Source organism: Streptomyces sp. NPDC049597, from assembly GCF_040675505.1.
Taxonomy (GTDB): Bacteria; Actinomycetota; Actinomycetes; order Streptomycetales; family Streptomycetaceae; genus Streptomyces.
The window spans coordinates 418582-474964 of sequence record NZ_JBFAOY010000001.1; the positions used below are offsets into that span (position 1 = coordinate 418582).

Annotated in this window: 53 protein-coding genes and 1 pseudogene (2 of these 54 running past the window's edge); 15 read left to right on the top strand and 39 right to left on the bottom strand. The window is 72.0% G+C overall.

Annotation, left to right across the window (positions count from 1 at the left end):
* Positions 1-481, top strand: partial view of a TetR family transcriptional regulator gene (locus tag AB0K02_RS01925; RefSeq protein WP_365990371.1) — the 3' portion only. Its footprint begins 104 nt before the window's first position; only the last 481 of its 585 coding nucleotides appear in the window; the start codon falls outside the window, past its left edge; it ends in the stop codon at positions 479-481.
* Between the two features lie 9 nt (positions 482-490).
* Here the strand turns inward: AB0K02_RS01925 and AB0K02_RS01930 are convergent, their stop codons facing one another.
* Positions 491-724, bottom strand: coding sequence for a hypothetical protein (locus AB0K02_RS01930; RefSeq protein ID WP_365990372.1), 234 nt, complete (start codon positions 722-724; stop codon positions 491-493).
* A 75-nt stretch (positions 725-799) separates the two neighbouring features.
* Entirely contained in the window at positions 800-2179 is a 1380-nt protein-coding gene (locus tag AB0K02_RS01935; RefSeq protein WP_365990373.1) for a glycine--tRNA ligase, read from the bottom strand.
* 145 nt (positions 2180-2324) lie between these two features.
* Here AB0K02_RS01935 and AB0K02_RS01940 point away from each other — a divergent pair, with 145 nt between their 5' ends.
* The 4 genes from AB0K02_RS01940 to AB0K02_RS01955 all read left to right on the top strand — a co-directional run bounded on the left by AB0K02_RS01940 (position 2325) and on the right by AB0K02_RS01955 (position 5577).
* Complete coding sequence (locus AB0K02_RS01940) at positions 2325-3350, top strand: metal ABC transporter substrate-binding protein (RefSeq protein ID WP_365990374.1); 1026 nt, start codon at positions 2325-2327, stop codon at positions 3348-3350.
* A 47-nt stretch (positions 3351-3397) separates the two neighbouring features.
* Positions 3398-4180, top strand: coding sequence for a metal ABC transporter ATP-binding protein (locus tag AB0K02_RS01945; RefSeq protein WP_365990375.1), 783 nt, complete (start codon positions 3398-3400; stop codon positions 4178-4180).
* Between the two features lie 2 nt (positions 4181-4182).
* The gene (locus tag AB0K02_RS01950) at positions 4183-5073 is read left to right on the top strand and encodes a metal ABC transporter permease (protein ID WP_365990376.1); all 891 of its coding nucleotides are present in this window, start codon (positions 4183-4185) and stop codon (positions 5071-5073) included.
* Between the two features lie 72 nt (positions 5074-5145).
* Entirely contained in the window at positions 5146-5577 is a 432-nt protein-coding gene (locus AB0K02_RS01955) for a transcriptional repressor (RefSeq protein ID WP_100107081.1), read from the top strand.
* 66 nt (positions 5578-5643) lie between these two features.
* Here the strand turns inward: AB0K02_RS01955 and AB0K02_RS01960 are convergent, their stop codons facing one another.
* The 4 genes from AB0K02_RS01960 to recO all read right to left on the bottom strand — a co-directional run bounded on the left by AB0K02_RS01960 (position 5644) and on the right by recO (position 8494).
* Positions 5644-6180, bottom strand: coding sequence for a YcxB family protein (locus AB0K02_RS01960; RefSeq protein ID WP_365990377.1), 537 nt, complete (start codon positions 6178-6180; stop codon positions 5644-5646).
* A gap of 148 nt (positions 6181-6328) precedes the next feature.
* Positions 6329-6853, bottom strand: coding sequence for a YcxB family protein (locus AB0K02_RS01965; protein ID WP_365990378.1), 525 nt, complete (start codon positions 6851-6853; stop codon positions 6329-6331).
* A gap of 34 nt (positions 6854-6887) precedes the next feature.
* Positions 6888-7733: an isoprenyl transferase gene (locus AB0K02_RS01970; protein WP_365990379.1), complete on the bottom strand. Its 846-nt coding sequence runs from the start codon at positions 7731-7733 to the stop codon at positions 6888-6890.
* A gap of 14 nt (positions 7734-7747) precedes the next feature.
* Entirely contained in the window at positions 7748-8494 is a 747-nt protein-coding gene (gene recO / locus AB0K02_RS01975; protein ID WP_177152452.1) for a DNA repair protein RecO, read from the bottom strand.
* A gap of 240 nt (positions 8495-8734) precedes the next feature.
* Here recO and AB0K02_RS01980 point away from each other — a divergent pair, with 240 nt between their 5' ends.
* Both AB0K02_RS01980 and AB0K02_RS01985 read left to right on the top strand, forming a co-directional pair.
* Complete coding sequence (locus AB0K02_RS01980) at positions 8735-9997, top strand: benzoate/H(+) symporter BenE family transporter (RefSeq protein ID WP_365990380.1); 1263 nt, start codon at positions 8735-8737, stop codon at positions 9995-9997.
* A gap of 104 nt (positions 9998-10101) precedes the next feature.
* Entirely contained in the window at positions 10102-10614 is a 513-nt protein-coding gene (locus AB0K02_RS01985) for a DinB family protein (protein ID WP_365990381.1), read from the top strand.
* A 6-nt stretch (positions 10615-10620) separates the two neighbouring features.
* Here AB0K02_RS01985 and AB0K02_RS01990 read toward each other — a convergent pair whose 3' ends face one another.
* Entirely contained in the window at positions 10621-10836 is a 216-nt protein-coding gene (locus tag AB0K02_RS01990) for a hypothetical protein (RefSeq protein WP_177152450.1), read from the bottom strand.
* Positions 10837-11234: 398 nt separating this feature from the next.
* Between AB0K02_RS01990 and AB0K02_RS01995 the strand changes: the two genes are divergently transcribed.
* Positions 11235-12602 (top strand): FAD-dependent oxidoreductase, encoded by a 1368-nt coding sequence (locus AB0K02_RS01995; protein WP_365990382.1) that lies wholly within the window; start codon positions 11235-11237, stop codon positions 12600-12602.
* Between the two features lie 165 nt (positions 12603-12767).
* Here AB0K02_RS01995 and AB0K02_RS02000 read toward each other — a convergent pair whose 3' ends face one another.
* The 5 genes from AB0K02_RS02000 to leuA all read right to left on the bottom strand — a co-directional run bounded on the left by AB0K02_RS02000 (position 12768) and on the right by leuA (position 19932).
* Positions 12768-13427: a response regulator transcription factor gene (locus AB0K02_RS02000; protein ID WP_365990383.1), complete on the bottom strand. Its 660-nt coding sequence runs from the start codon at positions 13425-13427 to the stop codon at positions 12768-12770.
* Positions 13424-14653, bottom strand: a complete 1230-nt coding sequence (locus AB0K02_RS02005) for a histidine kinase (protein WP_365990384.1) — start codon at positions 14651-14653, stop codon at positions 13424-13426. The genes AB0K02_RS02000 and AB0K02_RS02005 overlap by 4 nt, the downstream gene beginning before the upstream one ends.
* 182 nt (positions 14654-14835) lie before the next feature.
* Positions 14836-17019 (bottom strand): MMPL family transporter, encoded by a 2184-nt coding sequence (locus AB0K02_RS02010; RefSeq protein WP_365990385.1) that lies wholly within the window; start codon positions 17017-17019, stop codon positions 14836-14838.
* 202 nt (positions 17020-17221) lie between these two features.
* Positions 17222-17914 (bottom strand): TerB family tellurite resistance protein, encoded by a 693-nt coding sequence (locus AB0K02_RS02015; RefSeq protein ID WP_365990730.1) that lies wholly within the window; start codon positions 17912-17914, stop codon positions 17222-17224.
* A 254-nt stretch (positions 17915-18168) separates the two neighbouring features.
* Complete coding sequence (gene leuA, locus AB0K02_RS02020) at positions 18169-19932, bottom strand: 2-isopropylmalate synthase (protein WP_365990386.1); 1764 nt, start codon at positions 19930-19932, stop codon at positions 18169-18171.
* 293 nt (positions 19933-20225) lie between these two features.
* On the opposite strand from leuA, the gene AB0K02_RS02025 reads away from it, so the two are divergent.
* Positions 20226-21284 carry a M4 family metallopeptidase gene (locus AB0K02_RS02025; RefSeq protein WP_365990387.1) on the top strand — a complete coding sequence of 353 codons (1059 nt, stop codon included), beginning with the start codon at positions 20226-20228 and terminating at the stop codon, positions 21282-21284.
* A gap of 77 nt (positions 21285-21361) precedes the next feature.
* A complete protein-coding gene (locus AB0K02_RS02030; protein ID WP_365990388.1) occupies positions 21362-21628 on the top strand; it encodes a protealysin inhibitor emfourin in 267 nt (88 codons plus the stop codon).
* On the opposite strand, the gene AB0K02_RS02035 is transcribed toward AB0K02_RS02030, so the two are convergent.
* The 11 genes from AB0K02_RS02035 to AB0K02_RS02085 all read right to left on the bottom strand — a co-directional run bounded on the left by AB0K02_RS02035 (position 21612) and on the right by AB0K02_RS02085 (position 31043).
* Complete coding sequence (locus AB0K02_RS02035; protein ID WP_365990389.1) at positions 21612-22292, bottom strand: TetR/AcrR family transcriptional regulator; 681 nt, start codon at positions 22290-22292, stop codon at positions 21612-21614. The two genes, AB0K02_RS02030 and AB0K02_RS02035, sit on opposite strands and share 17 nt — an antisense overlap.
* 94 nt (positions 22293-22386) lie before the next feature.
* Positions 22387-23328 carry a GTPase Era gene (era, locus tag AB0K02_RS02040; protein WP_365990390.1) on the bottom strand — a complete coding sequence of 314 codons (942 nt, stop codon included), beginning with the start codon at positions 23326-23328 and terminating at the stop codon, positions 22387-22389.
* Between the two features lie 116 nt (positions 23329-23444).
* The gene (locus AB0K02_RS02045) at positions 23445-23798 is read right to left on the bottom strand and encodes a cytidine deaminase (RefSeq protein ID WP_307715570.1); all 354 of its coding nucleotides are present in this window, start codon (positions 23796-23798) and stop codon (positions 23445-23447) included.
* Between the two features lie 37 nt (positions 23799-23835).
* The gene (locus AB0K02_RS02050) at positions 23836-24561 is read right to left on the bottom strand and encodes a hypothetical protein (RefSeq protein WP_365990391.1); all 726 of its coding nucleotides are present in this window, start codon (positions 24559-24561) and stop codon (positions 23836-23838) included.
* A gap of 93 nt (positions 24562-24654) precedes the next feature.
* Entirely contained in the window at positions 24655-25521 is an 867-nt protein-coding gene (locus tag AB0K02_RS02055) for a helix-turn-helix transcriptional regulator (RefSeq protein WP_365990731.1), read from the bottom strand.
* Positions 25522-25670: 149 nt separating this feature from the next.
* Positions 25671-26024 carry an MmcQ/YjbR family DNA-binding protein gene (locus AB0K02_RS02060; protein WP_365990392.1) on the bottom strand — a complete coding sequence of 118 codons (354 nt, stop codon included), beginning with the start codon at positions 26022-26024 and terminating at the stop codon, positions 25671-25673.
* A complete protein-coding gene (locus tag AB0K02_RS02065) occupies positions 26021-27325 on the bottom strand; it encodes a hemolysin family protein (protein WP_365990393.1) in 1305 nt (434 codons plus the stop codon). Before AB0K02_RS02065 ends, AB0K02_RS02060 begins: the two co-directional genes overlap by 4 nt.
* The gene (gene ybeY / locus AB0K02_RS02070; RefSeq protein WP_365990394.1) at positions 27322-27819 is read right to left on the bottom strand and encodes an rRNA maturation RNase YbeY; all 498 of its coding nucleotides are present in this window, start codon (positions 27817-27819) and stop codon (positions 27322-27324) included. Before ybeY ends, AB0K02_RS02065 begins: the two co-directional genes overlap by 4 nt.
* 12 nt (positions 27820-27831) lie before the next feature.
* Positions 27832-28845 (bottom strand): PhoH family protein, encoded by a 1014-nt coding sequence (locus AB0K02_RS02075; RefSeq protein ID WP_365990395.1) that lies wholly within the window; start codon positions 28843-28845, stop codon positions 27832-27834.
* Positions 28846-29044: 199 nt separating this feature from the next.
* Entirely contained in the window at positions 29045-30151 is a 1107-nt protein-coding gene (locus AB0K02_RS02080) for a PfkB family carbohydrate kinase (protein WP_365990396.1), read from the bottom strand.
* 241 nt (positions 30152-30392) lie between these two features.
* Entirely contained in the window at positions 30393-31043 is a 651-nt protein-coding gene (locus tag AB0K02_RS02085; protein ID WP_365990397.1) for a TetR/AcrR family transcriptional regulator, read from the bottom strand.
* Positions 31044-31195: 152 nt separating this feature from the next.
* Between AB0K02_RS02085 and AB0K02_RS02090 the strand changes: the two genes are divergently transcribed.
* Positions 31196-32500, top strand: a complete 1305-nt coding sequence (locus AB0K02_RS02090) for a YncE family protein (protein ID WP_365990398.1) — start codon at positions 31196-31198, stop codon at positions 32498-32500.
* Between the two features lie 7 nt (positions 32501-32507).
* Here AB0K02_RS02090 and AB0K02_RS02095 read toward each other — a convergent pair whose 3' ends face one another.
* The 9 genes from AB0K02_RS02095 to hrcA all read right to left on the bottom strand — a co-directional run bounded on the left by AB0K02_RS02095 (position 32508) and on the right by hrcA (position 44052).
* Positions 32508-33506: an adenosine deaminase gene (locus tag AB0K02_RS02095; RefSeq protein WP_365990399.1), complete on the bottom strand. Its 999-nt coding sequence runs from the start codon at positions 33504-33506 to the stop codon at positions 32508-32510.
* Between the two features lie 25 nt (positions 33507-33531).
* The gene (locus AB0K02_RS02100) at positions 33532-34440 is read right to left on the bottom strand and encodes a ribonuclease Z (protein ID WP_365990400.1); all 909 of its coding nucleotides are present in this window, start codon (positions 34438-34440) and stop codon (positions 33532-33534) included.
* A 15-nt stretch (positions 34441-34455) separates the two neighbouring features.
* The gene (locus tag AB0K02_RS02105; protein WP_365990401.1) at positions 34456-34815 is read right to left on the bottom strand and encodes a histidine triad nucleotide-binding protein; all 360 of its coding nucleotides are present in this window, start codon (positions 34813-34815) and stop codon (positions 34456-34458) included.
* Between the two features lie 723 nt (positions 34816-35538).
* Positions 35539-38739 carry a S41 family peptidase gene (locus tag AB0K02_RS02110; RefSeq protein WP_365990402.1) on the bottom strand — a complete coding sequence of 1067 codons (3201 nt, stop codon included), beginning with the start codon at positions 38737-38739 and terminating at the stop codon, positions 35539-35541.
* 45 nt (positions 38740-38784) lie between these two features.
* Positions 38785-39297, bottom strand: a complete 513-nt coding sequence (locus tag AB0K02_RS02115; protein WP_365990403.1) for a hypothetical protein — start codon at positions 39295-39297, stop codon at positions 38785-38787.
* Positions 39298-39573: 276 nt separating this feature from the next.
* The gene (locus AB0K02_RS02120; protein ID WP_365990404.1) at positions 39574-40317 is read right to left on the bottom strand and encodes a 16S rRNA (uracil(1498)-N(3))-methyltransferase; all 744 of its coding nucleotides are present in this window, start codon (positions 40315-40317) and stop codon (positions 39574-39576) included.
* Complete coding sequence (locus AB0K02_RS02125; RefSeq protein WP_365990405.1) at positions 40314-41387, bottom strand: nitronate monooxygenase; 1074 nt, start codon at positions 41385-41387, stop codon at positions 40314-40316. Before AB0K02_RS02125 ends, AB0K02_RS02120 begins: the two co-directional genes overlap by 4 nt.
* A gap of 511 nt (positions 41388-41898) precedes the next feature.
* Positions 41899-43035, bottom strand: a complete 1137-nt coding sequence (dnaJ, locus tag AB0K02_RS02130; protein ID WP_365990406.1) for a molecular chaperone DnaJ — start codon at positions 43033-43035, stop codon at positions 41899-41901.
* Positions 43036-44052: a heat-inducible transcriptional repressor HrcA gene (gene hrcA / locus AB0K02_RS02135; protein ID WP_365990732.1), complete on the bottom strand. Its 1017-nt coding sequence runs from the start codon at positions 44050-44052 to the stop codon at positions 43036-43038.
* Positions 44053-44215: 163 nt separating this feature from the next.
* Between hrcA and AB0K02_RS02140 the strand changes: the two genes are divergently transcribed.
* Together AB0K02_RS02140 and AB0K02_RS02145 are read left to right on the top strand one after the other, a co-directional pair.
* Entirely contained in the window at positions 44216-44938 is a 723-nt protein-coding gene (locus tag AB0K02_RS02140; RefSeq protein ID WP_365990407.1) for an MBL fold metallo-hydrolase, read from the top strand.
* Between the two features lie 26 nt (positions 44939-44964).
* On the top strand, positions 44965-45771 hold the full coding sequence (locus tag AB0K02_RS02145) for a DUF3097 domain-containing protein (RefSeq protein ID WP_365990408.1): 807 nt from the start codon (positions 44965-44967) through the stop codon (positions 45769-45771).
* Here AB0K02_RS02145 and AB0K02_RS02150 read toward each other — a convergent pair.
* The 5 genes and pseudogenes from AB0K02_RS02150 to lepA all read right to left on the bottom strand — a co-directional run bounded on the left by AB0K02_RS02150 (position 45755) and on the right by lepA (position 53999).
* Positions 45755-46328: pseudogene (locus AB0K02_RS02150) on the bottom strand (Uma2 family endonuclease). The gene AB0K02_RS02145 and the pseudogene AB0K02_RS02150 sit on opposite strands and share 17 nt — an antisense overlap.
* A gap of 100 nt (positions 46329-46428) precedes the next feature.
* Positions 46429-47661: a radical SAM family heme chaperone HemW gene (hemW, locus tag AB0K02_RS02155; protein ID WP_365990409.1), complete on the bottom strand. Its 1233-nt coding sequence runs from the start codon at positions 47659-47661 to the stop codon at positions 46429-46431.
* A 27-nt stretch (positions 47662-47688) separates the two neighbouring features.
* On the bottom strand, positions 47689-49647 hold the full coding sequence (locus AB0K02_RS02160) for an ATP-binding SpoIIE family protein phosphatase (RefSeq protein WP_365990733.1): 1959 nt from the start codon (positions 49645-49647) through the stop codon (positions 47689-47691).
* A gap of 240 nt (positions 49648-49887) precedes the next feature.
* On the bottom strand, positions 49888-51777 hold the full coding sequence (locus AB0K02_RS02165; RefSeq protein WP_365990410.1) for an AMP-dependent synthetase/ligase: 1890 nt from the start codon (positions 51775-51777) through the stop codon (positions 49888-49890).
* 356 nt (positions 51778-52133) lie between these two features.
* Positions 52134-53999, bottom strand: a complete 1866-nt coding sequence (lepA, locus tag AB0K02_RS02170; protein WP_365990412.1) for a translation elongation factor 4 — start codon at positions 53997-53999, stop codon at positions 52134-52136.
* Positions 54000-54268: 269 nt separating this feature from the next.
* Between lepA and rpsT the strand changes: the two genes are divergently transcribed.
* Positions 54269-54535 carry a 30S ribosomal protein S20 gene (rpsT, locus tag AB0K02_RS02175; protein ID WP_365990413.1) on the top strand — a complete coding sequence of 89 codons (267 nt, stop codon included), beginning with the start codon at positions 54269-54271 and terminating at the stop codon, positions 54533-54535.
* Positions 54536-54964: 429 nt separating this feature from the next.
* Here the strand turns inward: rpsT and holA are convergent, their stop codons facing one another.
* Positions 54965-55951, bottom strand: a complete 987-nt coding sequence (gene holA, locus AB0K02_RS02180) for a DNA polymerase III subunit delta (RefSeq protein WP_365990414.1) — start codon at positions 55949-55951, stop codon at positions 54965-54967.
* 69 nt (positions 55952-56020) lie between these two features.
* Between holA and AB0K02_RS02185 the strand changes: the two genes are divergently transcribed.
* The gene (locus AB0K02_RS02185) at positions 56021-56263 is read left to right on the top strand and encodes a hypothetical protein (RefSeq protein WP_365990415.1); all 243 of its coding nucleotides are present in this window, start codon (positions 56021-56023) and stop codon (positions 56261-56263) included.
* 108 nt (positions 56264-56371) lie between these two features.
* Here the strand turns inward: AB0K02_RS02185 and AB0K02_RS02190 are convergent, their stop codons facing one another.
* A protein-coding gene (locus AB0K02_RS02190) for an arylamine N-acetyltransferase (RefSeq protein ID WP_365990416.1) crosses the window boundary here: on the bottom strand, positions 56372-56383 show its 3' end. 816 nt of this gene lie beyond the right edge of the window; the window shows 12 of its 828 coding nt (coding positions 817-828); its start codon lies beyond the right edge, outside the window; the stop codon is at positions 56372-56374.

Genomic DNA, 56383 nt, shown 5'->3' on the forward strand with positions numbered 1-56383 from the left:
GCTCGGGGTCTCCCACGGCAGCGTCTACCGGCACTTCCGCACGAAGGCGGCGCTGCGCGAGGCGGTGACCGACCGCTGGCTGGCCCGCACCGAGGTCGCCCTCGCCGCGCTCACCGAGGCGGCGGACCGCACCGCCCGGCAGAAGGTCGCCGACTGGCTCTCCGCGCTCTTCGAGGCCAAGCGCCACAAGGCGGGCGACGATCCCGAGCTGTTCGCCACGTACGGCGTGCTGATCGACGAGAACAGCGGCGTGGTGGAACGGCATCTGGAGGTCCTGATCGGCCAGTTGCGCAAGATCGTCGAAGAGGGCGTCCGCGCCGGGGAGTTCACCGCCGAGGACCCGGCGGCCACGGCCCGGGCGCTGTTCGGCGCGACGGCCCGCTTCCACGACCCGGCGTACGCGCCGGAGTGGCAGAAGCCCACCGTCGACGCCGAGTTCGACGCCGTGGTGGGCCTCCTGCTGCGCGGCCTGCGCGCCTGACGGCCTCCGCTAGGAGGCCGTCGGGTCGACCGTCGCCTGGTGCTCCTGGACCAGGTGCTCCTCCGCCTTCATCCAGGGTCGGGGGCACCACCGGCGAAGCCAGGGGGAATAACGGACGCTCCTGCGCCACCCACAGGTGTCACAGCGCAACTGCCGCTGCACACCGGACCGCTGGACGCGCACGACGTGTTCCCTGCCGTGCCCGTCCCATCTGCTGACCTTGCTGGTGGTCGTCGACACCATGGGCCCCAGTGTGCACACGAAGCCCCCGGTTCCGTGCCCGGAACCGGGGGCTTCGTGAGGAACGGCGGACGAACGTCAGCAGCCGAGCAGGCGGCTGCCCAGGTAGCCCTGGATCTGGTCCAGGGAGACGCGCTCCTGCTTCATGGTGTCGCGCTCGCGGACCGTGACCGCGTTGTCGTCGAGAGTGTCGAAGTCGACGGTGACGCAGAACGGGGTGCCGATCTCGTCCTGGCGGCGGTAGCGGCGGCCGATGGCGCCCGCGTCGTCGAACTCGATGTTCCAGTTCTGCCGGAGGTCGGCGGCGAGGCCCTTGGCCTTCGGCGACAGCTGCGCGTTGCGGCTCAGCGGCAGCACGGCGACCTTGACCGGCGCGATGCGCGGGTCGAGGCGCATGACCGTGCGCTTCTCCATGACGCCCTTGGCGTTGGGGGCCTCGTCCTCGTTGTAGGCGTCGAGGAGGAAGGCGAGCATGGTCCGGCCGACGCCGGCCGCGGGCTCGATGACGTACGGGGTCCAGCGCTCGCCGGCCTCCTGGTCGAAGTACGACAGGTCGGTGCCGGACGCCTTGGAGTGCGCGGAGAGGTCGTAGTCGGTGCGGTTGGCCACACCCTCGAGCTCGCCCCACTCGTTGCCGCCGAACTGGAAGCGGTACTCGATGTCGGCGGTGCGCTTGGAGTAGTGGGAGAGCTTCTCGGCCGGGTGCTCGAACCAGCGCATGTTCTCCTCACGCAGGCCGAGGCCGGTGTACCAGTTCCAGCGCTGCTCCATCCAGTACTCGTGCCACTGCTCGTCCTCGCCCGGCTTGACGAAGAACTCCATCTCCATCTGCTCGAACTCGCGGGTGCGGAAGATGAAGTTGCCCGGCGTGATCTCGTTGCGGAAGGACTTGCCCATCTGGGCGATGCCGAACGGGGGCTTCTTGCGCGAGGTCTGCTGGACCTGGGCGAAGTTGGTGAAGATGCCCTGGGCGGTCTCCGGGCGCAGGTAGGCGATGGAGCCGGAGTCCTGCGTGGGACCGAGGTGGGTGGAGAGCAGGCCGGAGAACTGCTTGGGCTCGGTGAACTGACCCTTGTTGCCGCAGTTGGGGCAGTTGACCTCGGCGAGGCTCTCCGGGAGGCGGCCGTGCTTCGCCTCGAAGGCCTCCTCCAGGTGGTCGGCGCGGTAGCGCTTGTGGCAGGAGGTGCACTCGGTGAGCGGGTCAGTGAAGGTGGCGACGTGACCGGAGGCCTCCCACACCTCGGTGGCCAGGATCACCGACGAGTCGATACCGACGACGTCCTCGCGGGACGTGACCATGTAGCGCCACCACTGGCGCTTGATGTTCTCCTTGAGCTCGACACCCAGCGGTCCGTAGTCCCAGGCGGCCTTCTGGCCGCCGTAGATCTCGCTGCACGGGTAGACGAAGCCACGGCGCTTGCTCAGGCTGACGATGGTGTCGATCTTGTCGGCGGCCACGGTGCTCTCTTCATAACGACGACGACGAACGGAGAATGCTTCAGGTTACCGGCGGCCGCACCCCCCGGATCAAATCGGTCCGGGTGGATGGCCAGGCCACAGGGTTTATTGACAATCGTTTCCGATTTTGTTGAAAATGACTGTCATGAACGTACGACGCCTCATACCCACCACCGCCGTCGCCGGAGCCGTTGCGCTCGGCCTCGTGGCCGTCTCCGCGTGCTCTTCCTCCGACGCCGCCGAGGGCGGCAGCGACGGCAGGCTGAAGGTCGTGGCGTCTTTCTATCCGATGCAGTATCTCGCCGAGCAGATAGGTGGCGCCAACGTCTCCGTCACCACGCTCACCAAGCCCGGTGTCGAGCCGCACGACCTCGAGCTCAAGCCCCGCCAGACCGCCGAGCTGAACGACTCCGGCCTGATCCTCTACCTCAAGGGCGTCCAGCCCGCCGTCGACGAGGCGATCGCCGAGTCCGGCGTGGAGCACAAGATCGACGCCGCCACGCTCACGACGCTGGAGAACCACGGCACCGAGGCCGGCCACGACCACGGGCACGAGGAGAGCGGCCACGAAGAGGCCGCCCACGAGGACGAGCACGGTCACGAGGAAGCCTCCCACGAGGAAGCCGCGCACGAGGGCGAGAGCGAGGCCGGCGCCGACCCGCACATCTGGCTCGACCCGGTGAAGTACGCCGAGGTCGCCGAGGGCGTCGGCAAGGCCCTCGGGAAGGCGGACCCCGACCACGCCGCGGACTACACGAAGAACGCCGACGCGCTGGTCGCCAAGCTGAAGGACCTGGACACCGACTTCCAGCAGGGCCTGAAGAACTCGGCCACGAAGACGTTCATCACCACGCACTCCGCCTTCGGCTACCTCGCCGAGCGCTACGGCCTCGACCAGGAGGGCATCGCGGGCCTCGACCCCGAGTCCGAGCCCAGCCCGGCGCGGATCAAGGAACTCCAGACGATCGCGAAGGAGGAGAAGGTCACCACGGTCTTCTTCGAGACCCTCGCGAGCGACAGGACGGCGAAGACGCTCGCGCAGGACGCCGGGCTGAAGACGGACGTCCTCGACCCGCTGGAGGGAATCACCGACAGGTCCAAGGGCGATGACTACATGGAGGTCATGCGCTCCAACCTCGCCGCGCTGCAGAAGGCTCTCGGCGCGAAGTGATCCCGCACGAGGCGACACCCACCCCGCACGCAACGGAGGCACACGCCATGGAGCCCGTCACGGAACCGGCCGTCGATCCGGTCATATCCGTCAGGGGTGCCCGGGCCACGCTCGGCACGCGCCCCGTGCTGCGCGGGGTGGACCTCACCGTCGGACGCGGTGAGGTCGTGGCGCTGCTCGGCGCCAACGGCTCCGGCAAGTCGACCGCGGTGCGCTCCGTGATCGGCCAGGTGCCGGTGACGAGCGGCTCGATCGAACTGTTCGGCACGCCCCTGCGCCGCTTCCGGCAGTGGGCGCGGGTCGGCTACGTGCCGCAGCGGACGACGGCCGCCAGCGGCGTGCCGGCGACCGTGCGGGAGGTCGTGTCCGCCGGCCGCCTCTCCCGCACCCGTTTCGGTTTCTCCTCGCGCGCCGACAAGGCGGCCGTGGCGCGGGCCATCGAGCTGGTGGGTCTCGCCGACCGGGCCAGGGACTCGGTGACCGCGCTGTCGGGCGGCCAGCACCAGAGGGTGCTGATCGCGCGGGCGCTGGCCTCCGAGCCCGAACTGCTGATCATGGACGAGCCGATGGCGGGCGTGGACCTCGCGAGCCAGGAGATCCTCGCGTCGACGCTGCGCGACCAGGTCGCGAACGGCACGTCGGTGCTGCTCGTGCTGCACGAGCTGGGGCCGCTGGAGCCGCTGATCGACCGGGCCGTGGTGCTGCGCGACGGCTGTGTGGTCCATGACGGGCCGCCGCCGACGGCGGTGGGCCAGCACGCCCTGCCGGGCCACGACCACGTACATCCGCACGCGGCCGACGAGCCGCTCCGCACGGGACTGCTGACCTGATCATGGAAATCCTGGAAACGGCGTTCATGCAGCGGGCGTTGCTCGCGGCGCTTCTGGTGGGCATCACCGCTCCGGCGGTCGGCATTCATCTGGTCCAGCGGCGGCAGGCGCTGATGGGTGACGGAATCGGCCATGTCGCGATGACGGGTGTCGGCCTCGGCTTCCTGCTGTCCACCAACCCGGTGTGGATGGCCACACTGGTGTCGGTGCTCGGCGCGGTCCTGATGGAGCTCATCCGTGCCTACGGGCGTACGCGCGGTGACATCGCGCTGGCGATGCTGTTCTACGGCGGCATGGCCGGCGGCGTGATGCTCGTCAACCTCTCCGACACGGGGTCGACGGCGAACCTGGGCTCGTTCCTGTTCGGCTCGCTGTCCACGGTCTCGCAGGAGGACCTGACGGCCATCGCGATCCTGGCCGGCTTCGTGGTGCTGGTCTCGCTGGGGCTGCGCAAGCAGCTGTTCGCGATCAGCCAGGACGAGGAGTTCGCGCGGGTGACCGGCCTGCCGGTCCGCGCGCTGAATCTGCTGGTCGCGGTGACCGCGGCGGTCACGGTCAGCGTCGCGATGCGCGTCGTGGGCCTGCTGCTGGTCAGCGCGCTCATGGTGGTGCCCGTGGCGGCCGCGCAGCAGGTGACGCGCTCGTTCCGGGCGACGTTCGGGCTCGCGGTGGGGATCGGGGTCGCCGTGGCCCTGACCGGAACCAGCACCTCCTACTACCGGGACGTGCCGCCCGGAGCGACGATTGTCCTGCTGGCCATCGCCGTCTTCGTGGTGCTCACCGCTCTGGCGCTGCCGCTGGCGCGCCTGCGGGCGAAACCGGCGGCGGACGGCGCCGAGTGCACGGTGGACATGCCGGGCACGCGACGGCCGAGTGACGACGTCAGGGTCTGAGCGCGGGACGGGGCCCGCGCGCGGCCTGGCAGAATGGCCCGACACATGTGCGGGCGAGGCAAGGAGGCTCCTGTGACCACGGCGCCAACCGGCGGGAACACCGCCCCGGTGCGAGGCCGGTCCACGCGGCAGCGTGCCGCCGTGGCGGCGGCGCTGGACGAGGTGGACGAGTTCCGCAGTGCGCAGGAGCTGCACGACATGCTCAAGCACCGCGGCGACTCGGTGGGCCTGACCACGGTGTACCGCACGCTCCAGTCGCTCGCCGACGCGGGCGAGGTGGACGTGCTGCGCACGAGCGAGGGCGAGTCGGTGTACCGGCGCTGTTCGACGGACGACCATCACCACCACCTGGTGTGCCGTATGTGCGGCAAGGCGGTGGAGGTCGAGGGCCCGGCCGTGGAGCAGTGGGCGGAGACGATCGCCGCCCAGCACGGATACGTGAACGTGGCGCACACGGTCGAGATCTTCGGCACGTGCGCGGAGTGCGCGGCGAAGGCCGGCTGACATGGCCGTACGGTTGCACGACGGTGGCCCGCACCCCCGGGGGTGCGGGCCACCGCCATGTGCGGGTCAGACCCGCTGGACGTGCTGCTCCAGTACGCCGCGCAGGCGGTCGACGTCCTCCGGGACGAGGACGCCGCGCTTGGGGAGGAGCACGACGCCGACGCCGTGCTTGTCCGCGCTGAGCAGGACGAACAGCTCGTCGGTCTCGGTGTAGCGCGGGTACAGCTCCCAGTTGGCGGTGGTCTCGGTGTCACGCGAGGTCACCCGTATCCCGCCGTGGTCGACCGTGGCACGGAACTCGCCCTGGCGCTCGGTCAGCTGATGGAGCTGGCGGGCCTGCAGCCGGGGCAGCAGGAAGTGGCTGCCGAGGGCGAAGAACGTCAGGGTCAGCGCGAGGACGCGGCGGGTGAGGTCGTCCTCGCGGCTCACGGTGTCCAGGACGAACAGAAGCAGGCCGGCCACCCCGGTGAAGAGCAGCAGCCGACGGGTGCGGCGGCCGGTCGCGGTGCCGCGCGTCCGGGCGTGCAGCGCGTCGGTCATGTCGGTGACGGTGGGCCGGTACACCAGCGTCACGGCCTGTTCTTCCTGCTGCACCTCTGCCACGGTCCCTCCCGTACGCTGTCGTCGAGCCGTGATCGTATCGGCGGACGATCTCAATCCCCACGCGGGCTACGGGGGTTGCTCACGTCCTCACAGCCGGCGCGGAGACCCCCGCGGCCGGCCCAGAGCCTCGCAGCGGGCGCGGGGGCTCTCACAGCCGTCGCAGGTGCCGGTCCAGCAGTTCCCGCAGCCTGTCGGCGTCCCGGGGGTCGCGCAGGCCCTGCTTGGGAAGGGTCTCCACCCACATGACGCCCCGGTCGCGGCTCAGCAGGACGAAGGCGTCGTCGGTCTCCCCGTAGCCGCGGAAGAGGGTCCAGCGCTGGGTGAGTGCGCAGTGGTCGTTCACGGTGGCCACGCCGTCCTCGGTGACCGTGGTGCGGTATTCGCCCTGCCATTCGACGATCCGCAGCGCCTGGGAGGTGTACATGTACGGGATCGCCCAGACGAAAGCCGAGAGCAGCAGCCATACGGCGACCGAGGCGACCGGCGTCCTGCCGCCGTAGATCATCAGGAGCGCCGTGCACAGCAGCAGCCCGGCCACGATCCGCCGCACCAAGGTCATCCGCCGGTACCGCTCGCGCAGCAGCACGGCCGCCAGAATGCCGGCGCGTGTGTGCCGGTAGGTCAGCTCTATCGCTTCCGCCGTGTGTTCGGCGCCCCGCCCCTGGTGATCCATGAGCGGGACCCTAACGGCTCCCGGTCCGCGCCCGTCAGCCGGTCTCCCCGTCCGGCCGGCCCTGCATGGCCAGCAGTTCCTCGTTGGGGATCGCCCCGCCGAAGCGGCGGTCGCGCTGGGCGTACTCGAGGCAGGCGCGCCACAGGTCGCGGCGGTCGAAGTCGGGCCACAGCACGTCCTGGAAGACCATCTCGGCGTACGCGCTCTGCCAGAGCAGGTAGTTGGAGGTGCGCTGCTCGCCGCTGGGCCGCAGGAACAGGTCCACGTCCGGCATGTCCGCGTAGTAGAGGTACTTGGCGAAGGTCTTCTCGGTGATCTTCGCGGGATCGAGCTTCCCGGCCTTCACATCCGCCGCCAGCGCCTGGGCCGCGTCGGCGATCTCGGCACGGCCGCCGTAGTTCATGCAGAAGTACAGCGTGAGCCGGTCGTTGTCCTTGGTCTGCTCCTGCGCGATCTGGAGCTCCTTCGCGACCGAGCGCCACAGCTTGGGCATCCGGCCCACCCAGCGCACCCTGATGCCGAGTTCGTCGAGCTGGTCGCGGGTCTTGCGGATGAAGTCCCGGTTGAAGTTCATCAGGAAGCGCACCTCGTCGGGCGAGCGCCGCCAGTTCTCGGTGGAGAAGGCGTACAGGGAGACGCTTGTGACGCCCATCTCGACCGCGCCCTGCAGGACGTCCAGCACGCGCTCGGCGCCGACCTTGTGGCCCTCGGTGCGCGGCAGGCCGCGGTCCTTGGCCCAGCGGCCGTTGCCGTCCATGACGATCGCCACGTGCTTTGGCACGAGCTCGCCGGGGATCTTCGGCGGGCGCGCCCCCGACGGGTGCGGCTCGGGGACCTTGTACTCGCGGCGGGACCGGCCCAGGATTCCGCGTCGTGCCATGCGGCTCACATCTCCTATTTCTCTACGTATCTGAGCGAGCGCAGTCCGCGCTCCAGGTGCCAGTGCAGATAGGCGGACACGAGTCCGCTGCCCTCCCTGACATGACGCGCCTCGCACGCGTCCGCCGTCGCCCAGTCGCCGGTGAGCAGCGCGCTGAGCAGGCCGATGGCCTCCGCCGAGGGTACGACGCTGCCCGGCACCCGGCAGTCGCCGCATATGGCGCCGCCCGCGGCGACGGAGAAGAAGCGGTTGGGGCCGGGCAGCCCGCAGCGGGCGCAGTCGTCGAAGCTGGGGGCGTAGCCGTTGACCGCGAGGGACCGCAGCAGGAAGGCGTCGAGCACGAGCCCCGGCGCGTGCTCGCCCCGGGCGAGGGTCCGCAGCGCGCCGACGAGCAGGAGGTACTGCTGGACGGCCGGCTCGCCCTCGTGGTCGGTGAACCGCTCCGCGGTCTCCAGCATCGCCGTGCCGGCGGTGTAGCGGGCGTAGTCGGTGACGATGGCGCCGCCGTAGGGCGCGATGGTCTCCGACTGGGTGCACAGCGGCAGTCCGCGGCCCACCAGCTCGCTGCCCCGGGCGAAGAACTGCACGTCGACGTGCGAGAAGGGCTCCAGCCTGGCCCCGAACTTGGACTTGGTGCGCCGCACGCCGCGCGCGACGGCGCGTACTCGTCCGTGACCGCGAGTGAGCAGCGTGATGATGCGGTCCGCCTCACCCAGTTTCTGGGTGCGCAGGACGACGCCGTCATCGCGGAACAGACTCATGGGCCCATTCTCCCGTACCCCTGGGCCCGCCGGGCACGGGCCGGTCGATCCGCCGGCGGTTCCCCGGCCGCAGGGTCGCGGTGTCCTTCGGGGGACCGGCGCAGGCGCCGGAAGACATCGGCCGGCCCGGCCTTCTCGCATCCTGAAATGCCCGCTCGCCTCCCCCGCCGCGGGCGGAGAATCCTGGACGAACCGCGCCGCCGACCCGACCAGGCCCCGATCCGGGCCGCGGAGGACCCGTTGAGCCCCGACACGTCCACGGACACCCAGGCCACCACCGCGCAGCACCCGGGCCGCGCCCCGGCCTCCGCCCAGAAGCCGCCCCGGCTGTGGCGCGACGCCTCCCTGTCCGCGGTGCTGGCCGGGTTCGTGGCCGTCGTCGTCTCCTACTCGGGCCCGCTGGTGATCGTGCTCACCGCCGCCTCGGCGGGCGGCCTGTCCACCGCCGAGACGGGGTCCTGGATCTGGGCGATCTCCATCGGCAGCGGCCTGACGTGCATCGGTCTGAGCCTGCGCACCCGGATGCCGGTGATCACCGCGTGGTCGACGCCGGGCGCCGCGCTGCTGGTCACCAGCCTGGGTGCGTACTCCTACGCGGAGGCCGTCGGCGCGTTCCTCGTGACCGGAGCGGTGATCACGCTGGTCGGTCTGACCGGGGTCTTCGGCCGCCTGATACGCCAGGTCCCCGGCGCGGTCGTGTCCGCGATGCTCGCGGGCATCCTCTTCTCGTTCGGCGCCGGGGCGTTCACGTCGCTGCGGACGGGTCCGTGGATCGCCGGTGCGGTCCTCGTCGGCTATCTGCTCGCCAAGCGGTGGCTGCCCCGGTACGCGGTGCTGGTCGCGCTCGCCGCCGGCGTCGCCGTGAGCGCCGCGGCCTCGCGCATCGACATCCGCCTCGACCGGGTGGAGCTGGTCCGCCCGGTGCTCACCGCGCCGGACTTCTCCCTCTCCTCCCTGATCGGCATCGCGGTGCCGCTGGTCCTCGCGACGCTCGCCTCGCAGAACGCGCCCGGCATGGCGGTGCTCTCCGCCTCCGGCTACGCGCCGAACGACCGCCTGCTCATCGGTTCCACCGGCCTCGTGTCCACGGCGCTCGCGCCCTTCGGCTCGCACGCGGTCAATCTGGCGGCGATCACGGCGGCCATCTGCACCGGTCCGGAGGCCCACCACGACCCGCGCCGCCGGTACGTCGCGGGCGTCTCGTGCGGCGTGTTCTACCTGCTGGTCGGGGCGTTCGGCTCGACGCTGGTGGCCCTGTTCGCGGGGCTGCCGAAGGAACTCGTGGCGGCGGTTGCGGGTGTGGCCCTCTTCGGCGCCCTGGCGGGCGGCCTCGCCGGAGCCGTCCAGGAGCCGAAGGACCGGGAGCCGGCCCTGATCACCTTCCTGGCCACGGCCTCCGGCCTCACCCTCTTCGGCATCGGATCGGCCTTCTGGGGCCTGCTGTTCGGCGTCCTGTCCCATGTCGCCCTGTCGCGCCGCCGGGAGCGTCTGCACGCAGGGTGACGCATGATCGGCCTCCGGGACTGACGCACAGGCCCGGGCTGCCGCCGCGGCGCCCGGCGCAATGCAATGGCCCGGGGCCACAACCCCCGCTAGCCTCCGCACACATGACGCCTTCCCGCATACGGCCCCCCTTCTCCGCGGACGAACGGACGCAGCTGCTCGGCTGGTTCGACATGCAGCGCGCGATCGTCCACTACAAGTGCGAGGGCCTGTCCGACGAGGACGCCCACCGCGCGGTCCTGCCCTCCTCGCCCCTGATGACCATGGCGGGCATCGTCTCCCACCTGCGCTGGACGGAGCAGACCTGGTTCGAGGTCCTCTTCCTCGGCCGCCCCGCCGATGGCCCCCAGTTCTCCGAGGACCCCGAGGACGCGGACATGCGCGTCGAGGGCGTACCGCTCGCGCAGCTCCTCGACGAGTACCGGAAGCAGTGCGCGGTCTCCGACGAGATCATCGCCGCGCACGGTTTCGACGAGGTCGGCCGCCACCCCGACTTCACCTCCGGCCAGGCGTCGCTGCGCTGGATGCTGATCCACATGATCGAGGAGACCGCCCGGCACGCGGGCCACATGGACGCGATCCGCGAACTCCTGGACGGCGAGACCGGTTACTACTGAGCCGGGTCAGGGCAGTTCGCCGCGGCTGCGGGCGTTCACGTACGCCGTCGTCGCGCTGATCCGCTCCGCCGCCGTCGCGGGCCGCACCTCTTCCGGGGAGCACTCCCACTCCCGGCCTCCGCCGACGGGTCTCAGCGAGAGGAACGGGCCGGCCGGCCCCATGAGCCGGCCCACCCGGCCGGTGCGGGTGTCGACGACGTACGTACCGATGGGCAGGGTCATGGCGTACGGCCCCCTTCCCTGGGCAGAGCTCCCGCGATCAGGCGGACAGTGTCCACCGCGCGGCGCCCCGATTCGACGAGCGGACACGGCGTGTCCCGAGCGTTCCCATTCTGCGCCGCATTCACGTTTCGCGTGCGGAGCGTCACACTGCGCTAGTACCCTGGACGCGCCTGTGCCCGCGGCAAACGGGCAGCGGGACAAGGGGGTTGACCCATGGCCAAGGCTGGGGCCACCGTGAGCCCGCGCGCCGATCTCTCGCGGCTCGTCATCAAGCAGACCTTTGAGCAGCCATAAGCCCCCCTTATGAGGTCATAGACCAGGGGTGAGTACAGACTTAGGCAAGCCTTTGTTTAGGGTGGCCGACGAGCCAGTTGTCGCCGCTCGAAGGGAACCTGAACATGCCCCGCCCCCTGCGGGTAGCCATCGTCGGAGCCGGCCCCGCCGGGATCTACGCCGCCGATGCGTTGCTGAAGTCCGAGGTGGCCGCCGCCGAGCCCGGCGTCTCCATCGACCTCTTCGAGCGGATGCCCGCGCCCTTCGGCCTGATCCGTTACGGCGTCGCCCCCGACCACCCGCGGATCAAGGGCATCATCACGGCCCTGCACCAGGTGCTCGACAAGCCGCAGATCCGGCTCTTCGGCAACGTCGACTACCCGAACGACATCAGCCTCGACGACCTGCGCTCCTTCTACGACGCGGTGATCTTCTCGACGGGCGCGACCGCGGACCGCGCGCTCGACATACCCGGCATCGGCCTCGACGGCTCGTACGGCGCGGCCGACTTCGTCTCCTGGTACGACGGACACCCGGACGTACCCCGCACCTGGCCGCTGGAGGCCGAGAAGGTCGCGGTGCTCGGCGTCGGCAACGTCGCGCTCGACGTGGCCCGCATCCTCGCGAAGACCGCGGACGAGCTGCTGCCGACCGAGATCCCGCCGAACGTCTACGACGGGCTCAAGGCCAACAAGGCCCTGGAGGTCCACGTCTTCGGCCGTCGCGGCCCCGCGCAGGCGAAGTTCAGCCCGATGGAGCTGCGCGAGCTCGACCACTCGCCGAACATCGAGGTCATCGTCGACCCCGAGGACATCGACTACGACGAGGGCTCGATCGAGACCCGCCGCGGCAACAAGCAGGCGGACATGGTCGCGAAGACCCTGGAGAACTGGGCGATCCGCGACATCGGCGACCGCCCGCACAAGCTGTTCCTGCACTTCTTCGAGTCGCCGGCCGAGATCCTCGGCGAGGACGGCAGGGTCACGGGCCTGCGCACCGAGCGCACGCGACTCGACGGCACGGGCAACGTGAAGGGCACGGGCGAGTTCAAGGACTGGGACGTCACCGCGGTCTACCGCGCGGTGGGCTACCTCTCGGACGAACTGCCCAAGCTCCCCTGGGACGTGGAGTCGGGCACGGTCCCGGACGCGGGCGGCCGGGTCGTCGAGGAGTCCGGCGAGCACCTGTCGTCGACGTATGTGACCGGCTGGATCCGGCGCGGACCGGTGGGCCTGATCGGCCACACGAAGGGCGACGCGAACGAGACCGTCGCGAACCTGCTGGACGACCACGCCAACGGCCGTCTGCAGACGCCGTCTTCGCCGGAGCCGGAGGCGGTGGAGTCCTTCCTCGCGGACCGCGACGTCCGCTACACGACGTGGGACGGCTGGTACCGGCTGGACGAGGCCGAGAAGGCGCTGGGCGAGCCGCAGGGCCGCGAGCGCGTGAAGATCGTCGAGCGTGAGGACATGCTCAGGGCGAGCGGCGCGTAACACGCGCGGACCGTGCGGACGGCCGGTACCGGGGCTTCACGGCCCGGTACCGGCCGTCTTCGCGCTCCGGCTCGGGGACCGCGCAGCCCCGCCCGGTTCAGGTCGATCCGCAGCCGGGGCCGGTGCAGGACGCAGGGGACGAGCGTGCGCGTCCGCCGGCCGCCACTACGGGCCGCCCGGCGTCACCAGGCCCGACTCGTAGGCGACGATGACGAGTTGGGCCCGGTCGCGGGCACCCAGTTTGCCCATGATCCGGCTCACGTGCGTCTTGGCCGTGAGCGGGCTCAGGCCCAGGGACTCGGCGATCTCGGTGTTGTTGAGGCCGCGGGCGACCAGGGTCAGGACCTGCCGCTCACGGTCCGTGAGGCCGTCCGGGCCGCCCGTGGACGGCAGCCGGGGCGCGCTCAGGACACGGGCGATCAGGCGGGACGTGGGCCCCGGGGAGAGCAGCGACTCCCCCGCCGCGACCGTCCGGATCGCGGCCAGCAGATCGGCCGGCCTGGTGTCCTTCACCAGGAACCCCGACGCGCCCGCGCGCAGCGCCTCGACGACGTGCTCGTCCGTGTCGTAGGTGGTGAGCACCAGCACCTTCACGCCCGCGAGGTCCTCGTCGGCGGCGATCAGCCGCGTGGCCTCGATGCCGTCCAGTTCGGGCATGCGGACGTCCATGACGACGAGGTCCGCCCGTTCGCTGCGGGCCAGTTCGACGGCCTCGGCACCGGTCCCGGCCTGGCCGACGACCTCCATGTCACGGGCCGACTCGACGAGCATCGCGAACGCGGCGCGTACGAGGGTCTGGTCGTCGGCGAGCAGGACGCGGATCACGCGGCGGCCTCCGTGGGCTGCAGGGGCAACATCGCGGCGACCTCGAAGCCGGCCGCGTCCGTGCGCGGGCCGGCCGACAGCGTCCCCCCGACGCTGCGGGCGCGCTCGCGCATCCCGACGATGCCGAATCCAAAGGCTCCGGACGGCTTCTTGGCCGCACGGGACGACGTGCCGCCGTCGTCGGTGACCGTGACGTGCAGTTCCTCTCCGCGCCGCTGCACGGCGACGTCGACACCGGCCCCCGCGCCGCCGTGCCGTACGGCGTTGGTCAGCGACTCCTGCACGATCCGGTACGCGGCGGCCTCCACCGCGGGCGGCAGTGCCCGCTCCCCGGTGTCCAGGGTCAGCCGCGCGCCCGCTGCCCGTACGAGACCGGGCAGCGCGGCCAGGCCGGGCAACGGCCCGTCCCCTTCGGGGCCGTCGGCGCGCAGCACCTCCAACGTGGTGCGCAGTTCGCCGCGCGCGGTGCGGCACGTGTCGGCGATGTCGTCCAGCGCCTTGGCGATCTGAGCGCGGTCGAGGCGGTCGGGGTCGACGCTCAGGACGTGGGACGCGACCGAGGTCTGCACGCCGATGAGGGTGATGGAGTGCGCGAGCAGGTCGTGCAGGTCCCGGGCGATGCGCAGCCGTTCCTCCGCGACCCGCCGGGCCGCCTCCTCCTCGCGGGTGCGTTCGGCACGCTCGGCGCGGCCGACGACGGAGGCGATGTAGAGACGGTAGACACGCACGTCGACGCCGAAGACGAGCACGGCGAGGATCCAGCCCGAGGTCCGCAGGGCCTCCAGCCCCTCGTGGGCGCCGACGCCGAACATCACGGTGAGCGTGATGCCGATGACGCCGCCGCCGACGAGCAGGGTGTGCAGCGGGCGGGCGGTGGCGGCGAACGTGTACAGCACGAGCAACGACGCCGGGACGGGGGCGGCGTGGGCGTTGTCGAGCGCGTGGTACGGCGCGACACACAACAGCACGGCGACCAGCGCGAGCCCGGTCCGCGACCGCCGCCACACGAGGGGCACGGCCGTCCCGGCGAGGAGCGCCCACCCCAGGGCGTCGGGCCTGCGCCCGTCGTCCGCGAACAGGGCGAGGAGCAACGACATCAGCCCGACGCCGGCGGCGAGGATCGCGTCGTTGCGGGCGCGGTGGGGCGCGGTGAGGGGGTCGCGGCTCACCGCGGTGAGCACGCGTTCGCCCAGGCGCGGGCGGGAGGCGGTGTGGGAATCCTGCACGGGTCCATCCTGGTCGCGTTGTCTGTGTTTCCCCACCCCGCCCTCCCCCTGCGGCCCGGCGGCCCTGGGCGGGGGTATCGCGCAGCGAGGTCCAGCCCCGCTGGGGGGCCTCCCACGCCCGGAAGGCGTAGCGGGAGCTTGCGGCGCGAAGGCCCGGGGGCACGAGCCCCCGGAACGGCCCCCTACGCGCGGCCCACCCGTTCACGACGCTCCGCCGGCGACTCCGGCGACTCCGGCGACCTCGGCGACTCCGCCGCCGTCGGCACGACGCCCGGCCGCCGGCTCAGCGCTCCCGGCCACCACACCCGCCGCCCCAGCAGCACACTCGCCGACGTCACCAGATACGTCCGCACCAGGAAGGTGTCCAGCAGCACCCCCACCGCGACCACGAAGCCCATCTCGACCAGCGCCACCAGCGGCAGGTTCATCAGCACCGCGAACGTCGCCGCCAGCACGAGGCCCGCCGACGCGATCACCCCGCCCGTGGTGCGCAGCGCCGTCAGCGCCGCCGCGGCCGGGTCGGCGCCCGACAGCGCCTCCTCGCGCATCCGGTGCATCAGGAAGATCCCGTAGTCGACGCCCAGCGCCACGAGGAACACGAAGGAGAGCAACGGCAGTCCGGGGTCCGTGCCGTCGAAGCCGAAGAGCCCTTGGAAGACGAGGCCGCCGAGCCCCAGCGCCGCTCCCCACACGGCGACGACGGCGACGATGAGGATCAGGGGGGCGACGAGGCTGCGCAGCAGGGCGATCAGGACGAGCAGGACCGCGACGAGCACCAGCGGGATGATCACGAGGCTGTCCCGGGTGTTGGTCTCCTCGAGATCGCGCTGCTGGGCGCTGGGCCCGCCCACGTGGCTGCCGTCGAGACCGGAGCGCAGCGCCTCGATGGTGGCCCTCTCCCCGGCGGTGTCCGGCCCGTCCTCCGCGAAGACGGTGATCTCGGTCCAGCCGTCGCCGGTGCGCCCGGCCTCGGCCGCGGCCACGCCGTCGGTGGCGCGCGCCTTCGCGAGCACCTGGTCGGCGCGGTCCGCCGGCGCCACGACGCTGATGGGCTGGGCGCTGCGCTCGGGATAGGCGTCGGCGAGGGTACGCATCGCGGAGACGGACTCGGGCCGTTCGGTGAAGCTGCCCTCCTGGCTCAGGCTGCCCGGCAGCCCGAGCACACCGAGGGCGAGCATGCCCAGCAGGACGACGCCCGAGCCGAGGACGAGTCCGGGCCTGCGCCCGGCGGAGCCGCCCATCGCGGTGAACAGCGAGCGGCGTTGCTCGACCCGGGAGCCGTACGCGGGTACGAGCGGCCAGAACACGCGGCGGCCGAGGAGCACCAGGACGGCGGGGAGCAGGGTGAGCATGGCGGCCAGCGCGCAGACGACGCCGACCGCGCCGACCGGCCCGAGCCCCCTCGCGCTGTTGAGGTCGGCGGCCAGCAGGCAGAGCAGTCCGGCGGCGACCGTGCCGGAGGAGGCGAGGACCGCCGGTCCACAGCCGCGCAGGGCGGCGAGCATGGCGTCGTACGGCCGCTGGACGCGGCGCAGTTCCTCGCGGTAGCGGGCGACGAGCAGGAGCGCGTAGTCGGTGCCGGCGCCGAAGACGAGGACGGTCATGATGCCGCCGCTCTGGCTGGTGACCGTGAGGTCGAAGCCCTGGACGAGACCGTAGATGACGGCCCGCGAGGTGAGCGCGGCGACGCCGACGACGGCCAGGGGCACGAGCCACAGGAACGGGCTGCGGTAGGTGAGGATCAGCAGGACGGCGACCACGCTCACCGTGGCGATCATGAGGGTGCCGTCGATGGTCTCGAAGACGGCCTCCATGTCGGTCTGCAGGGCGCCGGGCCCGCCCACCTCGACGGTGAGGCCCTCACTCCCCCCGCTGCCCCCGGCGCCGTCGCCGTTGCCGTCGCCGAGCCGTTCGCGCACGTCCTCGACGAACGCGGCGCGCGCCTCGTTGTCGGTCCCGGGTCCATTGCTGGACACCGGGAACATCAGCGTGCTGCCGTCCCGCGAGGGGATGCCCCGGGGCGGGCCGCTCGCGAGCGGGTGGGCGTCCGCGATCCGGTCGAGCCGGTGCCGCGCCTCGGCACGGTCGGCGTCCGTCAGCCCGCCGTCGCGGTGGAAGACGACGACGAGGTCGGTGGACTCGCCACCGGGCAGGGCCTGCTGGATCTTCGCGACCTGCGTGGAGTCGGCGCTCGCCGGCAGGTAGTCGACGACGTTGTCGCGCTGGACGTCGCCCAGCTTGCCCCCGAACGGGCCCGCGAGGGCGACGGCCGCCACCCAGAGCAGGACGATCGCCCAGGGCACGGCCCGTTGGCGTGCCGGCGGCCTGGCCTGCGGTGGTTCGGTTGCGCTCCGTACGGCCCCCATGGGTGCCTCCCCTTCGTCACGGGTCCGGTGGCTGATGCGTCACCAGAATCCCGGCGGCCGAGGGCGCTTTCGTCGCGCGCGGGGGCGAGATGGGGGCTACTGCCGGGGGCGGCCCGGACTCGTGGCTACTCCCTGGGGAGTACGGCGGACGGAGTGCGCCGGGACCCGGGCGACGCGTGCCCGGCCCGCTGCGGAGGAGGATCTAGAAGGGCGCGCGGGCCGTTTCCAGCAGGCGCGTGGTGTCGTCCTCACCCAGCTGCAGTGCCGCGCCGACGGTGGTCAGCACCTCGCGCTCGGCCGGCGAGTAGGGGCCGTCGGCGAGGGCGATGCGTGCCCCCTGCAGCAGGATCGACTCCCGTCCCGCGGGGGCCAGATGGGGGGCGAGCGGTTCCAGTGCCTCGTGCAGTTCGATGGCGAGGGCCGCACCGTAAGGGGTGGTGTCGGCGACGAAGCGACCGGTGTCGGCGGCGAGCGCCTCGATGAGGGAGGTCAGCTGGTCCTCGGTGCAGTCGTCGAGCCCGGCGGCGCGGACCGTCTGCACGGCCGTCTCGCGCACGGAGCGGGAGGAGGTGCCGCCGGAGGCGAGGACGGCGAGGGCCACGGTGTGCACGGCGTCCCGGAGCATCGCCGAGAACCGGCTGGTGGTCGGGTGGTCCAGGGCGTCGGGACCGAAGCGGGAGTGGCAGGCGGCGCATTCGACGACGGGACCGGCGAGGCCGCGGCGCAGCAGGGGCACTCCGAGGAGGGTGAAGCGGCGGCGGCCGGTGCGGCGGCGGTAGTTCCGGTCGCCTCCGCAGCCGGGGCAGAAGAACTCCCCGTCGCCGATGGTGCTCCACGACGTATGGATGCCGCACACCCGCTGAATGCCGCAGACCCGCAGTTTCCGGCCGAACATTCCTCGGGCTGGCCGCACGTCGCACCTCCGTCATTCCCCCATGGCCCTTCGGGCACGGGCGGTGCCCCCTGCGGCAACGTTGCCGCGTGGACGTGATGTTAGCCACACGAATGAGGCGGCGTCAGCACCCCGAGGGGAGTACGTGCGGACATGGCCGGATCCGCTCGATGCCCCATCGGGCGCACAACGGCGCAAAATCGCCGGGCGTACTCGGAAGCGAGCACGCCCGGCGATGCCGCCGATTGCTGGGCTGACTAGCGGGCCGCGCGGTTGACGGCGGAGACGACGGCCTTCAGGGAGGCGCGGGTGGTGTTGGCGTCGATGCCGATCCCCCACAGGACCTTTCCGTCGATGGCGCACTCGATGTACGAGGCGGCCTGCGCGGACGCGCCCTCGCTCATGGTGTGCTCCTGGTAGTCCAGCAGCCGTACGTCGACGCCGATGGCGTTCAGCGCCTCGAAGAACGCGGAGATCGGACCGTTGCCGGAGCCGGTCAGCACCGTCTCGGCGCCGTCGACGACCGCCTCGACGGTCAGGGTGTCGACGCCGTCCTTGTCGGTGGTGGTCTGGCCGGAGCGGATCTGGATGCGTCCCCACGGGTTGTCCGGGTTCGGCAGGTACTCGTCCTGGAAGACGGACCAGATCGCGGCCGGGGTGACCTCGCCGCCCTCGGTGTCGGTCTTGGCCTGGATGATCCGGGAGAACTCGATCTGCATCCGGCGCGGCAGGTCCAGCTTGTGGTCGTTCTTCAGGACGTAGGCGATGCCGCCCTTGCCGGACTGCGAGTTGACGCGGATGACGGCCTCGTAGGAGCGGCCGACGTCCTTGGGGTCGATCGGCAGGTACGGAACGGCCCACTCGATCTCGTCCACGGTCTTGCCCTGGGCGGCCGCGTCGGCCTCCATCGCGTCGAAGCCCTTCTTGATGGCGTCCTGGTGGGAGCCGGAGAAGGCGGTGTAGACCAGGTCGCCCGCGTAGGGGTGGCGCGGGTGGATCTCCATCTGGTTGCAGTACTCGCTGGTGCGACGGATCTCGTCGATCTGCGAGAAGTCGATCTGCGGGTCGACGCCCTGCGAGAACAGGTTCATGCCCAGGGTGACCAGGTCGACGTTGCCGGTGCGCTCGCCCTGACCGAACAGGCAGCCCTCGATGCGGTCGGCGCCGGCCATGATGGCCAGCTCGGCGGCGGCGACGGCGGTCCCGCGGTCGTTGTGCGGGTGGACGGACAGGCAGACGTACTCGCGCCGGGTCAGGTTGCGCGACATCCACTCGAACCGGTCGGCGTGCGTGGACGGCGTCGAACGCTCCACGGTGGCGGGCAGGTTGAGGATGATCTCGCGGCCGGGGCCGGGCTGCCACACGTCGCAGACCGCCTCGCAGACCTCCAGGGCGAAGTCCAGCTCGGTGTCGGTGAAGATCTCGGGGCTGTACTGGTAGCCGAAGGTGGTCTCCGGGTCCAGCAGCTTCTCCGCGTACTCCATGACCAGGCGGGTGCCGTCGACGGCGATCTGCTTGATGTCGTCCTTGGAGCCCCGGAAGACGACGCGGCGGAACGTGGGAGCCGTGGCGTTGTACAGGTGGACGGTGGCGCGCCTGGCGCCGACCAGGGACTCGACGGTGCGCTCGATCAGGTCCTCACGGGCCTGCGTCAGCACCGAGATGGTGACGTCGTCGGGGATCGCGCCCTCTTCGATGATGGAGCGGACGAACGCGAAGTCCGTCTCGCCCGAGGAGGGGAAGCCGACCTCGATCTCCTTGTAGCCCATGCGTACCAGCAGGTCGAACATCTCGCGCTTGCGGGCGGGGCTCATGGGGTCGATCAGCGCCTGGTTGCCGTCGCGCAGATCGGTGGACAGCCAGCGGGGGGCCTTGGTGATCCGCTGCTCGGGCCAGGTGCGGTCGGGGATGTCGACGGCCTCGTACGCGCCGTACTTGTGGATCGGCATTCCGGACGGCTGCTGTGTGTGCGTCGTGTTGGTGATCGGGGTGGGGCGGCCGATCCACTGCGACTGAGACATTGCGTAGGGCTCCTCGGGTCCAGAAGAAGGACGGCCGACTGTGTCGAAGCAGCACCAGACTCCGCGGGGAGGGGGTCGGCCTACGACTACAGGCCCTCGCCGCGGCAGCTAAGGAGAAGCAGCCCGAAACGCATGATGCGAAGAAGACTAACCGAGCCTCGGCGTGAGCGTGCGTCCCGTTTCAGTATGCGGGACGACCGACCAGTAACGGTCAAATGTGTCCTATCACTCCATTTCATTAATCGATGTCGCATCCCGTGACAGGCCGTGTACGTGCTGCCACATTGCCGGACATGGACACTCGCACCCCGGTCTTCTGCGGAATCGTGCCGCCGCACATCCTCGACAAGCTCGCCCGCTCGGGTGATCCCGCCCTCTCCGAACCGGCCCGCCGCACGCTGCAGGCGGACGCCGCACAGCGCACCGGCCGGCGCCTGACCACCGTCCTCGGCCCGGCCGCCCGGCCGGCTCCCGGCGATGCCGCGGGGCCGCGCCGCACGCTCTACGACGCGCAGAACGGCACCGTGCTGCCGGGCGTCAAGGTGCGCGGCGAGGGCGACGAGCCCGTGACCGACGCCGCCGTCAACCGTGCCCACGCGGGCCTGGGCGCCACCTTCGAGCTGCTGCACACCGCCTACGGGCGCGACTCCGTCGACGGCGAGGGCCTGCCGCTGGACGCGACCGTCCACTACGACGAGAAGTACGGCAACGCCTTCTGGAACGGCGAGCAGATGGTGTTCGGCGACGGGGACGGCGAGATCTTCCTCGACTTCACCGTCGCGGTCGACGTGATCGCTCACGAGCTGGCCCACGGCCTGACGCAGTACACGGCGAACCTCAGCTACTTCGGCCAGCCGGGTGCCCTCAACGAATCCGTGTCGGACGTGATCGGCTCCCTCGTCAAGCAGCACACCCTCGGACAGACGGCCGACGAGGCGGACTGGCTGATCGGCGCGGGCCTGCTGGCGCCGCGGGTCAGCGGGGTGGCGCTGCGCTCGCTGAAGGCGCCGGGGACCGCGTACGACGACGATGTGCTCGGCAAGGACCCGCAGCCCGCGACGATGGCGGACTACGTCCGCACCGGCCGGGACAACGGTGGTGTCCACATCAACTCGGGCATCCCCAACCACGCCTTCTACGTGCTCGCCACCCGCTTGGGCGGCCGGGCCTGGGAGCGGGCGGGGCAGATCTGGTTCGACGTGCTGACCGGCGGCGACCTGAGCGTGGACGCCGACTTCGCCAGTTTCGCCCGGTTGACGGTGGCGGCCGCCCGTGACCGGTTCGGCGCGGGCGAGGAGTACGAGGCGGTGCTGAAGGCCTGGTCGCAGGTCGGGGTCGACACCGCGGGGTGAGCCGGAGGGCGGGGACGAGCGGCCGTCCGTGCGCCTCCCGCTGTCGCCCGCGCACGATCCGTACTAGAACGGTTGCCATGCGTATCCAGGTAAGACGTATGGGCGGGTTCGCGGGGATCGAGCGGCTCGCCGAGGTGGAGACCGACGGGCGCGCCGACGCGGGCGAGGTACAGGGCCTGGCCGAGCGCGCGATGGCCGACGGCCGGGAGACGCCCCCGGTCGGCGTGCCCGACGGGTTCAGCTACCAGATCACGGTCGACGGGCGGACGGTGTACTGCTCCGATCCGCGGCTGTCCGAGGCCCAGCGGGACCTGATCTCGCTGGTGCTCAAGGAAGGTTCGTGACGCCGGCCGTCCGGAGGCCGGTGGTCACCGAGCGGGCGGCGCGCTCCGGCTCGTCGCCCGCCGCGACGGCGAAGTCGACGAGCGCGCCGGTCAGGACGTCGTCGGCCGTGTAGCCGCCCATGAGGTACCCCGCGCGGGCCAGCTGGGCGATCCCGTGCAGCTGCGCGAAGAGCTGGCGCACCAGCAGGTCCGCGTCCGCGCCCGCCCGGAAGCGGCCACTGTCCGCGCTGCGGCGGATCGCGTCGCGCGGGAAGCGCAGGACGGACACGCCCATGCTGCGGTCGTCGTCGTCCAGCTCGAAACCGGCCGGCGTCGAGCCGCCGAACAGCACCGCGTAGACGTGCGGCTCGTCGCGCGCGAAGTCCTGGTAGCAGCGGCACAGGGCGGCGATCGTCGCGACCGGGTCGTCCCCCCGCGGTACGGCCAGCGCCCGGGCACGGAAGCGCTCGAACCCCTCCCGCATCACCTCGCGGACCAGGTTCGGCATGGAGCCGAAGTGGGTGTAGACGGCCATGGTCGAGGCGCCGACCGCCTTGACGAGGCGGCGGGCGCTGAGCGCGGCGGGTCCCTGTTCGGCGAGGACACGGGCCGCTTCGTCGAGGAGCCGGCGGCGTAGCGAGGGAGCCGGGGAGGCGGGACCGGGGACGGAATCTGCGGGTGACACGACAGCAGCGTAACGCTGTTATGAACGACAACGGCCCGGCGAGGGCCTCACCGGCTTCGGACGACGGCGCCGGCCGCCCGCATCGGGCCCGGGATCAGAATCCGAGCTTGCGGAGCTGCTTCGGGTCGCGCTGCCAGTCCTTGGCGACCTTCACATGGAGGTCGAGGAAGACCGGCGTTCCCAGGAGCGCCTCGATGTGCTTGCGGGACTTGATGCCCACTTCCTTCAGGCGCTTGCCCTTCGGGCCGATGATGATGCCCTTCTGGCTCGGCCGCTCGATGTAGACGTTCGCGTGGATGTCCAGCAGCGGGCGGTCCGCCGGGCGGTCCTCGCGCGGGAGCATCTCCTCGACGACGACGGCGATCGAGTGCGGCAGCTCGTCGCGCACACCCTCCAGCGCGGCCTCGCGGATCAGCTCGGCGACCATCACCTGCTCCGGCTCGTCCGTGAGGTCACCCTCCGGGTAGAGCGCCGGGCTCTCGGGCAGCAGCGGGATCAGCAGGTCGGCGACCAGCTGCACCTGCTTGCCCCCGACCGCCGACACCGGGACGATCTCGGCCCACTCGATACCCAGCTCCTTGCCGAGCCGGTCGATCGCGATGAGCTGCTCGGCGAGCGTCTTGGAGTCGACGAGGTCGGTCTTGGTGACGACCGCGACCTTCGGGGTCTTCCTGATCCCGGCGAGCTCCTTGGCGATGAACCGGTCACCGGGGCCGAGCTTCTCGTTGGCGGGCAGGCAGAAGCCGATGACGTCGACCTCGGCCCAGGTCGTGCGCACCACGTCGTTGAGCCGCTCGCCGAGCAGGGTGCGCGGCTTGTGCAGGCCGGGGGTGTCCACCAGGATCAGCTGCGCGTCGGGGCGGTGCACGATGCCCCGCACCGTGTGCCGGGTGGTCTGCGGCCGGTTGGAGGTGATGGCCACCTTCTGGCCGACCAGAGCGTTCGTCAGAGTGGACTTGCCCGCGTTCGGGCGGCCGACGAAGCAGGCGAAGCCGGCCCTGTGGGGGGCTTCGGAGGACTGGGTACGAGCGCTCATGGCGCCCATTGTCCCTGATGCCAGGTGCTCCGGAGTACGCCCTCGCCCGCCGGGGACGCGCGACGGCGCCACCCCGGGCGGGGTGACGCCGTACGAAAGAGCAGAGGACGGGCCGTTCAGCCCGCCGTGACCGAGGACTTCAGCTCGCCGTCGGGCCCGGCCAGCAGCACCGGGGTGGACGCGCCGCCCAGGTCCCGTACGGCGGCGCGGTCCGCGTCGGACGCGGTGTCCGCCTCGGAGACGACGGCCGCGGCCTCCAGGGACTTCGCGCCGGACGCCACGGCCATCGCCACCGCGGTCTGCAGGGCGCTGAGGTTCAGCGAGTCCAGCGCCACGGTCCCGGCGACGTACGTCCGCCCGGTCTCGTCGCGCACGGCGGCACCCTCGGGCACACCGTTGCGGGCCCGGGCGCTGCGGGCCAGCGTGATGATCTTGCGGTCCTCGGGGCCGAGGTCGGTGCTCTGCGTCATGCTCCGAGCATAGATCGGCCCCGAGTCCCCACCGACGTCAGCCCTGGACGCCCTTGACGAACTTGTCGCCGACACGGGTGACGATGTCGGCGAAGCCGGTCTGCGCGGCGGGGCTGCCGTCGTTCAGGAACGCGACACGCGTGAGGCCGGTGCCCTGGTGGGCGACAAGCAGGTTCGAGTTCAGCGCGATGCCGGGAGCGACCTCAAGAGACATCGAGAAGGTGGAGGAGGCCTCACCGACCTTCGCGGTCCCGTCGATCCGCTTGATCTTGACCGGGACCTTCGCGCCCTCCATGTCGAAGGAGACGGTGGAGCAGGCGGCAAGAGCCGTGTCGATCGCCTTGACGTAGTCAGCAGCACCGGTGCCGGCGAACGTGGCGATGTTCTGGTTCAGCTGGGACTTGCCGTCCTTGTGCTTGAAGTCGGCACTCCCGCCATCGGTCGCGCCCTTGATCTTGGCCCCCACCAAGTCGGCGAGCGGCTGGCACTCGGGCTTGTCCGCCTTCGGGGCGGCGTCGTCGGAGGCCGGGACCTTGGTGGCCGTCCAGCCGGCCGGCAGGTCGCCGGCCTCGACGAAGGCGGCCTTCATCTGCTCGGCCGTCAGCGGCTCCGTGGACGCCTTGTCCTCGGCGGGCTTCTGCGACGCCGAGTCCTTGGCGGAGGACGAGTCCGTCTTCTTGTCGCCCTCGCTGCCGCAGGCGGCGGCCGTGAAACACAGAGCGGAGACCGTGAGTGCCGCGGCGACGCCGTGACGGATGCGCATACGCATGAAAGTGCTTCTCCCCATGGGAAATCAGCTCGTTGGGGAGCTTCCCCCCTCCCCTGATGACGAGCAGACAATACACAGAACCCGAGGTCATCCCGCCACTGGATACATCGCCCCGCGCCGGCCCTCCGGACCCGCCAGCCACTCCAGCTTCGCGGCCGTGTCCACCGTCGCGTCCGGTGCGGGTGTGTGCATCACGATCACGAGGTCCGGGCGGGCGGGGACGCGGAGCTGGGTCGACTCCAGCACCAGCCGGCCGGCCAGCGGGTGCTCCATCTCCTTGCGGATCTGGCCGCCGGGCGCGATGTCACGCCGCTCCCACAGTTCGGTGAACTCGGGGCTGACCGCCTTCGCCTGTGCCACGACCTCCCGGAAGCCCTCGTCGTCCGGGCACTCGGAGCAGGCCGCCCGGAACTGGGCGACCAACTGCGGGCCCACCTCTTCCCAACCGCGGCTGCGGGCGCGGTAGACCGGGTCCGTGAAGAACGCGAGCAGACAGTTCCGGACGACGCCGGGACGCATGCCGAGGACCGCCGCCGCCGCGTCGTTGTACCGCACGATGTTCCAGTAGACGTCCATGATGTGCGCGGGGTACGGCATCCACGCGTCGATCAGCCGCCGCAGCCCCGCGCACATGTCCCTGCCGCCCGGATCCACCTCGGCCGGGGGCGGGTTGAGGCCGGCGAGGGCGTACAGGTGGCGGCGTTCGGCACTGCTGAGCCTCAGCACCCGGCTCACCGAGTCGAGCACCTGGGGGGAGACGGTGATGTCCCGGCCCTGCTCCAGCCACTGGTACCAGGAGACGCCGACGCCCGCGAGGACCGCGACCTCCTCCCGGCGCAGCCCCGGGGTGCGGCGGCGGGCGCCGCCGTCCGGCAGACCCGCCTCGGCCGGGGTGATCCGCGCGCGCCTGCTCATCAGGAACTCGCGCAGCTCGGCGAGCCGGTGCGCCTTCATCGGGTCCTGTTCGGCCGACGCGCCCACGTACTCCCCCTGTCCGTAAGCCCGGTGGTGCGGCCAACAGGATAAGTTCGCGCTCCCCACCGGTGTTCCGGCCGCCCGAAGGTGTGTCGTGCTCCCCGCCGGCCAGGCGGAGGAACCCTCGGCTAGGCCCGGTCCAGGCGGAGGCGTTCCGCACGCGGGAGGCCCGCCACCACCAAGTCGTACGAGTCCTCGATCAGCTCCCGGACCATCCGGTCCGGGAGCCCTCCCACCGTCACCGTGTTCCAGTGGCGCTTGTTCATGTGCCACCCCGGCACGATCGCCGCGTGCTCCGCACGCAGCTGAACCGCCAGGTCCGGCTCGCACTTGAGGTTCACCGTCAGCGGCTCGGCGTCCAGCGCGCTGAGGGCGAACATCTTCCCCAGCACCTTGAACACCGACGTCTCGGGACCGAACGGGAACTCCTCCACCGCCGCGTCGAAGCCGAGGCAGAACGCCCGCAGGTCCTGCGCCTTCATCCCATCGCCCCTTCTTCCGCCGGCCTCTCCACCGGCTCCGACAGCACCGTGACGATCTTGTTCCGCCGGCCTGCCGGCGACTCGGCGGTCAGCCGCAGGGCGCGGCCGTCCGGCAGGTCCACCACCGCACGCGCGCCCGCGATCGGTACGCGGCCCAGTGCCTTGGCGAGCAGACCGCCGACCGTCTCGACGTCCTCGTCGTCGAGCTCGTCGGCCCCGAGGCCGTACAGCTCGCCGAGGTCGCCGATGTCGAGCCGCGCGGTGACCCGGAAGCGGCCGTCGCCGAGCTCCTCGACCGGCGGCGCCTCGCGGTCGTACTCGTCGGTGATCTCGCCGACGATCTCCTCCAGGATGTCCTCGATCGTGACGATGCCCGCCGTGCCGCCGTACTCGTCGATGACGACGGCGACGTGGTTGCGCTTCTGCTGCATCTCGCGCAGGAGGTCGCCCGCGTTCTTCGTGTCCGGGACGAACATCGCGGGCCGCATCGCCGTGGAGACCGGGTCGGCCTCCGCGTCGCGGTTGATGTGCGTCTTGCGGACCAGGTCCTTGAGGTAGACGACGCCGACGATGTCGTCCTCGTTGTCCCCGGTGACGGGGATGCGGGAGAAGCCCGAGCGCAGCGCCAGAGTCAGCGCCTGCCGCACGGTCTTGAACCGCTCGATGGACACGAGGTCGGTGCGCGGCACCATCACCTCGCGGACCAGGGTGTCGCCGAGTTCGAAGACGGAGTGCACCATCCGGCGCTCGTCGTCCTCGATCAGCGACTCCTGCTCGGCGAGGTCGACCAGGGCCCGCAGCTCGGCCTCGGAGGCGAACGGGCCCTTGCGGAAGCCCTTTCCGGGGGTCAGCGCGTTGCCGATGAGGATCAGCAGCTGCGGGACGGGGCCCATGACCCGGGCCAGCGGCAGCAGGACGTACGCCGCGGCGGTCGCGGTGTTGAGCGGGTGCTGGCGCCCGATGGTGCGCGGGGAGACGCCGACGGCGACGTAACTGACGAGCACCATCACGGCGATGGCGACGAGCAGCGCCGACCAGGTCTCCTCGAACTCCTCCAGGCACACGTACGTGACGAGCACACCGGCCGCCATCTCGCAGGCGACCCGGACGAGCAGGGCGACGTTGAGGTAGCGGGTGGGGTCGGCGGCGACCTGCTCCAGCTTGGCGGCGCCGCGCCGCCCCGACCGTACGGCCTCGGCGGCGCGGAAGCTGGACACCCGGGCGAGACCGGCCTCCGCGCAGGCGGCGAGCCAGGCGACGACGACCAGCGCGACGGCGCCCGCGATCAGTTGGCCGGTCATGAGACGGTCGGCGCCGGGGACGGGCCGGTGAGGCCCTTCTCCGCCCGCCAGCCGTCGACGATCGCGGCCTGCAGACCGAACATCTCGGCCTTCTCGTCCGGCTCCTCATGGTCGTAACCGAGCAGGTGCAGCACCCCGTGGACGGTCAGGAGCTGGAGCTCCTCGTCCATGGAGTGCCGCGTCGGCGCCTCTTCGCCCTGCTTCCTGGCGACCTCGGGGCAGAGCACGATGTCACCGAGGAGCCCCTGCGGGGGCTCCTCGTCGTCCTTGGACGGCGGACGGAGTTCGTCCATGGGGAAGGACATGACATCGGTCGGGCCCGGCAGGTCCATCCACTGCATGTGCAGCTGCTCCATGGCCTCGGCGTCCACCACGATCACCGAGAGCTCGGAGAGCGGGTGGATACGCATCCGCGCGAGCGCGTAGCGGGCGACGTCGAGGATCGCCTGCTCGTCGACCTCGGTTCCGGACTCGTTGTTGACGTCGATCGACATGGTGCGGCTGTTCTACTTCCCGTTGCGGCTGTCGTACTGCTCGTACGCGTCGACGATACGGCCGACCAGCTTGTGCCGTACGACATCCTGCGAGGTGAGCAGCGAGAAGTGCACGTCGTCGACCCCGTCCAGGATCTCCCGGACCTGACGCAGACCGCTCTTGGTGCCGCCCGGCAGGTCGACCTGCGTCACGTCACCGGTGATCACGATCTTGGAATCGAAGCCGAGCCGCGTGAGGAACATCTTCATCTGCTCGGGGTTCGTGTTCTGGGCCTCGTCGAGGATGATGAACGCGTCGTTGAGCGTGCGGCCGCGCATGTACGCGAGGGGCGCGACCTCGATGGTGCCCGCGGCCATCAGGCGCGGGATCGAGTCGGGGTCGAGCATGTCGTGCAGCGCGTCGTAGAGCGGGCGCAGATACGGGTCGATCTTCTCGTACAGCGTGCCGGGCAGGAAGCCGAGGCGCTCACCGGCCTCGACGGCGGGCCGGGTCAGGATGATGCGGTTGACCTGCTTGGACTGCAGCGCCTGCACGGCCTTGGCCATGGCGAGGTACGTCTTGCCCGTGCCGGCGGGGCCGATGCCGAACACCACCGTGTGCTTGTCGATCGCGTCGACGTACCGCTTCTGGTTCAGCGTCTTCGGGCGGATGGTGCGGCCCCGGCTGGAGAGGATGTTCTGGGTGAGCACCTCCGACGGGGTCTCGACGGCCTTGCCCCCGGTCTCCTCCCTGAGCATGGCGATGGAGCGTTCCACTGCGTCCTCCGTCATCGGTTGCCCGGTGCGGAGCACGAGCATCATCTCGTCGAACAGGCGCTGGATCAGAGCGACTTCCGTGGCGTCACCGACCGCGCTGATCTCGTTGCCGCGGACATGGATGTCTGCCGCCGGGAAGGCCTTTTCGATCACGCGCAGCAAAGCATCGCCAGAGCCGAGGACCGTCACCATCGGATGCTTGGCGGGGACGGTGAAGTGGGCTCGCGCCTGCCCCGGCGCTGGGGTCTGGGCTGTGGGTGTCTGAGTCATGGGCCGGCTCTGTGGCCTGCACATACCTCCCGTTGCAGGGTTCTCGCTGGTCGACAACCTCTGGACCATCCAGGGTACGACGTGTCACTGACAGGACCGAGGGCTTTTCCGCCGGGAGGGGGGCCGGGCCCGGGGGGCGGGCCGCGACCGGCGGCAGGCCGGGAAGGGGGCGGACCGGGAAAGGGGGGGCGGGCCGGGCTCAGCCGTTGCGGCCGAAGCCGATCGTGGGGACGGCCCGGCGCAGCGGCCACGGCCGGGCCGCCTCGGGCAGCAGGTCCTCCAGGAAGGCGTAGCGGCGCAGCGCGGCGGGATCCTGGTCCGGGAGGCGCTGCACCGACTGCCACCAGGCCGCGATCTCCGACCAGCCCGGCGCGGAGAGCGATCCGCCGAACTCCTGCACCGACAGCGCCGCGGTCAGCCCGGCGAAGGCGAGACGGTCGGCGAGCGGCCAGCCGGCGAGGGTGCCCGTGACGAAGCCCGCCACGAACACGTCACCGGCGCCGGTCGGGTCCAGCGCCTCCACCTCGATGGCCGGGACCTGCGCGCTCTCGCCGGTCGCACCGTCCACGGCGTACGCGCCCTCGGCACCCAGCGTGACGACCGCGAGCCGGACGTGCTCCGTCAGGGCCTGGGCGGCGGCGAGCGGGCACTCGGTGCGGGTGTAGCGCATCGCCTCGTCGGCGTTGGGCAGGAACGCCTCGCAGTGCTCCAGGTCGGCGAGGTCGGCCGGGTCCCAGCGGCCGCTCTCGTCCCAGCCGACGTCCGCGAAGACCCGGGTGCCCTTGCGGGCGGCCTGGGCGATCCACTCGGCCCGGTCGGGGGCGAGGGAGGCGATCGCCGCGCGCGCGGGCGGCGGGCACTGAGGGGCGGACTCGGCCGGAGGCGCCTCGTGTCCGTGGGACACCATGGTGCGCTCGCCCTCGTAGGCCATGGAGACGGTGACGGGCGAGTGCCAGCCCGGGACGGTGCGGGACAGGGTGAGGTCGATGCCCTCGCCCTGTTCCAGCGCGTCCCAGCAGTACTCGCCGTAGTGGTCGTCGCCGAAGGCCGCGGCCAGGGACGTGCGCAGCCCGAGGCGGGCGAGTGCGGTGGCCATGTTCGCGACGCCGCCGGGGCTGGAGCCCATGCCGGTCGCCCAGGACTCCGTGCCGCGGACCGGCGCGGAGTCGAGGCCGGTGAAGATGATGTCGAGGAAGACGCTGCCCGTGAGGTAGACGTCGCACGGCGGATCGGCAGGCGTGCGCAGGGCGGCCAGGGGGTCCAGGCCGGCCGCCGTGTACAGGTGCTGTCCGTCGCGAATGGTCACCGTGCGCGCTCCGAGTACGTGGTGCGGATATCAGGCCAGTCTGCCCGAAACCACGCGGCGCATTGACGTTCCAGGGGGGACGCGGTCACGTCCCCCGGGGCGGCGTGCTTCGCCGGCCCCGCGGCGCCCGCGCCCACGGCGTCCGTGCCGCTCGCCCGGGCGGGTCGCCGCGGACGCGCGCGGCGAGGGCGGACAGGCCCGTGCTCCCCGCCCCCGGCGTCCAGGTGGATGGACGACGACGTCAGAGCGGCGGCACGGGACGCAGGATGCCGAGCAGCATCCGCACCAGTTCGTCGACCAGTTCGTCGAGCGTCGCGTCCACCCATCCGGCGCTCCAGTCGTGCAGCAGGCCGTTGACGCTGCCGATGAACGCCGCCGCGGCGATCCGGTAGTCACGCGGCTCGGCCTCGCCCCGCTGCACCGCCCGCGCCGCCTCGGCGCAGATGAAGTCCACCCAGCGGGCCCGCCGGGCCAGCCGCTGACGCTCCATCGCCGGGCTCACTCCGACGATCTCGGTGAAGGTGATGCGGATACGCCGCGGATCACCGGTCACGTTCGCCGCGTACGCCCGGAAGACCGCCGTCGCCCGCTCCGCCACCGGCAGGCCCTCCGCCTGCGCGAGCGCGGCCAGCGCCGCCTCCTCGGCCCAGTCGTTGACCTGGAGATGGAGCGCCGCGAGCACGTCCTCCAGCGTGCGGAACTCCTCGTAGAACTGCCGGGTCGACAGCCCCGCCGCCTCGCTCAGCGCCGCGACCGTCGTCGCCCGGTAGCCCGGGCTGTCCCCGAACAGCCGCAGGCCCGCGTCGAGGAACCGCTGCCGCCGCTCGGCCTGCCGCTCCTCGGCCGATCTGCCCCCGTAACGGCCCCTCGGGGCCTTGAGTCTGCCCGCCAATGACCCTCCCTCATAGACCGGCCCATTTTGTCGTGTCCACAGTCTTGTGGAGTGTCCCACCACTCGTTACTTTCCAGTAGCCCAATCTGAACGAGTTCGTATTCAGACTGCGCCCGGTGCTCGGACCGGCCGCCTGCCCGGAAGGAAGGACCATGTCTTTGTCCAGCACCAGGCGGACGGCAGGCGCGATCGCCGCCGCCCTGGCCCTCGCGGCCGGCGCCGCGCTCCCGGCCCACGCGGAGGCCACGACGGGTACGGCGGACACGACGGGTACGGCGGGGTCGCGGAACGCGGAGAGCGGGGCCGCGCTGCGCGAGGTCATGTTCGTCGGCAACAACTGGGACGGGACCGCCGATGTCATCGAGGCCCAGGGGGACTTCCGGCGGATCGCCCGGGTGAACGTCATCCCGGACAAGGAGGAGCGGCTGCGGGAGATCCACCTCGACCCCGTCAAGCTCGCCTTCTTCCTCGGCGTCCGGCAGGGCCCCGGTGAGGGGCACGACCAGTTCGTCGACGACATGTACGCGACGCCGGACGGCACGGCCATGGTCGTCTCCCGGCCGAGCTTCGCCGACGTCGTCTCCGTCGACCTCACCACCGGCGGACTCAACTGGCGTTTCCCGGTGTCCGGTTTCCGCGCCGACCACATGGCGGTCTCCCCCGACGGCACGCGCGTCGCCGTCTCCGCGTCGACCTCCGACACCGTGCACGTCCTCGACATCACCACCGGCCGGGAGACCGGCTCCTTCGCGACCGGCGACAAGCCGCACGAGAACGTCTTCACCGACGGCGGCAGGTACCTGTGGAACATGTCGATCGGCGAGGTCACCACCCCGCTCGACGCGCCCTGGCTGGACTGGACGAAGGGCGACCGCCGGATCACCGTCGTCGACGCGCGGACGTACCAGCGGGTCAAGGTGATCGACATGCGTCAGCGCCTGGACGACTTCGGCCGCCGGGACCTCTCCGACGCGGTCCGTCCCGTCGCGTTCACACCGGACGAGTCCCGGCTGTACTTCCAGGTGTCGTTCTTCAACGGCTTCGTCGAGTACGACGTCGCCGCAGACAAGGTCACCCGCGTGAAGGAACTGCCGAAGAACCCGGCGACCAGCGAGGACCGCACCACCTGGGTCAACGACTCACGCCACCACGGCATGTCGATGAGCCCCCGGGGCGACAAGCTCTGCGTCGCCGGGACGATGGACGACTACGCGACGATCGTCGACCGCGCCACGCTCCGAGAGAGCCCGGCGGTTGCGGCCTCGAAGCCGTACTGGGCCACGGTCAGCGGCGACGGCAGATCGTGCGTCATCTCGGAGAGCGGCGCGGACGCCGTCACCGCGATCGACTTCGCGACCGGCCGCAAGGTCGCGACCGTGGCCGTCGGCGACCATCCGCAGCGGGTCCGCATCGCCCGTGTCCAGGCCGACTGGACGGGACCGGCGGCGAGCGGCTGACCGCTCGTCAGCCGCGCCCGAAGTCGTAGGCCGCCACCTCGGCGAGATACCGGGCCCGCAACTCCTCCTCGTCGTCGAGGAACGACGCCAGGAAGGAGTTGCGGGCCAGTTCGCGCAGTTCCTCGTCGCCGAGCGGCAACGTCTCGCGCACGGCGCGGAAGTTGTCGCCGACGTAGCCCCCGAAGTAGGCGGGGTCGTCCGAGTTGACCGTGCACATCAGGCCGGCGGCCATCATCCTGGGCAGCGGATGGTCCGCGAGCGTGTCGACGGTCCGCAGCCGGACGTTGGACAGCGGGCACAGCGTCAGCGGCACCCGCTCCCGCACCAGCCGCGCCACCAGGTCGGGGTCCTCCATGGAGCGCAGCCCGTGGTCGATCCGCTCGACGCCGAGGACGTCCAGCGCCTCGCGGACGTACGCGGCCGGGCCCTCCTCCCCCGCGTGCGCGACCCGGCGCAGCCCGAGGGCCGCCGCCGCCTTGTAGACCTCCCGGAACTTCGACGGCGGGTGCCCGACCTCCGCCGAGTCGAGACCGACGCCCGTGATCCGGCGCAGATACGGCTCCGCCTCCCGCAGCGTCGCCATCGCGGACTCGGCCGGCTCGTCGCGCAGGAAGCACATGATCAGGCGCGTGGAGACGCCGTGCCGGTCGCGGGCTCCGTCCAGCGCTCGTCCGAGGCCCTCGATCACCGTGCCGATCGGGACGCCGCGGGCGGTGTGCGCCTGCGGGTCGAAGAAGATCTCCGCGTGGCGTACGCCCTGGGCGGCGGCACGCGCGAGATAGGCGTCCGCCAGCTCGGCGAAGTCGTCCTCGGTGCGCAGCACGGCCATCAGCCCGTAGTACAGGTCGAGGAACGACTGGAGGTCCTTGAAGTCGTAGGCGCCGCGCAGTTCGGCGGTGTCCGCGAAGGGGAGTTCGACGCCGTTGCGCGCGGCGAGGGCGAAGGCGAGCTCGGGCTCCAGGGTGCCTTCGATGTGAAGGTGCAGTTCGGCCTTGGGGAGGGGCATGACCCGATTCTAGGCCGCGGTGCCTTCAGGAGCGCTTGGGCACGGGGATGCGCCACAGGTCCCGGGCGACGGTCAACTCGCCGTCGAACCCGGCGGCGCGGGCCTGGCGCTCGAAGGTGTCGGCGGCGTCCGTGTAGCGCTGCGAGAAGTGCGTGAGGACGAGGTGCCGTACGCCCGCCTCGTGGGCGGCCCGGCCGGCCTGACCGGCGGTCAGATGACCGTGCTCGGTGGCCAGCCGCACGTCCTCGTCCAGGAACGTGGACTCGATGACCAGCATGTCGCAGCCCTCGGCGAGCGCGTGGACGCCGTCGCAGAGCCGGGTGTCCATGACGAACGCGAACCGCTGCCCGCGGCGGACCTCGCTGACGTCGTCCAGCGTGACGCCGCCGAGCGCCCCCTCGCGCTGGAGCCGGCCGACGTCCGGGCCCTTGATGCCGTGCGCGGCGAGCCGCTCGGGCAGTATCCGGCGGCCGTCCGGCTCGACGAGCCGGTAACCGTAGGACTCGACGGGGTGGGACAGCCGGTACGCCTCCAGGGTGTACGCGTCGGCCCGTGCGAGGACGCCGTCGGCGGCGACGGGCGTCTCGACGAGGCGCACGGTCTCGCGGTAGGCCGTCGCGTACCGCAGCCGGTCGAAGAAGCGCCGGCCGACGGCGGGGTAGTGGGCGACGACCGGGTGCGGGACCTGGTCGAGGTTGATCCGCTGGATCACCCCGGCCAGGCCCAGGGAGTGGTCGCCGTGGAAGTGCGTGACGCAGATCCGGTCGATGTCGTGCGCGGACACGCCGGCGCGCAGCATCTGCCGCTGGGTGCCCTCGCCGGGGTCGAAGAGGATGCCCTCGCCGTCCCAGCGCAGCAGATAGCCGTTGTGGTTGCGGTGCCGGGTCGGGACCTGGCTGGCGGTGCCGAGCACCACCAGTTCACGGACGGACACTGCGCTGCCCCGCCCCTATCCGGGGGGCCACTCGAGGCCGCGGCCGCCGAGCACGTGGGCGTGGGCGTGGAAGACGGTCTGCCCGGCACCGGAGCCGGTGTTGAAGACGACGCGGTAGCCGGTCGCGTCGGCCTTCTCGTCGGCGGCGACCTCACCGGCCTCCCGCAGCACGTCGGCGGCGAGCTCCGGCGCGGCGGAGGCGAGGGTGGCGGCGTCGCGGTAGTGGGCCCTGGGGATGACCAGGACGTGGGTGGGCGCCTGGGGGTTGATGTCCCGGAAGGCGACGGTGGTCGCGGTCTCGCGCACGATGGTGGCGGGGACCTCCCCTGCGGCGATCTTGCAGAACAGGCAGTCCGGCTGCGGTTCTCCGGCCATGCGGGGGCGCCTCCTCGCGGGTGGGTGTCACTGCTGACGGCATGCTATCGGCCGTGCGCGGGCGCGCGGGGCGCCGGGCCCACGCCTCGGGCCCGCTGCGCGGGGCGCCTTCCCCACCCCGCCCTTTCCCGTAACCGGGCTCCGCCCGGACCCGGGGACCGCGCTTCGCGCGGTGTCCTCAAGCGCCGGACGGGCTGATTTCGCTCCGCGAAATCCAGCCCCGCCCGCGCTTGAGGCGCTGGGCCTCCACGCCCGCAGGGCGTAGGAGGACGGTCCGTGGCAGAGCCCCCGGTCACGGGAATGGGCGTACCACCCACGGCCGCCGGGCCGTAGGGGGGAAGGTCCGGGGCCGGAGCCCCCGGTCACGGGAATGGGCGTACCACCCACGGCCGCCAGACCGTAGGGGGAGGGCCCGGGCCCGGAGCCCCCGGTTACGAGACGGGCGTACCACCCACGGCCGCTAGACCGTAGGGGGAGGGCCCGGGGCCGGAGCCCCCGGTCACGGGAATGGGGGTACCACCCACGGCCGCCAGACCGTAGGAGGAGGCCCGGGGCCCGGGGCCCCCGTTACGGGAATGGGCGTACCACCCACAGCCGCCAGGCCGTAGGGGAAGGGCCCGGGACCCGGAGCCCCCGGTTACAGGACGGGCGTACCGCCCACAGCCGCCAGGCCATAGGGGGGCGGGGTGGGGAAAGGCCCGCCGCAGGCGCCGCCGCCCCCGGTCACGGCAGCGCGGGCGGCGTCTTCGCCCCCGTCTCCTCCAGCGCCGACAGCGCCATCCGGATCGCCTCGTCCAGCTGCGGGTCCCGTCCCGCCGCGTGGTCCTGGGGCGTCGGCACCACCTCCACGTCCGGGTCCACGCCGCGGTTCTCCACGTCCCAGCCGTAACCCTCCAGCCAGAAGGCGTACTTGGGCTGGGTCACCAGCGTGCCGTCGACCAGGGAGTAGCGGCTGTCGATGCCCACCACACCGCCCCACGTGCGCGTGCCCACCACCGGGCCGATGCCGAGCGCCTTGATCGCCGCGTTCACGATGTCGCCGTCCGAGCCGGAGAACTCGTTCGCCACGGCCACCACCGGCCCCCGGGGAGCGTCCAGCGGGTAGCTGGACGGCTGCATCCCTCGCGGCAGGTCCCAGCCCACGATGCGGCGGGCCAGCTTCTCGACGACGAGCTGCGACGTGTGGCCGCCGCGGTTCTCGCGCACGTCGACGACCAGACCCTCGCGCGCCACCTCCACCCTCAGGTCACGGTGGATCTGGGCCCAGCCGGGCGCCTGCATGTCCGGGACATGGAGGTAGCCGAGACGGCCCCCCGACTTCTCGTGGACGTACGCCCGCCGGTCAGCCACCCAGGCGTGGTACCGCAGCGGCTCCTCGTCGGCGAGGGGCACCACCACCGCGTGGCGCGGGTCGCCGCCCCCCGCCGGGGACACGGTGAGTTCGACGGGCTTGCCCGCCGAGCCGACGAGCAGCGGCCCGGGGCCCCGCACGGAGTCGACGGGCCGCCCGTCCACGGCGACGATCGCGTCCCCCGCGCGCAGTGCGACGCCCGGCGCCGCGAGCGGTGATTGGGCGTGCGGGTCGGACGTCTCCGAGGGCAGGATGCGGTCGATCCGCCAGGTCCCGTCCTCCGCGCGGCAGATGTCCGCGCCGAGCAGCCCCTGCCGGGTCGCGCCGCTGCCGTAGCCGCCTGACGGCATGACGTACGCGTGCGAGGTGCCGAGTTCGCCGTGCACCTCCCACAGCAGGTCGACCAGGTCGTCATGGGTGGCGACGCGGGCCAGCACCGGCCGGTACCGCTCCAGCACCGCGTCCCAGTCGACGCCGCCGAGATCGGCGCGCCAGAACTGGTCGCGCATCAATCGCCCGGCCTCGTCGTACATCTGCCGCCACTCGGCGGCCGGGTCGATCGTCCGGCGCACGCGGCTGAGGTCGACGGTGATGTTGGTGTCGGAGTCCTCGTCGCGGGAGGCGCGCCGGTCGCTGGGGACGACCTTGAGCTTGTCGTCGGTGTGGAGCAGGATCCGCTTGCCGTCACCGCTGACGCGGAAGTAGTCGGCGTCCCCGCAGAGTTCCTCGATGTGCTGCTGGACCAGGTCGTACCGCTCCAGCGCGGTCTTCGGGCCGGGGTCGTCGGGCGTGGCACGGGCCGCGCCGAGGACTCCGCGCAGTGGGTGCCGCAGCCACAGCAGCCCGTCCTTCGCGGCGCGCAGCGTCGAATAACGGGCGGCCTCGACGGGGAACGGCACTATGCGGTCCGCGAGTCCGTCGAGGTCGATACGGGTGACGGGCGCGGCGCCCTCGTCCGCCGCGGAGTCGGACGGACCGTCTTTGTCCGGGTCGAAGGCCCGCCCGTGCCGCTGCGGCCCGAACGGCGAGGGCGTCGTGGCGGCCAGCGTGATCAGGTGCGGCCGGCAGCCGCCGATGAAGGCGAGGTCGAAGACGTGCGTGTCGTAGACCGGGTCGAAGGACCGCTCGGAGAGGAAGGCGAGGTGCTTGCCGTCGAGCGTGAAGGCGGGCTGGAAGTCCTTGAACCGCAGCGGTGTCGCCTCGGAGACCGTCAGGTCGCCGGTGTTGGCGAGTTTGATCTGGCGCAGCGGGCTGGGGCCGGGGTGCGACCAGGCGAGCCAGGCCGAGTCGGGTGAGAAGACGAGCCCTGTGGCGTCGCCGTGCTCGCCGCGGTCGACCTCGCGGACCTCGCCGGACTCGCGCTCGACGAGGAGCACCCGGCCGTCGTGCGAGGCGACGGCCGCGCGGCTGCCGTCGGGCGCGACGGCGAGGCTGAGAACGCGGCCGATCCGGCCGGCGGCGAGCCTGCGGGGCGTGGCGCCCGCGGCGGGCCCGGTCGCCGGCGCGAACTCGAGCGCGTCGTCCCCCTCGGCGTCGGTCACCCAGACGACGTGCTCCTCGCCGTCCACGCGGAACGTGCGCGGCAGCCGGGACCGCACGCCGGGCTCCACGGCGAGCGAACGCGCGGGCCCTCCGCGGTGGGTGACCCAGTGGATGCCGCCGCGGACCTCGACGGCGCTGCCGCGGCCGGTGTGGTCGGGGGCGGCGTCGCCGAGGTTGTGGTCGGCGTCGACGGGGCGGGAGCGCAGATCGGTGCGCTGACCGCCGAGCCTGATGTCGAGCCGGCGCGGCTCGGCGCCGGCCAGGTCGTCGAGGATCCACAGCTCGCCGGCGCAGGTGTAGACGACGCGGGTGCCGTCGGTGGCGGCCTGGCGGGCGTAGAAGCCCTCGATGTCGGTGTGCCGGCGAAGGTCGGAGCCGTCGGGCAGCGAGGAGTACAGCGCGCCGACTCCCTCGTGGTCGGACAGGAACGCGATCCGCTCGCCGACCCACAGGGGGTACTCGATGTTGCCGTCGACGCCCTCGTGGAGGCGTACGAACTCTCCGTCACCCGCCGCGTCGATCCACAACTTGCCCGCGGTACCGCCGCGGTAGCGCTTCCACGCCGCGGCCTCACGTCCCATCGTCGCCGAGAGCAACAGCGTCTGCGGCCCGAAGGCGACGTCGCCGACGGGCCCGTAGGGCAGGGTGGCGGCGGGGCCGCCGTCGAGGGGGACGGCCTGCGCCCAGGTGCGGCGCAACGACGCCTGCCCGTGGGTCGTGAGCGCGAGCACGTGGCCGTCCGGGGTCCAGCCGCGTACGGAGGTCTTGTAGCTGCCCCAGTGGGTCAGGCGGTCCGACGGCCCGCCGTCGAGGGGCGCGACGTGCACCTCGGGCGCGCCGTCGCGATACGAGGTCCAGGCGATGCGCGTGCCGTCGGGCGAGATTCTCGGATGGTTCACGGGCACGTCGTCGGCGCTGACGCGCCACGCGCGGCCGCCGTCGAGCGGCGCCACCCAGACGTCGTCCTCGGCGGTGAAGGCGATCGACTCGCCGTGCAGATGGGGAAACCGGAGGTAGGCAGGGTGCGTCACACCGTCACCCTAGGCAGGCGGAGGGCCCCCGCGTGAGGCTTTGGATCACTTGGCCGGAACGGCGGTCACGGTGACGGTCTCGGTGACGGTGACCGTGGGGCCCGGCCGGGGCGGCGCGCTGGTCCCGGGGCCCCTCGTGCCGGGCGCGGTGCTGCTCGGCGCGGCGGAGCAGTCGCCGAGCATGGTGGCCTGGAAGGCGACCTTCCCGTCGATCCGGGCGGTCAGATCCCCCCGTACGCACTGTCCGGCGCGCTCGTCGGTCACCTTGCCCTTGATGGTGATGACCTGGCCGGATTCGGTCTCTCCCCGGCAGTCGACCGTCGCGCTGCCCGGCGCCGGGGTGGTGGCCGTGGGGCTCGCCACCCTGTTCACGGTGGCGGTGCAGCTGAGCCACGCCACGTCGACGGTCAGCCGTTCCAGCGTGGCGGTCGCGGTCCGGTCGGTGGTGACGGCCACGGCGGCGGAGTCGAGCCCGCCGGCGGCCGGGTCGCAGGCGGCGAGGCCCGCGACGGCGATTGCGCAGGCGCCGGTGGCGACCACGGCTCTGAGCACACTCATGGGTGGCAGCGTGCCATCCACGAGGGCGCGGGAAAAGGACGGTTGCGGCCAGCGTGGTGCGCGTACGGTCCGTCCACGACCAGGAGGACCAGCCGCACACGCCGGCCGGCCGTCGGCCATGCGGCGGTGTTCCGCCGGGCGGTGCGCCACACGCCTACGCGCGTCAGGCGCGGTCCGGTCGCTGCCGCGGCGGGCTGAGCCAATGCCGCCCGGTGACGGGCCGTCACCCGGCCGGGCCGGCTGCCGCGGGCGGTCCCGCCACGCGGCCCCTCCTGCTCAGGACCAGCGGCCCGTGCGTCCCAGCAGCAGGGCAGTCGCCGCGGTTCCGGCGGTCGACGTGCGCAGCACGCTGCGACCCAGGCGGAACGGTTTGGCACCCGCCTCCGCGAACGCCTCCAGCTCCTGCGGGGACACGCCGCCCTCCGGGCCGACGACCAGCACGATCGAGCCCTTTTCGGGGAGTTCGGCGGTGGCCAGCGGCTCCGCGCCCTCCTCGTGCAGCACGGCCGCGAAGTCCGCGGCCGCCAGCAGCGCGGCCACCTGCTTGGTCGTCGCCGCCTCCGCGATCTCGGGGAAGCGCAGCCTGCGGGACTGCTTGCCCGCCTCCCGCGCGGTGGAACGCCATTTGGCCAGCGACTTGGCCCCGCGCTCGCCCTTCCACTGCGTGATGCAGCGCGCGGCCGCCCACGGCACGACGGCGTCCACGCCCGTCTCGGTCATCGTCTCCACGGCGAGTTCGCCGCGGTCACCCTTGGGCAGCGCCTGGACGACGGTGATCCTCGGCGCCGGTTCCGGCTCGGCCGGGCACTCCCGCACCTCGATCGTCAGCCGGTCCTTGCCCTCGGTGGCCAGCACGGTGCCTGCGGCTCCGCGGCCCTGACCGTCCGTCAGGACGATCTCCTCACCCGCCTGCAGCCGCCGTACGGACACGGCATGCCGTCCCTCGGGGCCGTCCAGGGTGACGACGCCGCCCGGCGCGACGCCTTCGAGCGACTCGACGACGAAGACGGGGGCGGTCATCGCGCACCCCCCATCGCCAACGCGGCGCGCGCGGAGTCGAGTTCCGCGACGAGGACCTCCACCAGCCGCCCGGCGGGCAGCTCGCGGGCCAACCGGTGGCCCTGCCCGGCCCACAGCGCCATGCCCTGCGGGTCCCCCGCCTTCGCCGCCGCCTTGCGCAGCCCGCTCGTCAGGTGGTGGACCTCGGGGTAGGCGGCGGGGGCGTACGGGCCGTGCTCGTGCATGAAGCGGTTCACCAGCCCGCGCGCCGGCCGCCCGGAGAAGGCACGGGTCAACGCGGTGCGGGCGAAGAGGGGATTGGTCATGGCCTGTTTGTGGAGGGCGTTCGCCCCGGACTCGGGACAGACGAGGAACGCCGTGCCGAGCTGCGCGGCGCTCGCTCCCGCCGCCAGCACCGCGGCGATCTGAGCGCCCCGCATCAGGCCTCCGGCCGCGACGACCGGCAGGTGCACCGCCTCGCGCACCAGGGGGATCAGGGAGAGCAGCCCGATGCCGGAGCCGTCCGCGGCCGGGTCGTCGCGGTGCGTTCCCTGGTGGCCGCCCGCCTCGATGCCCTGCACGCACACGGCGTCGGCACCCGCCCACTGCGCGGCCTGCGCCTCCTCCGGCGTGGTGACGGTGACCACCGTGACCGTGCCGGCGGCGGACAGGGCGGCGAGCGCGTCGCGCGAAGGGCAGCCGAAGGTGAAGGAGACGACCGGGACGGGGTCGTCGACCAGGATCGCGAGCTTGGCCTCGTAGCCGTCGTCCCGCCCCGCGTCGGGGTCGCCCAGCGGGGTCTCGTACCAGGAGGACTCACCGGCGAGCTGATGCCGGTAGACCTCGACGGCAGCCGGGTCGGCCGTGCCGGGCTGCGGCATGAACAGATTGACGCCGAAGGGGCTCGCGGTGCGGCTGCGGATCTGTTTGATCTCCTGGTACATGCCGTCCGCCGTCTTGTACCCGGCGGCGAGGAACCCGAGCCCGCCGGCGTCGGACACGGCGGCGGCGAGCTCCGGACAGGACGCACCCCCCGCCATGGGGGCCTGCACTATCGGATAACGGCAAAGACCGGTCAGCGCGGACGACATGCACGCATCGTCGCATGCCCCGGTCCCCCGACCGAATCGAGGATTCCGCCCCGCTGGGCCGGGCCGGGTGGCGCTTGCGGCGCCCTGTCCCTCCCACGCCTGTTCCCCCTGAACGGGGGCGTCCGCCCGACCCCCTGGGTGGACCCGCAGCGCCTCGATCCCCCTACGGCCTGGCGGCCGTGGTTCGTACCCCGTCTCTCGTCACCGGGGTGCGCCCCGGAGCCGTACCGTCCTTCGCGCGGTGTTCGCCGGCTGCGCCCGAACACCGCGCCTCAACCGCGGACGGGCCGGCTCTGCCCGCGGCACGTCCGGCCCGGCCGACCGGTGGGGAGACACCCCGCACCTCACACCCCGGCAGACCTGGATTTCGCGGGGGAGATCCCGCCCGTCCGGGCCTCTCCCACGGCCGCCAGGCCACAGGAGAGGTTCGACGGCACCGCGCGAAGCGTGCTGCGGGATCCAGGGGCAGAGCCCCCGGTCCCGGGAGGGACGGGGTGGGGAACCCCACGGGCTAACGCCCGTTGAACGCGTCCTTCAGACGCGAGAACAGACCCTGCTGCCCCGGCTGGAACTGGCCCGTCGGCCGCTCCTCGCCCCGCAGCTTCGCCAGGTCCCGCAGCAGCCGTTCCTGCTCCGGGTCCAGCTTCGTCGGCGTCGTCACCTCGACGTGGACGATCAGGTCGCCCCGGCCGCCTCCGCGCAGGTGCGTGATGCCGCGCCCGTGCAGCGGGATCGACTGGCCGGACTGCGTGCCGGGCCGGATGTCGACCTCCTCGATGCCGTCGAGCGTCTCCAGCGGGCACTTCGTGCCCAGCGCCGCCGCCGTCATGGGGATCGTCACCGTGCAGTGCAGGTCGTCGCCGCGTCGCTGGAAGACCGGGTGCGCGATCTCGTGGATCTCGACGTACAGGTCACCGGCGGGGCCGCCGCCCGGGCCGACCTCGCCCTCTCCGGCCAGCTGGATGCGCGTGCCGTTGTCGACACCCGCGGGGATCTTGACGGTGAGCGTGCGGCGCGACCGGATCCGGCCGTCTCCCGCGCACTCCGGGCACGGGGTCGGCACGACGGTGCCGAAGCCCTGGCACTGCGGGCACGGACGGGAGGTCATGACCTGGCCCAGGAAGGACCGCGTGACCTGCGAGACCTCGCCGCGGCCGCGGCACATGTCACAGGTCTGCGCGGAGGTGCCCGGCGCCGCGCCCTCGCCGGAGCACGTCGTGCACACCACGGCCGTGTCGACCTGGATGTCCTTGGTCGTGCCGAAGGCCGCCTCGTTGAGCTCGACCTCCAGGCGGATCATGGCGTCCTGGCCGCGCCGCGTACGCGAACGGGGCCCGCGCTGCGACGCCGTTCCGAAGAAGGCGTCCATGATGTCGGAGAAGTTCCCGAAGCCGCCCGCGCCGAAGCCGCCCGCACCACCGCCGCCGGCCTGGGACAGCGGGTCGCCGCCGAGGTCGTAGACCTGCTTCTTCTGCGGGTCCGAGAGCACCTCGTACGCCGCGTTGATCTCCTTGAAGCGCTCCTGCGTCTTCGGGTCCGGATTCACGTCCGGGTGGAGTTCACGCGCGAGGCGGCGGAAGGCCTTCTTGATCTCGTCCTGCGATGCGTCGCGGCGCACGCCGAGTACGGCGTAGTAGTCCGTGGCCACTTACGACTCCGCCAGGATCTGTCCGACGTAACGTGCCACTGCGCGTACCGCTCCCATCGTTCCGGGGTAGTCCATGCGGGTCGGTCCGACCACGCCGAGTTTGGCGACTGCCTCGCCGCCCGAACCGTAGCCGACCGAGACGACGGACGTGGAGTTCAGTCCCTCGTGGGCATTCTCATGCCCGATCCTCACGGTCACGCCCGATTCCTTGGCCTCGCCGAGCAGCTTGAGCAGCACGACGTGCTCCTCCAGCGCCTCCAGCACCGGCCTGATCGTCAGGGGGAAGTCGTGTCCGAAGCGGGTGAGATTGGCGGTGCCGCCGATCATCAGCCGCTCCTCGGTCTCCTCGACCAGCGTCTCCAGCAGGGTCGCGAGCACGGTGGAGACCGTGCCGCGGTCCTCCGTCTCGAAGGACTCGGGCAGGTCCTGCACCAGCTGCGGCACGTCCGTGAAGCGGCGGCCGACGACGCGGCTGTTGAGCCGGGCCCGCAGGTCGGCCAGCGACGTCTCGCCGAACGGCGCGGGGCAGTCGACCATCCGCTGCTCGACCCGGCCGGTGTCCGTGATCAGTACGAGCATCAGCCGGGCGGGCGCCAGCGACAGCAGCTCCACGTGCCGGACGGTCGAGCGGGTCAGCGAGGGGTACTGGACGACGGCGACCTGCCGGGTCAGCTGCGCGAGCAGGCGGACCGTGCGGCCCACGACGTCGTCGAGGTCGACGGCTCCGTCCAGGAAGTTCTGGATGGCCCGGCGCTCGGGGGACGACAGCGGCTTGACGCCGGCCAGCTTGTCGACGAACAGCCGGTAGCCCTTGTCCGTGGGGATGCGGCCGGCGCTGGTGTGGGGCTGGGCGATGTAGCCCTCCTCCTCCAGCACGGCCATGTCGTTGCGGACGGTGGCCGGGGAGACACCGAGCTTGTGGCGTTCCGTCAGCGCCTTGGAACCGACGGGCTCCTCGGTGCCGACGTAGTCCTGGACGATGGCGCGCAGGACTTCGAGCCTGCGTTCGCTGAGCATCGCGCGCACCTCCAGCTGCCGGTCCTTGGTGTGTCCTGGCACTCGATACGGCCGAGTGCCAGCTTCCCCCGGCCAGTGTACGGCGGCGGGGTACGCCCCTAGCAAGGGCGGCCGACCACGCTACCGCGAGACCTGTGCTGGTCGATGCGGATAGCGTCGCCGTATGGACGCCGCTTGGGAAGACTTCGGGTGGGAACGGCTGGCCGACGGAGTCGGCCGGCGCAGGTTGCCGGCCTGGGACGCGACCGTCGGCCTCGTGCTGGGCGAGCAGCACGTCCTGCTGTACGACACGGGCTCGACGATCCGTGAGGGCGCCGAGCTCCGCGTCCAGGCGCAGGCGCTGGCGGGCGGACGCCGCGTGACGTACATCGCACTGAGCCACCCGCACTTCGATCATGTGCTGGGCACGGCGGCGTTCGCCGGTACGGAGATCTACGGGGCGGTCGGCGTGGACACGCTGCTGAGCCGCGAACGCGACGCGATCCGCGCCGACGCGGTGCGGCACGGTGTCCCGGCGGCCGCGGCGGCGGAGGCGGCCGATCTGCTGGCGCTGCCGCACCACCTGGTGAGCGGGGAGTGCACGCTCGACCTGGGCGGCCGCCGGGTGCTGCTGGCCAACGTCGGACCGGGCCACTCGGGCCACGACCTCGCCCTCTTCGTGCCCGGCGACCCCGAGGTCGTCTTCTGCGGCGACCTGGTGGAGGAGTCGGGCGAGCCGCAGGCGGGCCCGGACGCGATCACCTCGCGCTGGCCGGCGGCGCTCGACCGCCTGCTCGCGCTCGGCGGCGAGGACGCGCTGTACGTGCCGGGGCACGGCGCGGCGGTGGACGCGGCGTTCGTGCGGACGCAGCGTGACGAGCTGGCGGCGCGTTTCGGCGTGTCGTAGGGCGACCGGTCGTATCGTCATCCGACATGCGCAGCTACAGCCCTGACCTGACACCTCCGTGGAAGCGGTCGGCACCGGTCCCGGAGGTACCCGCGGAGCCCGATCTGGTGGTGGAGGAGGTCGCGACCGGCTTCTGCGGAGCGGTGATCCGCTGCGAGGCGGGCACCGTGACGCTGGAGGACCGCTTCGGCAAGCACCGGGTCTTCCCGCTGGAGCCGCGGGGCTTCCTGCTGGAGGGCAAGGTGGTCACGCTGGTCCGCCCGTCCGCGCCGGCGCCGGCCGTCCCCGCGCGTACGGCCTCGGGCTCGGTCGCGGTCCCCGGCACCCGTGCCCGGGTCGCCCGCGCCGGCCGGATCTACGTGGAGGGCCGCCACGACGCCGAACTCGTGGAACGGGTGTGGGGAGACGACCTGCGCATCGAGGGCGTGGTCGTGGAGTACCTGGACGGCATCGACGATCTCCAGTCGATCGTCGCCGAGTTCGCCCCGGGCCCGGACGCCCGCCTGGGCGTGCTGGTCGACCACCTGGTCGCCGGCTCCAAGGAGTCCCGGATCGCGGCTTCGGTGACCGACCCGCACGTGCTGGTCGTGGGCCACCCGTACATCGACGTGTGGGAGGCGGTGAAGCCGTCGTCGCTGGGCATCGCGGCGTGGCCGAGGATCCCGCACGGCGAGGACTGGAAGACGGGGGTGTGCCGGGCACTGGGCTGGCCGGACAACACGGGTGCGGCCTGGCAGCACATCCTGTCGCGTGTGCGGTCCTACAAGGACTTGGAGCCGGCGCTGCTGGGGCGGGTGGAGGAGCTGATCGACTTCGTCACGGAGCCTGCGTGACGTCCGGCAGGGTGCCGAAGTCCGAGGTGTCGAGCGTCAGGCCGAGGGCGTCGAGAGGGACTGGCTCTCCGAACTTGCTGGTTCGTTCCGTACGATAGTCGGCCTGCTCACCGCTGCCGCCGGGTTCGGTCAGCACCACGCACTTGGCAGCAGAGGGGTCGATGATCAGGTACGCGGGTACACCCCCGGCGGCGTAGATCGACCGCTTGGTCACGTAGTCACGGAGCTTGCTTGTCTTGGACACCACCTCGACCAGCATCGTGACGAGTGCGGAAGGCAACAGCCGACCGGGATGCGGGAGCCGCGTCCCGTGCCAGTACGACGAGGTCGGGCTGCGGCTCGCTGGCCTCTCGGAGGATGTCGACGTCCTGAGTCTGCAACCGGTGCCAGCGATCCCGAGGAATCGCGTCCTGAACAGATTGCACGAAGAGGGTTGTGGACCAGGTCCGGCCCCGCCGTCATCACGATTTCCCCCTGAGGAGCTCCACCTTGACCCCCTCGGGAACCTCGAGGCTCTCGAAGAACTCGGTCATCCGGTGATCATCCACAGCGGTCATCTCCGTGGCCCTCCACTTCCGCCGCGGCCTGTGAGCGGCAGCCTAGGCATCAGGGTAGGGGCCGCACCTGCGATCCGCAGCGGTTCCCCCGCCTGAGTGATCAGTCCACCAGGTCCCGCACCACCGCGTCCGCCAGCAGCCGCCCCCGCAGGGTCAGCACCGCGCGGCCCCGCGCGTAGGGGCCGGGGTCCAGGAGCCCGTCGGCGAGGGCGCGGCGCGCCGCAGCCAGGCCGGCGGGCCTGAGGAGATCGAGCGGGCAGCCGTCCCTCAGTCGCAGCTCCAGGAGGATCCGCTCCACCCGGCGGTCCTCCGCCGTCAGCACCTCACGGCCCGCACCGGGCGAGCGCCCCTGACCGAGCGCCGCCGCGTACGCGCCGGGGTGTTTCACGTTCCACCAGCGCACCCCGCCCACGTGACTGTGCGCTCCGGGGCCCGCGCCCCACCAGTCCGCGCCGCGCCAGTACAGCTCGTTGTGCAGGCAGCGGCCGGCCTGCGAGGTGGCCCAGTTGGAGACCTCGTACCAGTCGTATCCGGCGCCCGACAGCACCTCGTCCGCGATCAGGTAGCGGTCCGCGTGGACGTCGTCGTCGGTCATGGGGACCTCGCCGCGCCGGATGCGCCGCGCCAGCTGCGTGCCCTCCTCGACGATGAGCGCGTACGCCGACACATGGTCCGGTCCCGCGCCGACCGCCGCCTCCAGGGACGCCCGCCAGTCGTCGTCGCTCTCGCCCGGCGTGCCGTAGATCAGGTCGAGGTTGACGTGCTCGAAGCCCGCCGCCCGCGCCTCCGCGACGCACGCCTCCGGCCGGCCCGGCGTGTGCGTGCGGTCGAGCACCTTCAGCACGTGCTGCCGCGCGCTCTGCATGCCGAAGGAGATCCGGTTGAAGCCGCCGGCCCGCAGGGCCGCGAGATACTCCGGGCCGACCGACTCCGGGTTCGCCTCCGTGGTGATCTCCGCGTCGTCGGCGAGCCCGAACTCCTCCCGCACCGCGTCCAGCATCCGTACGAGGTCACCGGCCGCGAGCAGCGTCGGTGTGCCGCCGCCGACGAACACCGTCCGCACCGGGCGCGGGTCGTCGCCGAGGACCTTGCGGGCCAGCCGGATCTCGTCGGCGAGCGTCTCGGCGTAGTTGTCGCGGGACGCGAGCACGCCGCCCGAGCCGCGCAGCTCGGTCGCCGTGTAGGTGTTGAAGTCGCAGTAGCCGCAGCGCGTCGCGCAGTACGGCACGTGCAGGTAGAAGGCGAGCGGCCGCTCACCCGCGCCGTCGAGGGCGGACGCGGGCAGCGAGCCGTCCTCGGGCACGGGCTCGCCGTCGGGCAGTACGGAAGGCATGCCCCCCATTGTCCTTCACCCGCGGCGTCATCCCGCCTGGAGCACCAGCAGCGCCAGATCGTCCCCGGGCGGCGTCTGCGCGAACGCGTGCACCGCCGCCCTGATCCGTTCCGCCACGCCCTTCGCCGACAGCCCCGCGCACCCGGCGAGGACCGTCGCGAGACCGTCCCCGTCGTCGAACATGCGCGGTCCGGAGCGCCGCTCGGTCACCCCGTCCGTGACGCACAGCAGCGTCTCGCCCGGCGCCAGGTCGAACGTGCTGCTCCGGTACGCCACGTCGTCGACCACCCCGAGGAGCACCTGCGGCTCCGCGATCACGGTGACCGTCCCGTCGGGGCGCAGCAGCAGCGGCAGGGGGTGACCGGCGCTCGCGAGGGTGCACCGGGCGCCGCCGCGGCCGTCCGGGGAGGGCACGACCTCGCCGTAGAGCAGGGACAGGAAGCGGGAGTGCTGTCCGTCCGGCAGGCCGGGGCCGTGGCCGCCGGTGACGAGCAGGGCGGCGGCCTCGGCGGCCTCCATGGCGTCGTCGAGGAGCAGGCCGTTGAGCCGGTCGAGCACCTGGCCGACCTGGTAGCCCTCCCGTGCGAGGAGCCGCAGCCACGGGCGGGCCAGCCCGGTCACGACGGCGGCCTCGGGGCCGCTGCCCTGGACGTCGCCGAGCACGAAGCACCAGCGGCCGCTGGACCCGGCCGGGAAGACGTCGTAGAAGTCGCCTCCTGCCACGCCGTCCCCACTCGGCTCGTACACCAGGCAGGTGTCGACGCCGGGGATCTGCCCGACCTTGCTGGGCAGCAGCCCGCGCTGCAGGACGCGGCTGATGGTCGCCTGCCGGGTGTACTCGCGGGCGGCGCTGATCGCGAGCGCGACCCGGCGGGCGAAGTCCTCGACGAGGGCGGTCACTTCGTCGGGCAGCCGGGCGGCGTCCTGCTGGGCGACGACGAGCACGCCGAGCCCGCGCCCGCCGGCGGCCAGCCGGTAGGCGAGGGCCGCCCCGCTGCTGCCGTGGCCGCCCGCGTGCGCTCCCGGGACGCCCTCCCGGGACACGACCGGCCACGGGACGGGCACGGAGCCCTGGAAGCCCGGGTCGGGCGGTTTGGGCGCCTCCGTGCCGAGAGCCTCCCGCAGGTGTTCCACGGCGGACTCGTCGCGGTGCCAGACACCGGCGAGACGCGGCGCCGGGGCCGTGCGGCCGGGCTCGCGCAGCCCGTGCCGGCCGGTCTCGTCGTCGAGCCAGACCGCGCACCAGTCGGCGAGACGCGGCACGAGGAGCTGTCCGGCGAGGGCGGCGACCATGTTCTCGTCGAGCTGGCCGGCGAGCAGATCGGACGCCTCGGCCAGGAAGGAGGCGGCCCCGCCGCGGGCGAGCCATTCGTGGTCGTCCCGCCCCGGCGCGGGCTCCTCGGGACTGGCGCCGGCGACGGGCTCGGTCCTGTGCGGGTCCACGGGGTCGTCGCCGGTCCGCGGCCGGCTGCCCCGGCCGTCGAGCGGCAGCCGTGCCCATACGGTCTTGAGCGCGGCGCGGTAGGTGATGCCCCAGCGTTCGGCGAGGGCGGCGACGAGATGGAGGCCGCGTCCGTAGTCGGGGGTGCCGGACTGGTCGAAGCCGTGCGGATGGCTGTGGACGGGCCGGTCGGGATGGTGGTCGGAGACCTCGACGATCAGGGCGGCCGCGGTGTCGTCCTCTTCGGCGGGCTGCTCGTACCGGCACACGAGCTCGGCGGCCGTGCCCGCGTGGACGACGGCGTTGGTGACCAGCTCGCCTGCGACGAGGGCGGCGTCGTCCGCGAGCCGCTCGGGGCAGGGGGTGCCGGGCGGGCAGCCGCCGGCCGGGCCGTCGCAGCAGGAGCATGCGTCGAACAGCCCGAGTGCCGTCCACTCGGCGACGGCCGTGCGGACGAGGCGCCGCGCGGTGCCGGGAGCCAGAAGGTTCCCGGGCAGGCTGACGCGCACCCCCGCGCCGTCGGCGTCCGGCCACCCGGCGGACATGGGTGCGGGCCGGTTGCCGGTGTCCCGCTGCAACGGAATGGACCCCACGTGCGGCTCCTGGTCGGTGCTGTGTGCGCCGCTATGACACCGACAGGGTGACAGACTGAGCCCGTTCATAAGCACGGAGTCACCGAACTGGGTGGGGCCGTTTCATGTTTGCGCTGGTCGCGGGGGTGTGTTGCGAGGATCACGCCGCACGCCTGTGTCGCGGTCGTGCGGCGTATCCCGGTGGCGTGCGGATCAGTCCTCGCGGGACCCCGCGTACATCTCGTCGATGAGGTCCTTGTACTCCCGCTCGACGACCGGGCGCTTCAGCTTGAGGCTGGGCGTCAGCTCGCCGTGCTCGATGTCCAGGTCGCGGGGCAGCAGGCGGAACTTCTTGATGGTCTGCCAGCGCTGCAGGCCCTCGTTGAGCCGCTTCACGTAGCCGTCGATGAGCTGCTCGGCCTGCGGCGAGGCGACCACCTCCGCGTAGGACTTGCCGCCCAGGCCGTTCTCCTCGGCCCAGCCGAGGATCGTGGGCTCGTCGAGGGCGATGAGCGCGGTGCAGAAGTTCCGGTCCGCGCCGTGGACGAGGATGTTCGAGACGAACGGGCACACGGCCTTGAACTGGCCCTCGACCTCGGCCGGAGCGATGTACTTGCCGCCGGAGGTCTTGATCAGGTCCTTCTTGCGGTCGGTGATCCGCAGGTAGCCGTCCGCGGACAGCTCGCCGATGTCGCCGGTGTGGAACCAGCCGTCGGGCTCCAGGACCTCGGCCGTCTTCTCGGGCAGCTTGTGGTAGCCCTCCATGATGCCGGGGCCGCGCAGCAGGATCTCGCCGTCGTCGGCGATGCGCACCTCGCAGCCGGGCACCGGCTTGCCGACCGTGCCGGTGCGGTACGCCTCCCCGGGGTTGACGAAGGAGGCGGCGCTCGACTCGGTGAGGCCGTAGCCCTCCAGAATGTGGATGCCCGCGCCGGAGAAGAAGTAGCCGATGTCGGGCGCGAGCGCGGCGGAGCCGGAGACCGCGGCGCGCAGCCGGCCGCCGAAGGCGTCGCGGAGCTTCGCGTAGACCAGGGCGTCGGCGACCTTGTGCTTGACGCCGAGGCCGAAGGGCACCGACGCCGTACCGGTGCGGCGGAAGTTGTCCTGGGAGACCTTGGCGTACTCGCGGGCGACGCCGGCGGCCCACTGGAAGATCTTGTACTTGGCGCCACCGCCCGCCCGTGCCTTGGCGGCGACCCCGTTGTAGACCTTCTCGAAGATGCGGGGCACGGCGGCCATGTAGGTCGGCTGGACCACCGGCAGGTTCTCGATGATCTTGTCGACACGGCCGTCGACGGCGGTGACGTGCCCGACCTCGATCTGGCCGGAGGTCAGCACCTTGCCGAAGACGTGCGCGAGCGGCAGCCACAGGTACTGGACGTCGTCCTTCGTGACGAGCCCGGTCGCGGCGATGGCCTTCGCCATGTACGACCAGTTGTCGTGCGGCAGCCGCACACCCTTGGGGCGGCCCGTGGTGCCGGAGGTGTAGATGAGCGTCGCGAGCTGGTCGGCGGTGATGGCCGAGACCCGCTCCTTGACGGCCTCGGGGTGCTTCTCGAGGTACGCCGCGCCGCGTGCCTCCAGGTCGGCGAGGGTGAGCACCCAGCCCTCCGGGTCGGCGGGGTCCGGCTCGACGCCCTCGGCGTCGAAGACGACGACGTGGCGCAGCTCGGGCAGCTCGGCGCGGCGCTCACGGGCCTTCGCCAGCTGGGAGGCGTCCTCGGCGATGAGCACCCGGCTCTCGGAGTCGGCGAGGATGTACGCCGACTCCTCGGCGTTGGTCGACGGGTAGACGGTGGTGGTCGCTCCGCCCGCGCACATGACGCCGAGGTCGGCGAGGATCCACTCCACGCGGGTGGAGGAGGCGAGCGCGACCCGCTCCTCGGAGGCGACCCCGAGGTCGATCAGGCCGGCCGCGATGGCGTAGACCCGCTCGGCGGCCTCGCCCCAGCTCAGGGACTTCCAGTCGTCGGGGCCCGTCCCCGAGGCGGGGGGCACCGGGTAGCGGTAGGCCTCGCCGTTCGGCGTGGCCGACACGCGCTCGGTGAAGAGAGTCGCCACCGATGGCGGTCGGTTCTCGATCTGGGTCTGGGTTTCGCTCACGACGTCCTCCGGGCCTGCGGCAACATGCACGACTGGCTGGTTGTTTAACTGGCGAGTAACCATCGAGCCGTGATCAGGGTAGAGCGCACATCGGCGGCGCGTAAGAGCCTGCGGGCTGCCGCTTCATAACGAACGGAACGCAGGTCCGCTCTCCGCAGCCACGGGTCGATGCCGTGTACATGTAACGATTCATGCCCGCCCGGTGGCCGAAAAGCGCCCGTCTAGGGCCGGACGGGCGCTTTTCGGTACGCGCGGGGGAAGCGAAGAGTGGTAGGCCCGGGAAGCGGGTGCGGACGGACCGGGCGGCCGAGGCAGGGGGCCGCTTCCGCCCCGCGCTCGGCCGCCCGGTCTCCCGCCTACTTCTTGCTCTTGCCGCCCTCGTCGCTGGACAGCACCGCGATGAAGGCCTCCTGCGGCACCTCCACGGAACCGACCATCTTCATGCGCTTCTTGCCTTCCTTCTGCTTCTCCAGCAGCTTCCGCTTACGGGAGATGTCACCGCCGTAGCACTTGGCGAGGACGTCCTTGCGGATGGCGCGGATGGTCTCGCGGGCGATGACGCGTGAGCCGATGGCCGCCTGGACCGGGACCTCGAACGCCTGCCGCGGGATGAGCTCCTTGAGCTTGGCGACGAGCCGGACGCCGTACGCGTACGCCTGGTCCTTGTGGGTGATGGCGGAGAAGGCGTCGACCTTGTCGCCGTGCAGCAGGATGTCGACCTTGACGAGGCTGGAGGCCTGCTCGCCGGTGGGCTCGTAGTCGAGCGAGGCGTAACCGCGCGTCTTGGACTTCAGCTGGTCGAAGAAGTCGAAGACGATCTCCGCGAGGGGCAGGGTGTAGCGGATCTCGACCCGGTCCTCGGAGAGGTAGTCCATGCCGAGGAGGGTGCCGCGGCGGGTCTGGCAGAGCTCCATGATCGAGCCGATGAACTCGCTCGGCGCGAGGATCGTGGCCCGCACGACCGGCTCGTGCACCTCGTCGATCTTGCCCTCGGGGAACTCGCTCGGGTTCGTGACCGTGTGCTCGGTGCCGTCCTCCATGGTCACGCGGTAGACCACGTTCGGGGCGGTGGCGATCAGGTCGAGGCCGAACTCGCGCTCCAGCCGCTCGCGGATGACGTCGAGGTGCAGCAGGCCGAGGAAGCCGACGCGGAAGCCGAAGCCGAGGGCCGCGGAGGTCTCGGGCTCGTAGACCAGGGCCGCGTCGTTGAGCTGGAGCTTGTCGAGAGCGTCGCGCAGCTCGGGGTAGTCCGAGCCGTCCAGCGGATACAGCCCCGAGAACACCATGGGCTTGGGGTCCTTGTAGCCGCCGAGGGCCTCCGTGGCGCCCTTGTGCAGGCTGGTGATCGTGTCACCGACCTTGGACTGGCGGACGTCCTTCACCCCGGTGATCAGATAACCCACCTCGCCGACGCCGAGTCCGTCGGCCGGGAGCATCTCGGGCGAGTTGGTGCCGATCTCCAGCAGCTCGTGGGTGGCTCCCGTGGACATCATCCGGATGCGCTCACGCTTGTTGAGCTGGCCGTCCACCACTCGTACATACGTCACCACACCGCGGTACGAGTCGTAGACCGAGTCGAAGATCATCGCGCGGGCGGGGGCGTCCGCCACACCGACCGGGGCCGGGACGTCCCTGACCACCCGGTCGAGCAGCGCCTCGACACCGAGACCGGTCTTCGCGGAGACGCGCAGGACGTCGTCCGGGTCGCAGCCGACCAGGTTCGCCAGCTCCTCGGCGAACTTCTCCGGCTGCGCGGCCGGCAGGTCGATCTTGTTCAGCACCGGGACGATCGTGAGGTCGTTCTCCATGGCCAGGTAGAGGTTGGCCAGCGTCTGCGCCTCGATGCCCTGGGCGGCGTCCACGAGCAGGATGGTGCCCTCGCAGGCGGCGAGCGACCGCGACACCTCGTAGGTGAAGTCGACGTGACCCGGGGTGTCGATCATGTTGAGGATGTGGGTCCTCCCCTGGTCCTCACCCTCGGTGGGCGCCCACGGCAGGCGGACCGCCTGGGACTTGATCGTGATGCCGCGCTCGCGCTCGATGTCCATACGGTCGAGGTACTGAGCGCGCATCTGCCGCTGCTCGACCACGCCGGTCAGCTGGAGCATCCGGTCGGCAAGCGTCGACTTGCCGTGGTCGATGTGCGCGATGATGCAGAAATTGCGGATCAGCGCCGGGTCGGTACGGCTCGGCTCGGGCACGTGGGTAGGAGTCGCGGGCACGCAGGGTCCTGATTCTTTGGCAGACGCCGGGTCGGTGAGCTCGGGTCCGTGTCGGATCGATACGTAGGCTCCATGGTCCCACGCGTGAGGGGCTGTGCCCGGTTTGGGCCACCCGTGGGGCGACTGGTAGCCTGAGCAGCTGTGTCTCGTCCCCTCGCTGGGGGCACCTCCCGCGCCCGAAGGGCCAGGGGGGAGGGACACGAAGTTGCAGATCATCGAACTCCCCCTGCGCCCCATGGGCGTGGGTGAACCCCAGAAAAGGGCTTTTCGTGGCGAACATCAAGTCCCAGATCAAGCGGAACAAGACGAACGAGAAGGCGCGCCTGCGCAACAAGGCCGTCAAGTCGTCGCTCAAGACCGCGATCCGCAAGGCCCGTGAGGCCGTCGCCGCCGGCGACGTCGAGAAGGCGACTGTGGCTGCCCGTGCCGCCTCGCGTCAGCTCGACAAGGCCGTCTCGAAGGGTGTCATCCACAAGAACGCCGCCGCCAACAAGAAGTCGGCGCTGGCCTCCAAGGTTGCCTCCCTCCAGGGCTGAGCACGTGACTGATCGCCGTTAGGGATCAAGCGGGCCCTCTCATCCGCTCCCGACCGGCACCCCTCGCGCCGCACGCGGCCTGCGTTCGCCACGCGGGTGCGGCGCACCCATCCCAAAGCAAAGGCCCCGCCCCGGTTCTTCCCCAGGACCGGACGGGGCCTTCGCCGTGTCCGGGGGCGGGTGGGCCGGCGGCGCGGGGAGCGGGGCGGGCCTCGGACGCCGGTGCGCGCGGCGGTACGGGGGCGGGCGCGGCGGAGCGGGAGGGGAGCGGGGGCCCGGCGGCTGGGTGCCGGCCGGTGACGAGCGCCGACGGGACGGCCCATGAGGGGGCGGCGGTGAGGAGCCGCGCCCCCTGGAGCCGCGCGGAAGGCACCGCGCCTCGCCCCCCGGGCGGTCCCTCAGGGGGCCGGCGGGCAGGACCCCGGAGGGTCAGGCGCGGCGGAGGCGGGCCGCTCGGGCGATCGTGACGACCGCCTTCTCCAAGGCGTACTCGGCGTCGTCGCCGCCGCCCTTCACCCCCGCGTCCGCTTCCGCGATCGCCCGCAGGGCCATCGCGACGCCGTCCGGGGTCCAGCCGCGCATCTGCTGGCGGACCCGGTCGATCTTCCACGGCGGCATGCCCAGTTCGCGGGCGAGGTCGGCCGGCCTGCCGCCCCGCGCCGAGGACAGCTTCCCGATGGCGCGCACACCCTGCGCGAGCGCGCTCGTGATCAGCACGGGCGCGACGCCGGTCGACAGCGACCAGCGCAGCGCTTCCAGCGCCTCCGCCGCCCGGCCCTCGACGGCCCGGTCGGCGACGTTGAAGCTCGACGCCTCGGCACGGCCGGTGTAGTAACGCCCGACGACCGCCTCGTCGATCGTGCCCTCGACGTCGGCGGTCAGCTGGGACACCGCGCTCGCCAGCTCCCGCAGATCGCTGCCGATGGCGTCGACCAGGGCCTGGCACGCCTCAGGTGTCGCGGACCGCCCCAGCGCCCGGAACTCGGAGCGGACGAAGGTGAGCCGCTCGGCCGGCTTCGTCGTCCTGGGGCAGGCGACCTCGCGCGCGCCGGACTTCCGGGCCGCGTCGAGGAGCCCCTTGCCCTTCGCGCCGCCGGGGTGCAGGAGCACGAGCGTGATCTCCTCCACCGGGGCGTCGAGATAGGCCTTGACGTCCTTGATCGTGTCGGCGGACAGGTCCTGCGCGTTGCGCACGATCACGACCTTGCGCTCGGCGAAGAGCGAAGGGCTCGTCAGCTCGGCGAGCGTGCCGGGCTGCACCTGGTCGGCGGTGAGGTCGCGTACGTCGGTGTCGGCGTCGGCGGCCCGCGCGGCGGCCACCACCTGCTGCACGGCGCGGTCGAGGAGCAGGTCCTCCTGGCCCACGGCGAGGGTGACGGGGGCGAGCGGGTCGTCGGTCGAATTCTTCCTGGCCATCGCGGTCAAGCATCCCACGCGCCACTGACACCCTCCGGCGCGTCCCGTGGCATACCGGAGAATGGCCCGGTGAACGAACGACATGTACTGGTGCTGCCCGACCGCGACGCCGCCGAGGAAGCGGCCGAGGAGCTGGCAGAACGCTTCGGCGTCACGGAGGAACCGCAGTTGGTGCGGGACGCGCTGGCCGGCGAGGACGACGCCGAGGACGCCCAGTGGCTCGTCGTGGTGGAGGACCCCGAAGGGCGCCTGGACGCGAGCGCGCTCGACGAGTTCGCCGCCGGGTACGAGGGCTGGCTCGAGGCGCCCTGACCGAGAGGGTCCGGGAACCGGGCGGCGGTCCTGATGTCCCTCCGCGTCGGCGCACAGGACGAGCGGGACGGCGCGCCGTCAGGGCCGGACCGGACCTGCGGCGTCGCCTCAGCCGGCCGC

Coding starts and splice junctions, on each gene's coding strand:
- ybeY (WP_365990394.1), bottom strand. CDS start 27,819: ATGTCGATCGACGTCAACAACGAGTCCGGAACCGAGGTCGACGAGCAG.
- AB0K02_RS02125 (WP_365990405.1), bottom strand. CDS start 41,387: ATGTCGTCCGCGCTGACCGGTCTTTGCCGTTATCCGATAGTGCAGGCC.
- AB0K02_RS02010 (WP_365990385.1), bottom strand. CDS start 17,019: ATGGGGGCCGTACGGAGCGCAACCGAACCACCGCAGGCCAGGCCGCCG.
- leuA (WP_365990386.1), bottom strand. CDS start 19,932: ATGTCTCAGTCGCAGTGGATCGGCCGCCCCACCCCGATCACCAACACG.
- AB0K02_RS02095 (WP_365990399.1), bottom strand. CDS start 33,506: ATGCCCCTCCCCAAGGCCGAACTGCACCTTCACATCGAAGGCACCCTG.
- AB0K02_RS02140 (WP_365990407.1), top strand. CDS start 44,216: ATGGACGCCGCTTGGGAAGACTTCGGGTGGGAACGGCTGGCCGACGGA.
- AB0K02_RS01970 (WP_365990379.1), bottom strand. CDS start 7,733: ATGGCACGACGCGGAATCCTGGGCCGGTCCCGCCGCGAGTACAAGGTC.
- AB0K02_RS02015 (WP_365990730.1), bottom strand. CDS start 17,914: ATGTTCGGCCGGAAACTGCGGGTCTGCGGCATTCAGCGGGTGTGCGGC.
- AB0K02_RS01950 (WP_365990376.1), top strand. CDS start 4,183: ATGGAAATCCTGGAAACGGCGTTCATGCAGCGGGCGTTGCTCGCGGCG.
- AB0K02_RS01965 (WP_365990378.1), bottom strand. CDS start 6,853: ATGGATCACCAGGGGCGGGGCGCCGAACACACGGCGGAAGCGATAGAG.
- AB0K02_RS02025 (WP_365990387.1), top strand. CDS start 20,226: ATGGACACTCGCACCCCGGTCTTCTGCGGAATCGTGCCGCCGCACATC.
- AB0K02_RS02115 (WP_365990403.1), bottom strand. CDS start 39,297: ATGAGTGTGCTCAGAGCCGTGGTCGCCACCGGCGCCTGCGCAATCGCC.
- AB0K02_RS02090 (WP_365990398.1), top strand. CDS start 31,196: ATGTCTTTGTCCAGCACCAGGCGGACGGCAGGCGCGATCGCCGCCGCC.
- AB0K02_RS01990 (WP_177152450.1), bottom strand. CDS start 10,836: ATGACCCTGCCCATCGGTACGTACGTCGTCGACACCCGCACCGGCCGG.
- recO (WP_177152452.1), bottom strand. CDS start 8,494: ATGAGTCTGTTCCGCGATGACGGCGTCGTCCTGCGCACCCAGAAACTG.
- AB0K02_RS01985 (WP_365990381.1), top strand. CDS start 10,102: ATGACGCCTTCCCGCATACGGCCCCCCTTCTCCGCGGACGAACGGACG.
- AB0K02_RS02160 (WP_365990733.1), bottom strand. CDS start 49,647: ATGTCCGCCGGGTGGCCGGACGCCGACGGCGCGGGGGTGCGCGTCAGC.
- AB0K02_RS02030 (WP_365990388.1), top strand. CDS start 21,362: ATGCGTATCCAGGTAAGACGTATGGGCGGGTTCGCGGGGATCGAGCGG.
- AB0K02_RS01930 (WP_365990372.1), bottom strand. CDS start 724: ATGGTGTCGACGACCACCAGCAAGGTCAGCAGATGGGACGGGCACGGC.
- AB0K02_RS02145 (WP_365990408.1), top strand. CDS start 44,965: ATGCGCAGCTACAGCCCTGACCTGACACCTCCGTGGAAGCGGTCGGCA.
- AB0K02_RS02065 (WP_365990393.1), bottom strand. CDS start 27,325: ATGACCGGCCAACTGATCGCGGGCGCCGTCGCGCTGGTCGTCGTCGCC.
- AB0K02_RS02045 (WP_307715570.1), bottom strand. CDS start 23,798: ATGACGCAGAGCACCGACCTCGGCCCCGAGGACCGCAAGATCATCACG.
- era (WP_365990390.1), bottom strand. CDS start 23,328: ATGAGCGCTCGTACCCAGTCCTCCGAAGCCCCCCACAGGGCCGGCTTC.
- AB0K02_RS02105 (WP_365990401.1), bottom strand. CDS start 34,815: ATGGCCGGAGAACCGCAGCCGGACTGCCTGTTCTGCAAGATCGCCGCA.
- hrcA (WP_365990732.1), bottom strand. CDS start 44,052: ATGCTCAGCGAACGCAGGCTCGAAGTCCTGCGCGCCATCGTCCAGGAC.
- AB0K02_RS02075 (WP_365990395.1), bottom strand. CDS start 28,845: ATGACTCAGACACCCACAGCCCAGACCCCAGCGCCGGGGCAGGCGCGA.
- AB0K02_RS02050 (WP_365990391.1), bottom strand. CDS start 24,561: ATGCGCATCCGTCACGGCGTCGCCGCGGCACTCACGGTCTCCGCTCTG.
- AB0K02_RS02055 (WP_365990731.1), bottom strand. CDS start 25,521: ATGAAGGCGCACCGGCTCGCCGAGCTGCGCGAGTTCCTGATGAGCAGG.
- holA (WP_365990414.1), bottom strand. CDS start 55,951: ATGGCCAGGAAGAATTCGACCGACGACCCGCTCGCCCCCGTCACCCTC.
- hemW (WP_365990409.1), bottom strand. CDS start 47,661: ATGCCTTCCGTACTGCCCGACGGCGAGCCCGTGCCCGAGGACGGCTCG.
- AB0K02_RS01945 (WP_365990375.1), top strand. CDS start 3,398: ATGGAGCCCGTCACGGAACCGGCCGTCGATCCGGTCATATCCGTCAGG.
- AB0K02_RS01940 (WP_365990374.1), top strand. CDS start 2,325: ATGAACGTACGACGCCTCATACCCACCACCGCCGTCGCCGGAGCCGTT.
- AB0K02_RS01995 (WP_365990382.1), top strand. CDS start 11,235: ATGCCCCGCCCCCTGCGGGTAGCCATCGTCGGAGCCGGCCCCGCCGGG.
- AB0K02_RS02120 (WP_365990404.1), bottom strand. CDS start 40,317: ATGACCGCCCCCGTCTTCGTCGTCGAGTCGCTCGAAGGCGTCGCGCCG.
- AB0K02_RS02060 (WP_365990392.1), bottom strand. CDS start 26,024: ATGAAGGCGCAGGACCTGCGGGCGTTCTGCCTCGGCTTCGACGCGGCG.